This window comes from Micromonospora sp. LZ37 (assembly GCF_059359015.1).
Genome location: NZ_JCADBL010000002.1, coordinates 620,424 through 676,267, shown reverse-complemented (window position 1 = coordinate 676,267; position 55,844 = coordinate 620,424). Strand labels below are relative to the sequence as shown.

56 protein-coding genes and 1 tRNA gene (2 of these 57 cut by a window edge) are annotated in these 55,844 nt (G+C 71.7%); 25 read left to right on the top strand and 32 right to left on the bottom strand.

The genetic code is table 11. The annotated features are described in order from the left end of the window. Positions 1-269: the 5' portion of an NUDIX hydrolase gene (locus tag AC5L3Z_RS07350; RefSeq protein ID WP_494840515.1), read on the bottom strand. The gene continues 202 nt to the left of window position 1, outside the view; the window shows 269 of its 471 coding nt (coding positions 1-269); the start codon lies at positions 267-269; its stop codon lies off the left edge, out of view. A 26-nt stretch (positions 270-295) separates the two neighbouring features. Then, positions 296-529 carry a hypothetical protein gene (locus AC5L3Z_RS07345; protein WP_494840513.1) on the bottom strand — a complete coding sequence of 78 codons (234 nt, stop codon included), beginning with the start codon at positions 527-529 and terminating at the stop codon, positions 296-298. Positions 530-549: 20 nt separating this feature from the next. Here AC5L3Z_RS07345 and AC5L3Z_RS07340 point away from each other — a divergent pair, with 20 nt between their 5' ends. The 4 genes from AC5L3Z_RS07340 to AC5L3Z_RS07325 all read left to right on the top strand — a co-directional run bounded on the left by AC5L3Z_RS07340 (position 550) and on the right by AC5L3Z_RS07325 (position 2,696). Continuing rightward, entirely contained in the window at positions 550-912 is a 363-nt protein-coding gene (locus tag AC5L3Z_RS07340) for a replication initiator (RefSeq protein ID WP_494840649.1), read from the top strand. 77 nt (positions 913-989) lie between these two features. Then, positions 990-1,253 carry a hypothetical protein gene (locus tag AC5L3Z_RS07335; RefSeq protein ID WP_494840512.1) on the top strand — a complete coding sequence of 88 codons (264 nt, stop codon included), beginning with the start codon at positions 990-992 and terminating at the stop codon, positions 1,251-1,253. Continuing rightward, positions 1,216-1,410: a helix-turn-helix domain-containing protein gene (locus tag AC5L3Z_RS07330; RefSeq protein WP_494840647.1), complete on the top strand. Its 195-nt coding sequence runs from the start codon at positions 1,216-1,218 to the stop codon at positions 1,408-1,410. The genes AC5L3Z_RS07335 and AC5L3Z_RS07330 overlap by 38 nt, the downstream gene beginning before the upstream one ends. Next, positions 1,410-2,696, top strand: coding sequence for a tyrosine-type recombinase/integrase (locus AC5L3Z_RS07325; RefSeq protein WP_494840510.1), 1,287 nt, complete (start codon positions 1,410-1,412; stop codon positions 2,694-2,696). Before AC5L3Z_RS07330 ends, AC5L3Z_RS07325 begins: the two co-directional genes overlap by 1 nt. Positions 2,697-2,765: 69 nt before the next feature. On the opposite strand, the gene AC5L3Z_RS07320 is transcribed toward AC5L3Z_RS07325, so the two are convergent. From AC5L3Z_RS07320 to AC5L3Z_RS07290, 7 genes are all read right to left on the bottom strand, one after another. Continuing rightward, complete coding sequence (locus tag AC5L3Z_RS07320) at positions 2,766-3,329, bottom strand: DinB family protein (RefSeq protein WP_494840509.1); 564 nt, start codon at positions 3,327-3,329, stop codon at positions 2,766-2,768. 225 nt (positions 3,330-3,554) lie between these two features. Continuing rightward, positions 3,555-3,628 (bottom strand) — tRNA-Pro (locus AC5L3Z_RS07315). 98 nt (positions 3,629-3,726) lie between these two features. After that, positions 3,727-4,449 (bottom strand): TIGR03943 family putative permease subunit, encoded by a 723-nt coding sequence (locus AC5L3Z_RS07310; protein WP_494840507.1) that lies wholly within the window; start codon positions 4,447-4,449, stop codon positions 3,727-3,729. After that, on the bottom strand, positions 4,446-5,387 hold the full coding sequence (locus AC5L3Z_RS07305) for a permease (RefSeq protein WP_494840645.1): 942 nt from the start codon (positions 5,385-5,387) through the stop codon (positions 4,446-4,448). Before AC5L3Z_RS07305 ends, AC5L3Z_RS07310 begins: the two co-directional genes overlap by 4 nt. 285 nt (positions 5,388-5,672) lie before the next feature. Then, positions 5,673-6,650, bottom strand: a complete 978-nt coding sequence (locus AC5L3Z_RS07300) for an ATP-binding protein (RefSeq protein ID WP_494840506.1) — start codon at positions 6,648-6,650, stop codon at positions 5,673-5,675. 116 nt (positions 6,651-6,766) lie between these two features. Then, a complete protein-coding gene (locus AC5L3Z_RS07295) occupies positions 6,767-7,804 on the bottom strand; it encodes an LLM class flavin-dependent oxidoreductase (RefSeq protein WP_494840504.1) in 1,038 nt (345 codons plus the stop codon). Beyond that, on the bottom strand, positions 7,794-8,186 hold the full coding sequence (locus AC5L3Z_RS07290) for an SCO5389 family protein (RefSeq protein WP_494840502.1): 393 nt from the start codon (positions 8,184-8,186) through the stop codon (positions 7,794-7,796). Before AC5L3Z_RS07290 ends, AC5L3Z_RS07295 begins: the two co-directional genes overlap by 11 nt. 242 nt (positions 8,187-8,428) lie before the next feature. Here AC5L3Z_RS07290 and AC5L3Z_RS07285 point away from each other — a divergent pair, with 242 nt between their 5' ends. Next, entirely contained in the window at positions 8,429-9,226 is a 798-nt protein-coding gene (locus tag AC5L3Z_RS07285; RefSeq protein WP_494840500.1) for an inositol monophosphatase family protein, read from the top strand. A gap of 8 nt (positions 9,227-9,234) precedes the next feature. Here AC5L3Z_RS07285 and AC5L3Z_RS07280 read toward each other — a convergent pair whose 3' ends face one another. The 6 genes from AC5L3Z_RS07280 to AC5L3Z_RS07255 all read right to left on the bottom strand — a co-directional run bounded on the left by AC5L3Z_RS07280 (position 9,235) and on the right by AC5L3Z_RS07255 (position 13,172). Next, a complete protein-coding gene (locus AC5L3Z_RS07280) occupies positions 9,235-10,011 on the bottom strand; it encodes an alpha/beta fold hydrolase (RefSeq protein WP_494840498.1) in 777 nt (258 codons plus the stop codon). A 147-nt stretch (positions 10,012-10,158) separates the two neighbouring features. Beyond that, positions 10,159-10,824 (bottom strand): GAP family protein, encoded by a 666-nt coding sequence (locus tag AC5L3Z_RS07275; RefSeq protein ID WP_494840497.1) that lies wholly within the window; start codon positions 10,822-10,824, stop codon positions 10,159-10,161. After that, a complete protein-coding gene (locus AC5L3Z_RS07270; RefSeq protein ID WP_494840495.1) occupies positions 10,821-11,345 on the bottom strand; it encodes a TetR/AcrR family transcriptional regulator in 525 nt (174 codons plus the stop codon). Before AC5L3Z_RS07270 ends, AC5L3Z_RS07275 begins: the two co-directional genes overlap by 4 nt. Positions 11,346-11,431: 86 nt before the next feature. Beyond that, positions 11,432-11,707, bottom strand: coding sequence for a hypothetical protein (locus AC5L3Z_RS07265; RefSeq protein WP_494840493.1), 276 nt, complete (start codon positions 11,705-11,707; stop codon positions 11,432-11,434). 21 nt (positions 11,708-11,728) lie between these two features. Beyond that, positions 11,729-12,127 (bottom strand): DUF2267 domain-containing protein, encoded by a 399-nt coding sequence (locus AC5L3Z_RS07260; protein ID WP_494840491.1) that lies wholly within the window; start codon positions 12,125-12,127, stop codon positions 11,729-11,731. A 127-nt stretch (positions 12,128-12,254) separates the two neighbouring features. Further along, positions 12,255-13,172, bottom strand: coding sequence for an AraC family transcriptional regulator (locus AC5L3Z_RS07255; RefSeq protein WP_494840489.1), 918 nt, complete (start codon positions 13,170-13,172; stop codon positions 12,255-12,257). Between the two features lie 85 nt (positions 13,173-13,257). Here AC5L3Z_RS07255 and AC5L3Z_RS07250 point away from each other — a divergent pair, with 85 nt between their 5' ends. After that, entirely contained in the window at positions 13,258-14,229 is a 972-nt protein-coding gene (locus AC5L3Z_RS07250; protein WP_494840487.1) for an SDR family NAD(P)-dependent oxidoreductase, read from the top strand. 13 nt (positions 14,230-14,242) lie between these two features. Here the strand turns inward: AC5L3Z_RS07250 and AC5L3Z_RS07245 are convergent, their stop codons facing one another. From AC5L3Z_RS07245 to AC5L3Z_RS07220, 6 genes are all read right to left on the bottom strand, one after another. Beyond that, positions 14,243-14,794 carry a DUF5872 domain-containing protein gene (locus tag AC5L3Z_RS07245; RefSeq protein WP_494840485.1) on the bottom strand — a complete coding sequence of 184 codons (552 nt, stop codon included), beginning with the start codon at positions 14,792-14,794 and terminating at the stop codon, positions 14,243-14,245. Positions 14,795-14,945: 151 nt separating this feature from the next. Continuing rightward, entirely contained in the window at positions 14,946-15,911 is a 966-nt protein-coding gene (locus AC5L3Z_RS07240) for a phosphotransferase enzyme family protein (RefSeq protein WP_494840484.1), read from the bottom strand. Further along, the gene (locus AC5L3Z_RS07235) at positions 15,908-16,654 is read right to left on the bottom strand and encodes a maleylpyruvate isomerase family mycothiol-dependent enzyme (protein WP_494840482.1); all 747 of its coding nucleotides are present in this window, start codon (positions 16,652-16,654) and stop codon (positions 15,908-15,910) included. The genes AC5L3Z_RS07240 and AC5L3Z_RS07235 overlap by 4 nt, the downstream gene beginning before the upstream one ends. A gap of 257 nt (positions 16,655-16,911) precedes the next feature. Further along, entirely contained in the window at positions 16,912-17,577 is a 666-nt protein-coding gene (locus AC5L3Z_RS07230; protein WP_494840481.1) for a TOPRIM nucleotidyl transferase/hydrolase domain-containing protein, read from the bottom strand. A gap of 389 nt (positions 17,578-17,966) precedes the next feature. Beyond that, complete coding sequence (locus tag AC5L3Z_RS07225) at positions 17,967-19,391, bottom strand: cellulose binding domain-containing protein (RefSeq protein WP_494840480.1); 1,425 nt, start codon at positions 19,389-19,391, stop codon at positions 17,967-17,969. Between the two features lie 32 nt (positions 19,392-19,423). Next, the gene (locus tag AC5L3Z_RS07220; protein WP_494840478.1) at positions 19,424-21,838 is read right to left on the bottom strand and encodes a cellulose binding domain-containing protein; all 2,415 of its coding nucleotides are present in this window, start codon (positions 21,836-21,838) and stop codon (positions 19,424-19,426) included. Between the two features lie 175 nt (positions 21,839-22,013). Between AC5L3Z_RS07220 and AC5L3Z_RS07215 the strand changes: the two genes are divergently transcribed. Further along, positions 22,014-22,889, top strand: coding sequence for an NAD-dependent epimerase/dehydratase family protein (locus AC5L3Z_RS07215; protein ID WP_494840476.1), 876 nt, complete (start codon positions 22,014-22,016; stop codon positions 22,887-22,889). On the opposite strand, the gene AC5L3Z_RS07210 is transcribed toward AC5L3Z_RS07215, so the two are convergent. Continuing rightward, entirely contained in the window at positions 22,886-23,773 is an 888-nt protein-coding gene (locus AC5L3Z_RS07210; RefSeq protein WP_494840475.1) for an IclR family transcriptional regulator, read from the bottom strand. The genes AC5L3Z_RS07215 and AC5L3Z_RS07210 overlap by 4 nt on opposite strands. A 124-nt stretch (positions 23,774-23,897) precedes the next feature. On the opposite strand from AC5L3Z_RS07210, the gene AC5L3Z_RS07205 reads away from it, so the two are divergent. From AC5L3Z_RS07205 to AC5L3Z_RS07170, 8 genes are all read left to right on the top strand, one after another. Next, the gene (locus AC5L3Z_RS07205) at positions 23,898-25,232 is read left to right on the top strand and encodes a sugar ABC transporter substrate-binding protein (RefSeq protein WP_494840474.1); all 1,335 of its coding nucleotides are present in this window, start codon (positions 23,898-23,900) and stop codon (positions 25,230-25,232) included. 128 nt (positions 25,233-25,360) lie between these two features. After that, on the top strand, positions 25,361-26,242 hold the full coding sequence (locus AC5L3Z_RS07200; RefSeq protein ID WP_494840473.1) for a carbohydrate ABC transporter permease: 882 nt from the start codon (positions 25,361-25,363) through the stop codon (positions 26,240-26,242). Next, the gene (locus AC5L3Z_RS07195; protein WP_494840472.1) at positions 26,239-27,168 is read left to right on the top strand and encodes a carbohydrate ABC transporter permease; all 930 of its coding nucleotides are present in this window, start codon (positions 26,239-26,241) and stop codon (positions 27,166-27,168) included. The genes AC5L3Z_RS07200 and AC5L3Z_RS07195 overlap by 4 nt, the downstream gene beginning before the upstream one ends. Before the next feature lie 66 nt (positions 27,169-27,234). After that, entirely contained in the window at positions 27,235-28,206 is a 972-nt protein-coding gene (locus tag AC5L3Z_RS07190; protein WP_494840471.1) for a 5-dehydro-4-deoxyglucarate dehydratase, read from the top strand. Between the two features lie 34 nt (positions 28,207-28,240). Next, complete coding sequence (locus tag AC5L3Z_RS07185) at positions 28,241-29,509, top strand: enolase C-terminal domain-like protein (RefSeq protein ID WP_494840470.1); 1,269 nt, start codon at positions 28,241-28,243, stop codon at positions 29,507-29,509. Continuing rightward, positions 29,503-30,654 carry a hypothetical protein gene (locus tag AC5L3Z_RS07180; RefSeq protein ID WP_494840469.1) on the top strand — a complete coding sequence of 384 codons (1,152 nt, stop codon included), beginning with the start codon at positions 29,503-29,505 and terminating at the stop codon, positions 30,652-30,654. Before AC5L3Z_RS07185 ends, AC5L3Z_RS07180 begins: the two co-directional genes overlap by 7 nt. After that, complete coding sequence (locus AC5L3Z_RS07175) at positions 30,647-32,050, top strand: aldehyde dehydrogenase family protein (protein WP_494840467.1); 1,404 nt, start codon at positions 30,647-30,649, stop codon at positions 32,048-32,050. Before AC5L3Z_RS07180 ends, AC5L3Z_RS07175 begins: the two co-directional genes overlap by 8 nt. Further along, positions 32,047-32,886, top strand: coding sequence for a sugar phosphate isomerase/epimerase family protein (locus AC5L3Z_RS07170; protein ID WP_494840466.1), 840 nt, complete (start codon positions 32,047-32,049; stop codon positions 32,884-32,886). The genes AC5L3Z_RS07175 and AC5L3Z_RS07170 overlap by 4 nt, the downstream gene beginning before the upstream one ends. Positions 32,887-33,050: 164 nt before the next feature. Here AC5L3Z_RS07170 and AC5L3Z_RS07165 read toward each other — a convergent pair whose 3' ends face one another. The 3 genes from AC5L3Z_RS07165 to AC5L3Z_RS07155 form a co-directional block, all read right to left on the bottom strand. After that, positions 33,051-34,196 (bottom strand): RNA polymerase sigma factor, encoded by a 1,146-nt coding sequence (locus AC5L3Z_RS07165; protein ID WP_494840643.1) that lies wholly within the window; start codon positions 34,194-34,196, stop codon positions 33,051-33,053. Positions 34,197-34,204: 8 nt separating this feature from the next. After that, the gene (locus tag AC5L3Z_RS07160) at positions 34,205-34,612 is read right to left on the bottom strand and encodes a YciI family protein (protein ID WP_334523965.1); all 408 of its coding nucleotides are present in this window, start codon (positions 34,610-34,612) and stop codon (positions 34,205-34,207) included. 310 nt (positions 34,613-34,922) lie between these two features. Next, positions 34,923-35,189: a helix-turn-helix domain-containing protein gene (locus AC5L3Z_RS07155; RefSeq protein WP_494840465.1), complete on the bottom strand. Its 267-nt coding sequence runs from the start codon at positions 35,187-35,189 to the stop codon at positions 34,923-34,925. 76 nt (positions 35,190-35,265) lie between these two features. Here AC5L3Z_RS07155 and map point away from each other — a divergent pair, with 76 nt between their 5' ends. The 3 genes from map (at position 35,266) to AC5L3Z_RS07140 (ending at position 38,042) form a co-directional block, all read left to right on the top strand. Next, complete coding sequence (gene map / locus AC5L3Z_RS07150; protein WP_494840463.1) at positions 35,266-36,084, top strand: type I methionyl aminopeptidase; 819 nt, start codon at positions 35,266-35,268, stop codon at positions 36,082-36,084. 479 nt (positions 36,085-36,563) lie between these two features. After that, on the top strand, positions 36,564-37,391 hold the full coding sequence (locus tag AC5L3Z_RS07145) for a hypothetical protein (protein WP_494840462.1): 828 nt from the start codon (positions 36,564-36,566) through the stop codon (positions 37,389-37,391). A 525-nt stretch (positions 37,392-37,916) separates the two neighbouring features. After that, the gene (locus AC5L3Z_RS07140; RefSeq protein ID WP_494840461.1) at positions 37,917-38,042 is read left to right on the top strand and encodes a hypothetical protein; all 126 of its coding nucleotides are present in this window, start codon (positions 37,917-37,919) and stop codon (positions 38,040-38,042) included. Between the two features lie 35 nt (positions 38,043-38,077). Here the strand turns inward: AC5L3Z_RS07140 and AC5L3Z_RS07135 are convergent, their stop codons facing one another. After that, positions 38,078-38,344 carry a hypothetical protein gene (locus tag AC5L3Z_RS07135; protein ID WP_494840460.1) on the bottom strand — a complete coding sequence of 89 codons (267 nt, stop codon included), beginning with the start codon at positions 38,342-38,344 and terminating at the stop codon, positions 38,078-38,080. A gap of 274 nt (positions 38,345-38,618) precedes the next feature. Here AC5L3Z_RS07135 and AC5L3Z_RS07130 point away from each other — a divergent pair, with 274 nt between their 5' ends. After that, entirely contained in the window at positions 38,619-38,810 is a 192-nt protein-coding gene (locus tag AC5L3Z_RS07130; RefSeq protein ID WP_494840459.1) for a hypothetical protein, read from the top strand. Positions 38,811-38,875: 65 nt separating this feature from the next. Here AC5L3Z_RS07130 and soxR read toward each other — a convergent pair whose 3' ends face one another. Further along, positions 38,876-39,361 (bottom strand): redox-sensitive transcriptional activator SoxR, encoded by a 486-nt coding sequence (soxR, locus tag AC5L3Z_RS07125; protein ID WP_494840458.1) that lies wholly within the window; start codon positions 39,359-39,361, stop codon positions 38,876-38,878. A gap of 816 nt (positions 39,362-40,177) precedes the next feature. Here soxR and AC5L3Z_RS07120 point away from each other — a divergent pair. From AC5L3Z_RS07120 to AC5L3Z_RS07105, 4 genes are all read left to right on the top strand, one after another. Continuing rightward, positions 40,178-40,762 carry an NADPH-dependent FMN reductase gene (locus tag AC5L3Z_RS07120; protein WP_494840457.1) on the top strand — a complete coding sequence of 195 codons (585 nt, stop codon included), beginning with the start codon at positions 40,178-40,180 and terminating at the stop codon, positions 40,760-40,762. Positions 40,763-40,775: 13 nt separating this feature from the next. Further along, positions 40,776-41,996, top strand: a complete 1,221-nt coding sequence (locus AC5L3Z_RS07115) for an MFS transporter (protein ID WP_494840456.1) — start codon at positions 40,776-40,778, stop codon at positions 41,994-41,996. A gap of 123 nt (positions 41,997-42,119) precedes the next feature. Continuing rightward, positions 42,120-42,875: a DegT/DnrJ/EryC1/StrS family aminotransferase gene (locus AC5L3Z_RS07110; RefSeq protein WP_494840455.1), complete on the top strand. Its 756-nt coding sequence runs from the start codon at positions 42,120-42,122 to the stop codon at positions 42,873-42,875. Beyond that, positions 42,872-44,125 (top strand): MFS transporter, encoded by a 1,254-nt coding sequence (locus tag AC5L3Z_RS07105; protein WP_494840454.1) that lies wholly within the window; start codon positions 42,872-42,874, stop codon positions 44,123-44,125. Before AC5L3Z_RS07110 ends, AC5L3Z_RS07105 begins: the two co-directional genes overlap by 4 nt. A gap of 197 nt (positions 44,126-44,322) precedes the next feature. Here the strand turns inward: AC5L3Z_RS07105 and AC5L3Z_RS07100 are convergent, their stop codons facing one another. Next, entirely contained in the window at positions 44,323-44,901 is a 579-nt protein-coding gene (locus tag AC5L3Z_RS07100) for a DUF6518 family protein (protein ID WP_494840452.1), read from the bottom strand. Between the two features lie 319 nt (positions 44,902-45,220). After that, on the bottom strand, positions 45,221-46,201 hold the full coding sequence (locus AC5L3Z_RS07095) for a trypsin-like serine peptidase (protein ID WP_494840450.1): 981 nt from the start codon (positions 46,199-46,201) through the stop codon (positions 45,221-45,223). 453 nt (positions 46,202-46,654) lie between these two features. On the opposite strand from AC5L3Z_RS07095, the gene AC5L3Z_RS07090 reads away from it, so the two are divergent. Continuing rightward, positions 46,655-47,593: a threonine/serine dehydratase gene (locus AC5L3Z_RS07090; protein ID WP_494840449.1), complete on the top strand. Its 939-nt coding sequence runs from the start codon at positions 46,655-46,657 to the stop codon at positions 47,591-47,593. 278 nt (positions 47,594-47,871) lie between these two features. Next, the gene (locus tag AC5L3Z_RS07085; RefSeq protein WP_494840448.1) at positions 47,872-51,270 is read left to right on the top strand and encodes a S8 family peptidase; all 3,399 of its coding nucleotides are present in this window, start codon (positions 47,872-47,874) and stop codon (positions 51,268-51,270) included. Between the two features lie 56 nt (positions 51,271-51,326). Here the strand turns inward: AC5L3Z_RS07085 and AC5L3Z_RS07080 are convergent, their stop codons facing one another. From AC5L3Z_RS07080 to AC5L3Z_RS07070, 3 genes are all read right to left on the bottom strand, one after another. Continuing rightward, positions 51,327-52,193, bottom strand: coding sequence for a M23 family metallopeptidase (locus AC5L3Z_RS07080; protein ID WP_494840447.1), 867 nt, complete (start codon positions 52,191-52,193; stop codon positions 51,327-51,329). Positions 52,194-52,543: 350 nt separating this feature from the next. Continuing rightward, entirely contained in the window at positions 52,544-53,266 is a 723-nt protein-coding gene (locus AC5L3Z_RS07075) for a hypothetical protein (RefSeq protein WP_494840446.1), read from the bottom strand. Positions 53,267-53,715: 449 nt separating this feature from the next. Then, positions 53,716-55,844: the 3' portion of a M36 family metallopeptidase gene (locus AC5L3Z_RS07070; RefSeq protein ID WP_494840445.1), read on the bottom strand. The gene runs 1,027 nt beyond the window's last position; only the last 2,129 of its 3,156 coding nucleotides appear in the window; its start codon lies beyond the right edge, outside the window — the gene reads right to left on this strand; it ends in the stop codon at positions 53,716-53,718.

Genomic DNA, 55,844 nt, shown 5'->3' with positions numbered 1-55,844 from the left:
TCGACAAGGTGGTTCGGGTTGGTGTAAATCCCGATCACCCCGGTCACCTCGATCTCGACGCCGGTCTCCTCGCGCGTCTCCCGCACGGCTGTCTCGGCGATGTACTCGCCGAAGTCTTGGGCGCCGCCAGGCAGTGCCCACAGGCCGTTGTCGGTCCGCTGGATGAGCAGCACCCGTCCCTGCTCGTCCTGAACGAAGACGGTGACCGCTACGACGATGCTGTTCGGCTTCGGGGCGCTCGGGTTGTTGAAGTGCTCGGTCCGGGGCATGGTTCTAGCCTCTCACCGCCGCCGGCTCAGTGTTCGGGCCAGACGGCTCGCTTCACGCCAAGCACCCGGTTGAAGCTGGCGACGTAACTGTCGAACAGATCCCCGCCGCCGAGCCGGCGTAGGTGCAGTACCGGGGCGTAGGCGGCTGGCGTGCCGTAGAGGTGGGTGTTGACCAGCATCTCGTCATCGAAGCGGTAGATCGAGTTGTGCGCCGCGTCGACGACCTCTCCGTCGAGATCCACGGCGACCCGCGCACTCACCTCGGTCGGCTCATCCGCGCCTGCTGGGACCTCGGGGAGAGCACCCCGACTACGCCCGGCTGCGCCGCTGGGCGCACCAGTTCGGCTACGGCGGACACATCGCCACCAAAAGCCGCGCATTCTCCGTCACCCTCGGCTTCCTGCGCATGCAGCGCACCATCTGGCGGCGCACCGAAGGCCACCCCCACACCTGGGACGACGAACAAACCGAGCGCGTCATCTACGAACTCGGCTACCAAGCCACCGGCTGGATCACCACCGGAGACGCCATGCTCGCCAACACCGCCGCCGCCATGGCCCGCGCCCGACACCTGGCCGGCGTCGACGCCCTGGCCGACGAACTGACCACTAACCACGCCACCGCCCGACCCCTGGCCGCTTGACACGTACGTGTCAACGCCTGTGAAGCCGTTCCTTGACAACTCCACAGCGCAAGCAACAACCCAACTGACCTGCCCGGATGGAGAGCGCCATGCCCACACGTCCCCGCCCCCTGGTCGCGGTCCGACTCATCGGTCCGACCGCCATCGTCACCGCCCACGCCGCGACCATCGCGGCCCAACTCACCGCCTACTACGGCCGCGAGCGGGTCATCTGCCGCACGAGCACCCGCCCGGCCGGCTACAGCGGCGAAAGCGGCACCTACATCGCCATCACTCCGAAGGAGGCACCACATGGATTGAAGCCTGGTCCCGATCGTTCCGAAGTGGCATTCCCCGGCTGACGTCGCCGCGATCCTCGGCTACGGCTTGTCCAAGGTGAAGATGAAGATTGCCACCGGCGAACTGCGCTCGGTCAAGGACGGCAAGTACCGCCGCATCCTGCCGGAATGGATCGATGAATACATCCAAGCCCAGATCGACCGACAGGACGCGGCCTGATGCCGGGCAAACGCGCCAACGGCGAAGGCTCCATCTTCCCGTACCGCAACGGGTTCGCCGCCTACGTCTGGGTCACCAAGCCGGACGGCAAACGCGCCCGGAAATACGTCTACGGCAAGACCCGCGATGAGGTCCACGACAAGTGGGTGAGGCTGCACCAACAAGCCAAGGCCGGCCCGGTCGCCACGAACGTCCCCACGGTGGCGTACTACATGACCTACTGGCTCGCCGAAATCGTGGAGCCGAACCTCGCCCCGCTCACCTATGCCACCTACGAGACGCTGAGCCGGCTGTACATCGTTCCCGGCCTCGGCGTTAAGCGGCTCGACGGCCGGCTTTCGGTAAGGGAGGTGCAGACCTGGCTGAACAAGGTTGCGAAGACGTGCCAGTGCTGCGCTCAGGGAAAGGACGAACGCCGGCCAGCGAAGAACCGGAAGTGCTGCGCGGTCGGCAGGTGCTGCCAGGACCTCCCATCGGCTCGCACCGTCAAGGGAATCCGCGCAGTCCTCCGCTCGGCGCTCTCTCAGGCTGTCGTGGAGGAGCTGGTCGTGAAAAACGTCGCGGCTCTCGCGAAGCTGCCGCCGATCCGCGCCCGCAAGGGCAAGTCGTGGAGCAGTGAGGAAGCCCGCGCGTTCCTCGAAGCAGCCCGGGACGGCGACGACTACCTTTACGCCGCCTACGCCCTGGTCCTCGTGCTCGGCCTGCGCAAGGGCGAAGTCCTCGGCCTCACCTCGGACCACATCGAGTGGGACAGCTGGGACAAGCCCTGCACCCCACACTGCGAGGAATTCTGCGAGCACTGCCGGGACCGTCACGACATCAGCCTGGTCATCGACAAGCAGCTCCAGCGGGTCCGCGGCCGGCTCCTGCACCGAGCTACCAAGACCGAGGAGTCCGACGCTCCCCTGCCGCTGCCGGCCATCTGCGTCACCGCGCTGCGGCGCCGCCACCGCCAACAGGAGGCAGCCAGAGAGAAAGCCGGCGAGGCGTGGCACGACACCGGCATGGTCTTCACGACCCGCTACGGGCTGCCGGTCGAACCGCGGAACTTCAACCGCTCCTACGACAGCCGCATCGCCAGCGCCGGCGTCCCTAAGATCACCGTCCACGACGCCCGGCGCACCTGCGGTTCGCTCCTGGTCGACCTGGACGTGCATCCCCGGATCGCGATGGCGATCCTGAGACACGCAGACTTCTCGATCACGATGGAGATCTACAGCCAGGTCTCGTCCAAGGCCACCCGGGAAGCCCTGCGGAAGCTCGGCGAGAGCCTCGATCAATACTGAAGCTCGCAGCCACGGAGCGTCACGGTGTCCACGTAGGTTTCCGAAGCTCGATCGCCGGTTACCGGAAAGTCATATGCGGCGCGGTACGGCTCCGTCCTGCCAGCGGTAGAGGTCGCGCAGCAGGGAAATCTCGGCGCCGTGATGAATCAGCTCCCGGTTGACGTGCAGGACGATGCCCTCCATGGGAAACCGCTCGGGACCCACCGTCGGCGGATTCTCCAGGTCAACGTCCGAGAGCTCGCGGACCCCCGCGTTCCATCTCCCATACATCTCATCGAGCTGTTTTAGCGCCTCGTCAGTGGTCCCCGCGTAGGCGAATGTCTGAGAGTCGACGTCCTGGCCGCCGAAGTGCCATCCGACCCGATAGCCGAGGCAGGAGACGATGATGTGCGCCAGCCGCCAGGCAATCGTGGTCACCGGCGCCGGCACCGGGTCAGGGGACGCGGAGTCCATCGTCCATTCCCCCGAACCCACCGACATCGGTGCGGCCGACGTGCCACGTGGGCGGATGCTCCAGCAGCCACGCACCGGCTCCCAGAAGTACTCCTCATCGGCAAGACCGTGCAGCCGCGGCCGCAGGTTCTTGTGCCAGTGCCGGTCCAGCTGGTCCGCGAGTCGCTCGCTTCTTGTCACTTCCGCACACTACATACAACGGAGACCTGGCTGAGACCCTCGCGGACGCCGTCGCCAGCCGTGGACCGCGCCCGAGATCAGCATGAGTATCCCGAGCGAGCGCCAGGCCAGAGCCTCCGACCTGCATGTTCGAAGATGGCGACTCAATGAGCCGTTGCTGTACTTCGCTGCTGTACAAGATCAGAAAAGGCCATCTGGAAGATTCCAGATGGCCTTTGACCTGCGTCGGGACGGCCGGATTCGAACCGACGACCCCTTGACCCCCAGTCAAGTGCGCTACCAAGCTGCGCCACGTCCCGATGCCCTCGCGCGGTTTCCCCCGCGACAGCCGGTACAGCTTAGCGCAGGATCTTCGCGCCGCGCGCGCAGGCCCCTGCCGCGTCGTGCGGCGCGCGGCTCACTCGTACGGCTGTCGGGGTTCGGCGACCCGGCGCCAGTTCTCCACCTCCAGGTACGGGATCTCGAGGTCGTTGATCGGGTCCCGGCCGACCCGGTCGGTGTAGCGGCCGGTCACCTCGATCCAGCTGTCCTCGGGCAGTCGGGCGGGGACGTTGCCGCTCATGCCGATCTTGATCGGGCGGCCGTCGGCGGCGCAGCAGGAGAGCCGCATGCGGGCCAGGAGGGGCTGTCCGTCGGGGCCGGCGACGGTGAAGCCGGTGACCCGGACCCGACGGTCGCCGATCGAGCGGCCCTTGTCGAACACCGCGCGGGCGGCGTAGTCGTACACCGTGAGGTCGGCGGGGTCACCGTCGGGCATCGGCGGGTACTCGGAGACCTGCTCCGAGGTCAGCGCGGTGCCGGCCTGCCCGGCCGCGTACGAGCCGAGCGCGGGCGGGGCGACCAGCAGGAGTCCGAGCACCGGCAGGATCAGCAGCCAGGCCACCTGGAGCCCGTGGTGCCCGTGCCCGTCGTGGTCGGCCGGGTCGGCGGTGCCGCGTGGCGCGGGGCGCAGGTCGTACCAGAGGGTCATCACGGCGGTGACGATCAGGACCAGGCTGGCGGCGATCAGGAAGGGGCGTAGCCCCTCCTTGACGTAGCGCAGGTACAGGTCGGTGAGGCTGGCGCGCAGTACGGCGCCGCCGAGGAGGATCAGGACGCACGCCTGGGCCTGGCGGTTCACAGCAGCACCATCCCGGTGACGGTGGCGACGCCGACGGCGACGCAGAAGGTGGTGGGCGCGAACCGGGCGGCGAACCGGCGGCCGAAGATGCCCGTCTGCATGGAGATCAGCTTGAGGTCGACCATCGGCCCGACGACCAGGAACGCCAGCCGGGCGGTGAGCGAGAACTGGGACAGCGAGGCGGCGACGAAGGCGTCCGCCTCGGAGCAGATGGAGAGCAGCACGGCGAGGACGGCCAGCGCCAGCACCGAGAGTACGGGCTGGTCGGCCAGGGTCTGCAACCAGCGTTCCGGGACGAGCACGTTGATGCTGGCCGCGGCCATCGCGCCGACGACGAGGAACCCGCCGGCGTGCACCACGTCGTGCTGGACGGCGGCCCAGAAGGCGCGGGCGCGGGAGGAGTCGTCGAGGTCGGGGCGGCGGGGCAACCGGATCCAGTCGGCGCGGCCCAGGCGCAGCCAGAGCCAGCCCATCACCATGGCGACGACGAGGCTGGCGACCGCCCGGCCGACCACCATCTCCGGGTTGGCGGGGAAGGCCACCGCGGTGGCGGTCAGCACGATCGGGTTGATGGCCGGGGCGGCGAGCAGGAAGGCCAGCGCGGCGGCCGGGGTGACCCCGCGACGGATGAGGGAGCCGGCGATCGGCACCGACCCGCACTCGCAGCCGGGCAGCACCACTCCGGCGGCGCTGGCCACCGGCACGGCCAGCGCCGGGTGGCGCGGCAGCGCCCGGGCCCAGAACGACCGGGGTACGAAGACCGCGATCAGCGCCGAGAGCAGCACCCCGAAGACCAGGAACGGCACCGCCTGCACCAGCACCGAGACGAAGACCGTCGTCCAGGTCGCCAGGGAGGGCGCGGAGAGCAGCCCGGCGAGCGGCTCGCGGAGCACGATGAGCAGGACCAGCAGCGCCGCGAGCACCTCGACGGAGCCGATCCGGTCGCCGGCCCGGCGGCGGGGAGCCGGCCCGGGGGAGGGGGCCGGCGCGTCGTCGGTCTGCCGGCCGTCGGCCGGTCCCGGGCCGGTGGTGGTGCGGTCTGGTGCGACCACGTCATCTCCCTGTCTCGCCGTCGATGACGGTGGTCCGGGCGAGGCGCGGGGGCGTGCCCGTGACCTCGGTCGCCTGCTCGGCGGTGGGGTGCGCCGGGCGGGGGGACAGTTTATCGAGCGGTGTGGTTGCCGATCGGGGCGCGGGGGCCGGCGGGCGGATGCCCGGGCGGGTCAGGCGGTGGCGGGTGCCGGTTCGTCGAGGGCGGCCGGTCCCAGTTGGAATTCCGGGTCGATCTGGGTGGTCAGGTCCGTGCCGGCGCGTTCGTTCGCCCAGGCGGCGGCGTTGCGTCGGTGGAACTCGTGGGCGTGCCGGGTGAACGCCGCCCAGTCCTGCGTGGTGTCGTCCACCGCCCGGGTCAACTGCTGGAGCACCGCCCGGTTGGCCGGCTCCAGGTCGTCGAGCGGGCCCGTCGTCCCACGTTCGGCCCGGCGTATGTACCCGGACCTGCTCATCCAGGTGAGCAGGTCCTCGCCGACGTGCTCGCGGAGGAACTCCACGTCGGTGGCGTCCTCGATCTTGTTGCCGACCACCGAGAGCGCGACGCCGTAGTCGCGCGCGTAGCCGGCGTACTGGCGGTAGACGCCGACGCTGCGCACGGTGGGCTCGCAGACCAGGAAGGTGCGGTCGAAGCGGGTGAACAGGCCGGAGGCGAAGGAGTCGGCGCCGGCGGTCATGTCCACCACCGCGTACTCGCCGGGGCCGTCGACCAGGTGGTTGAGCAGCAGTTCCACCGCTCCCACCTTCGAGTGGTAGCAGGCGACGCCCAGGTCCTGGGTGGTGAACGCCCCGGTGACCGCCAACCGCACTCCGCCGATCGGTCGGACGCAGGCGGCGTAGACCGGGTTCTCCTCGTGGATCCGCAACAGCCGGGAGCCCCGCCCGGGTGGCGTGGTCTTGACCATCTCGGCGGCCGAGCCGATCCGGGGGTTGTCGCCCCGCAGGTACTCCTTGATGGCGGGGAGGTGCTCGCCGAGCGGCGGCAGGTCGGCCGCGACGTGGGCGGGGGCGCCGAGGGCGACGGCGAGGTGCTGGTTGATGTCGGCGTCCACGGCCAGCACCGGCGCGCCGGTGTGGACCAGGTGGCGGGCGAAGAGGGCGGCGAGGGTGGTCTTGCCGCTGCCGCCCTTGCCGACGAAGGCGATCTTCATGGGAGCTGCTCCACCCTCGCGTTTTCGGTAACCGTTTTCATGAGCGATAGAGTAGTGGACCGTCGCGGCGCGGGGGCGGGAACCGACCCGGTGTGTCCCATTCCCGGGTGACCGGCCTACGCCGGTTCGAGCACGTCGACCGCGAACCGTTCGATGTTGGCGAGGGTCGGCTCGCGTCCACCCGCGCCCTCGACCATCAGCAGCAGGTGGCGTACCCCCGGCAGGCGCGCCGCCGCCGCGAGGACCGCCCGGCACCGGGCCGGCGACCCGACCGGGTGCATGCCGATCAGGTCGGCGACGTAACGGTCGTGGTCCCGCCCGGCGCTCGGAGCGCCGTCGATGCGCACGTACTCCCGTACCCCGGCCAGCAGGCCCGGCAGGCCGGACCGGACGGCCCGCTGCGCCGCGTCGTCGGTGTCGGCGACGTACGCCAGGTGCGCGCTGGCGTGCGCGGCGCTCTCCGGGTCGTGGCCGTGCCGGGCCGCGACCCGGGCGTAGCGGTCGAGCAGCTCCGCCTTCTCCGGCAGGTCGGCGTGCATGCCGAGCAGCAGCGGCAGGCCGTGCCGGGCGGCCAGCTCGACGGTCGGCGCGGAGGTCGCGGCGACCCAGACCGGGATCCGGCGCGTCGGTCGCGGCACCACCGGCACGGGGCGGAACGGGAACCGCTCGTTGCCGGCCACCGTCGCCGCGCCCGAGAGCCACCGGGTCAGCAGCTCCACGCCGTCGGGGAAGCCGTTGTCGTGCCGGTCCAGGCCGGTGCCGAAGACCTCCAGGTCCACCCACGGGCCGCCGCGGCCGACACCCAGACGGAAACGTCCGCCGGAGAGCTCGTCGAGCAGTGCCGCCTCCTCGGCGAGGGCGACCGGGTGCCGGGTGGACAGCACACAGGCGGCGGTGCCGACGGTGATCCGCCGCGTCGCGCCGAGCAGGTGCGCGGCGAAGGCGACCGCGGACGGGCACACCCCGTAGGAGATGAAGTGGTGCTCGGCCATCCACACCCCGGCGTAACCGGCGGCCTCCGCCGCCGTGCCGTAGCGGTGGGCGTCGGCGAGCGCCTCGGCGTGGCTGCCGCCGGGCTGCCGCCCGGCGAGCAGGAACAGGTGCGCCTGGACGCCCTGTCCCGCCCGCCGGGCCGCGGGGCGTTCAGCAGTCACGCAGCTCGGGGGACTGGTTGAGCAGTTGTCCCCGGGTGGAGATGAACCGGCGGTAGCGGTCCGAGTCGACCGCCGACGGCCGGAAGGCGGCGACCCGGTGACAGTTCTGGAAGGCCAGCTTCACGCCGAAGTGCCGCTCCAGGCTGCCCCGGATGGCGTCGCTGGCCAAAGCCCGGAGCAGCTGGCCGCGCTCGGCCTCGCTCGGCGGCGGCGTGCTGTCGTCGGCGAAGGTGCCCTCCGACGCCTCCAGGTCGGCGACGACGCGGCTGACGGTCTGCCAGGCGTAGGGCAGGGAGTCGCGGACGCAGCCGACGAACTCGGCGTCGTCCACCGGGCCGGCTTCGGCGGCGTCCAGGAGGGCGGGCGGAACGGTGAGAGACATGCTGCTCCTCAACATAACGACAACGGTTGTCATTAGCGTGACGCCTTGAGCAGATCACGTCACCGACGGTGACGTCAAGGGTTTCCGCGGGGTTGTCCCGGTCGGCTCCTCGGCCTCGGCGTCGATTGGAGACCGCCGTCGCGGCCGTCGACTGCGGTACGAGCCGTGCGATGTGGATGTCGGGCCGAAGGAGGCCAGTTCCCTGAACTCGTCCAGAAGGTGAGCCGGATACTCTGCACGGCGTGAGGAACTCGTACGCGGGCCTTGACGATGCCGGGGTGGCGATAGCTGCGGCACGTTCTGGCGCGGACGTGGTGCGCACGATGTACGGCCATCGGCTCACCCGCATCGACAAGGGCGGTGGTGACTTCGCCACCGCGGCCGATGTGGAGGCTGAGAAGACGATTCTCGGGGTCATCCGTGCTGCTCGGCCCGATGATGCCGTGCTGGGCGAGGAAGGCGGGCAGCGGGGCCCGGCCGACGCGGTGCGGCAGTGGTTGGTGGATCCCCTGTGCGGCACGCTGAACTACGCCGTCGGCAACATGTTGGTGGCCGTCAACGTGGCGCTGCGCGACGGGGCGGCGGCGGTCGCCGACCCGTTCAGCGGCGAGATTTTCTTCACCGACGCTAGGACCGCCTGGGCCCGGCGCGACGGGGTTGACGAACAGTTGGCGCCCACGCCCGGCATCCGGATGGTGGACGTCAACCTGGATCCGCCCTTTCCGGGCGCGCCCGGATTCCGGGCCGTGGACCTGCTGGCCCACCCCGGGTTCGTCGAGCGCTTCCGGCCGCGAGTCGTGTCCACGACGCTGGCGTTGGCCTGGGTCGCGGCAGGCAGGCGCGCCGCGTACGTGACCGATGGCGGTGATCTGTCGGGCAGTGTGCATTTCGCCGCCGGCATCGCCCTGTGCCGGGCCGCCGGCTGCGTGGTCACCGGAATCGACGGCGCTCCGATCGGGCCGACTGGCCGCGGGCTCGTGGTGGCCGCCGACGCCGAGACCCACGGGCTGCTGATGTCGATGATCCGCGGCCGAAACTAGGCGTGTGGTCAGCCGGGCCGGGCCCGGCCGGTCAGACCGGTGGCGGTCACCCGGGCGAACTCCTCCGGGTTGTCGAGCATGACGTTGTGCCCGGCGGCCCGGACCGTCACCACCCGTACCCCGGCGGCGGTGAGGCCGTCCGGGTCCCGGACCGGGGTGCCCTGCTCGCCCTGGACGTACGTGCGGGGGATCGGTAGGCGCACCAGCATGTGCCGCATGGTGGGTCGGGTCGCCGCGACCAGGTGCACCGCGCTGCGGTGCAGGCCGACCGGGTCGGCGAGGCGCATGGTGGCGGCCCACAGCGGTCCGACCCGGTCGAGGGTCTCCGCGAAGCCGCCGGCCAGGAATTCGGCCTCGGTGTACGCGTTGATGCCGCTGCCGCCGACCTTCGGCGCCGGGCTCGGCTCCAGGTTGGCCTCCACCAGCACCAGCCGGCCGACGAGGTCCGGCCGGCGGTGGGCGAGGACGATCGCCACCGCGCCGCCCATGCTGTGGGCCACCACGTCCGCCGCTCGGACCCCGGCGGAGTCCAGCGCCGTGGCGAGGGTGGCGGCGTGCTCCTCCAGCGTGTAACCGAAGTCCGGCGGTCGATCACTGAGCCCGTGGCCGAGCAGGTCGACGAGGAGCGACCGGTGCCCGGCCATCGCCGGGTGGGTGGCGACTGGGAGGAAGTACGGGGCGGACATCGCCCCCAGACCGTGCAGGTACACCCGGACCGGCTCGTCGCCGGACACCTCCATCCACCGCATCCGGGCCCCGCCCGGACCCACCGTCGCGTCACGCATCCGCCGGACGACACCTCCGCGCCGAGCTGTCTCGGCCTCGCGAACAAGGGGAAGGCGCCTACCCGGCCACCATCGCCTCGAACCCGCCGGCGTGACAGTGGCGGTGCTGAGGCGTACGCCGGGTCGCACGGCAACCATCGAGTGGGTTCACGTCAGGACGGCAATTGCCAGTACGCCGGCAGCGGCGGCGAGGTAGCCCACCGCGATGGGCACGTTGCGTGGCTGTTTCCTCTCGGCTCCGAGGCGTTCGTAGAGCCTGCTGAGAGGTCGGCGTACTCGATCGCCGCGGGTGGCGCCCGCGATGAGCAGCAGCAGGCACGGCACGCAGTAGACCAGCGCGTAGCCGGCGATGATCAGTAGTGCGGGCGTCGTGCTGACGCCGGCGTTGACGATACGTTCGATGGCGATGAAGTACGGGAAGGCGTTCGGCAGGTCCGCGCCGGTCATGAGCAGGCCGAGTACGGCTGCGGTCAGCGGGTTGACCCAGCGCGGCACGGTGACGGCAGGGCGGATGCGTGGCCGCAGCCGGCGCAGTCCCACCACGGCCAACGCCGTGGCGGCCACCGTGAACGCGGCCCGCCGCACCCAGACGAGACCGCTGCCGGCGATGTCGGCGGCGGTGTCGGCGCCGACGTACACCAGGGCACCGAGGCCGAACACCGTCAGGTAGGCGCCGCCGACGAACCCGGCCGCCGCCCGGACGGGATGTGCCATCGGGGCGAGCAGCAGCAACGCCACCCCGGCGATCGTGGCGGGGTTCAGCGCGTCGAGGAGAGCCAGGCCGGCGACACCGGCGAGCAGGGCGGCGGTCATGCGCGTGTCGCCGACGTAGGTAGGTCGAGGTGGCGCAGGAGCTGCTCCACCTCGTCGGACGTCGGTGGCTGACCGGTGAGGGCAGCCAGGAACAGCCCGTCACCGACGAGCCGTACCAGCCGGGCCCGGACCGGATCCCCCAGTTCGTCGGTCAGCATCTGCCGCCAGCGTCGCTCGGCATCGGTCACCTCGGCCGGCAGGTCGAACTCACCTGAGGTGGTCAACCGCAGGGTCGACGACATCGCCCGGTACAGCTGACGCTCACTCGGCCCGGGTACCGACAGCCGCAACCATGCCGAAGCCATCACACCTTCGGCCGCGGCGGCGGTCAGCCGCTCATCGAAACGCTGCACCGCCCGGATCATCAGCGCACGCAACAGGGACCGCTTGTCGAAGTGATAGAGCAGACCGCCCTTGCTCACGCCCGCCGCGGCCGCCACCGCGTCCAGCGCCGGGGGCACGTGGCCTGAGGTGATCAGTTCCTCGGCGGCGTCCAGAATGCGTTCCCGAGCTGACTCCATGCGGCTTACTGTACCGTCCGGACGGTACAGTTGACCGCGCCGGTGATGCCCGCCACGTCACCGGCGCACTCGGGCTCCGGCTTCGATCAGTCCCGGCGGTCCTCGTCCGGCGTCGGGATCTCCTGGTTCTGCTCCACCGCGTCCGCCGCGCTGACGTCGTCGCGCACGGCGTCGGCCATGCCGGCCCGGTCGCTCGGGGGCACCAGGACACCCTGCTCCGCCAGGTCCGCCTCGGACGCCTCCGGCCCGGCGCCCGACACCGCCCCGGTCGGGCCCACCTCGATCTCCTCCTGCTGTTGTTCCTGGGCGTCCGCCTCGGACGCCCGGCCCAACAGGTCAGCCTCGTCCCGGTCCACAGCCATCTCTGTCTCCTCGGTCGACCGTCAGGCCTGTCGTCGGACGAACGGCGCGGTCTGGTCGGCGACGTCGCCGTACTCGGCCGACAGTTGGGTGACCACCTGCGCATAGCCGGTGGGGCCGAGGGCGTCCCGAAGGACGTCGAAGACCGCCGTCACGCCGTCTTTCGCCCGGTCCGCGTCGAGGTCCGCGCGGCCGCTGACCCGGTCGACGAAGACCTCGAGCCCGAACCGTTCCGCGGTCTCGCTGCCGCCGAAGGCGTACTCCCGCAGCCCCTCGGGAAGCTGGTCGGCCAGATCGCGCGCCTCGCCGCCGTCGATCCGTTCGGCCAGGGTGGAAAGCGTGGCCCGGGTTACGGCGGTGGCCTGCTCCGACGACATGCCCGAACGCGTCGCCACCAGACCGAGGAACTCGTTGTCGTCCACCGTGCAGCCTTCCTCTCGCCGTTGGGCCAGGCGATTTCCCACGCTCCACGTCCGCAAACGAGGCGCTCGTGTCGACGCGGGCGCGTGGCCGGCTGCGGTCGGACACCGGGGCCGCACCGACGAAGGCTCAGCGGACCCTGGCGAACTCATCGCGGTAGGCGCCCGGCGAGCGACCGGTGCTCCGTTTGAACGCGACGCTGAGCGCGCTCTCCGAGCTGTAGCCGACAGCGCGGGCGATCGTGGCGACGGTGTCCTCGCCCCGCCGGAGCCGGTCGGCGGCGAGCTCGATCCGCCATTCGGTGAGGTACTCCAGGGGGCCCTTGCCCACCACGTCCTTGAACCGCGACGCCAGCGTCGACCGGGAGACGGCGACGACCTGGGCCAGCTTCGCCACCGTCCACGGGTGGGCCGGCCGGGCGTGCATCTCCCGCAGGGCGGCGGCGACCGTCGGGTCGGCGAGGCCGGCGAGCCAGCCGGCGTCGGGCCCGGGGTCGCGGGCGAGGTGCAGCCGCAGTATCCGGACGAGCATGACGACGGCGAGGCGCTCCGCGATGAGGGTGGCCCCCAGCAGCCTGCCCCGCAGCTCGGCGTCGAGCTCGCCGAGGGTCCATCGGACGGCGCCGGCCTCCGGCGTCCCGGCCGGGACGTGGATCACCGGTGGCAGGCTGTCCAGCAGCAGGGCGCGGGCCCGCTCGGTGAAGGTGAACGCGGCACCGATGAGGAAGACCTCGTCGCCGTCGCCGGCGCGAGCCACGCCGTCGCCGGCCGCCGCGAAGATCGGGTGCGCCGGCTCGGCCGGCAGGTCCGGGTCGCTGGCCAGGGTGTACGCCACGGGGCGGGTCAGCAGGAAGCAGTCACCCTCGGCGAGGTGGACCGGATCGGGCACGCCGTCCACCTTCAGCCAGCAGGAACCGAGCCGGACGGCGTTGAACTTGGCCCCGGCCGGTGGCGGGAACCGGACCGCCCAGCGGCCACCGGCGGCCAGCCCCGCCGACACCTGACTCGTCGCGTCGAGCAGGGCCAGCACATCCTCCAGCGGGTCCACCCGCGACCTCCTCTGGACGCGCCCGAAAGAGCGGCGGACGGTGAACCATGGGCGGCCCCGCGGGGCCGTTCGTAGCGTTGCCATCATGACAGCCACCGCACGCCTGACCACTCCGTTCGCCGCCCACGCGACGGCCGCCGAGATCCTCGACGGCGTCGACCTCACCGGGCGCCGGATGATCGTCACCGGCGGCGCCTCCGGCATCGGCGTGGAGACCGTACGCGCCCTGGCCGGCGCCGGCGCGGCGGTCACCGTCGCCACCCGCGATCCCGGCCGGGCCGCCGCGCTGGTCGAGGAGTTCGCCGGGCCCGGCCCGGGCAGCGTCCGGGCGGCCGCCCTCGACCTGGCCGACCTGTCGTCGGTCGACGCCTTCGTCGCGGCCTGGGAGGGGCCGCTGCACGCGCTGGTCGCCAACGCCGGTGTCATGGCCGTCCCGACCCGGCAGCTCACCGCCGAGGGCTGGGAGATGCAGCTCGCCACCAACTACCTCGGCCACTTCGCACTCGCCCGCGGCCTGCGCGACAGTCTCCGCGCCGGCGCGGGACGGGTGGTGGTGGTCAGCTCCGGGGCGCAGTTGCGCCGGGCCGTCGACTTCGACGACCCGCACTTCGAGCGCCAGCCGTACGAGCCCTGGGCGGCGTACTTCCAGTCCAAGACCGCCGACGTCCTGCTCGTGGTCGGCATCGCCCGCCACTGGGCCGCGGACGGGATCACCGCCAACGCGGCCAACCCCGGCTACATCATGACCAACCTCCAGCGGCACCTCGACGACGACACGTTGCGTTCGGTCGGGGTGACGATCGACGAGGCGGGCAACCGGACGGTGCCGGACTACTTCAAGACCCCCGCCCAGGGCGCGGCGACCTCGGTGCTGCTGGCGGCGTCGCCGCTGCTCGAGGGGGTCACCGGCCGCTACTTCGAGGACAACCAGGAGGCGGCGGTCGTCCCGGGCGGCCCGGAGCCGATGACCGGGGTGGCCCAGCACGCCGTCGACCCGGCAGCCGCCGACCGGCTCTGGGCGTACGCCGAAGAGGTCCTGACCTCCCGCCAGCGGTAGCTGGCTTCCGCCGTCAGCGCCGGTGCAGCTCCGACTCCAGCCTCTGGACGAGCGTCTTGCGGGCCTTGTCGCCGCGCTCGCGGCGCAGTGCCGCCTTGAGCTGGTTGGTGTCCAGGTCGCGGACGAGCTTCACCGCCTGGGCGACCGGCATCTCCGACAGTTGCTCCGCCGCCGTCACGTCCCGCCGGGCCCGCTTGGCGGGCCCGGTGTTGGACACGAACTGGCGGCCGGTGCGGGACGTCTGCCGCTTCTTGCGGTCAGTGGCGCGCCGCTCCTCCTCGGAAAGCTCCTCCCAGGCCTGCTTCGGCAGGTACCGGCTCGTCTCGCCGTTCCGGCGTGCCCGGGTGGAGCCCTCCTTGGTCTGCCACTCCTCGGCTCCCCACCGTTGCAGGGACTTCTGCCGCTCGTCCTTCGGCCCGACGTAGCCACCGCCGCGCCGCTGGTACTCCTTGGTGAGCAGCTGCGACTTGCGCGCCGACCACTGCCCCGGCTTGCCGCCCTTGTCGGAGGCCTGAATCTCCTTCTTGACCTGCTCACGGAGTTCCGGCTTCGTGTACCGCGCCATGAGCTGGCAATACCCGGAGCCAGGCGGAGTGAACATCCCGTAATGGCGCCTCAGGCATCCGGACGACGAGGTCGTGGCGGACCCGACCGGGGCCGGGGGACGAACGGTAGGCGCCGAGCGTGTGCCGCCGCGCTCGCCGGTCGGGAGAGGATCAGGCCGCGTAGCGCGGGTCGGTGACGGTCTCGGCGATGCGGGTCAGCCAGTGCAGGTCGTTGGCCCGGGATTCCGGACTGGCCTCGGAGTTGAGGATGCTGTGCAGAAACACGGCGACGTCGTCGAGGTGCCGTTCGCTGCGGTAGTAGCGGAGCATGGCCTGGTCCGGCTCCAACGGCCCGTAGCCTCGACGGAAGAGTTCGGCGCGGTGGGCGTTGATCGGGTGATCGCCGAAGTCCTGGCTGTGGACGAACATCAGGTCCCGCTCGCGCGGCGCGAGGATCGGCGCATCCCAGTCCACGACGTGCAGTGGACCGTCGCCGTCGGCGATCAGGTTGCCGGGGTGGACGTCGGCGTGGCAGATGACGTGTCGACCTCGCGTCACCCGGGAGGCCAGCTCATCGACCGTTTCGGACAACCGGTGCAGCGCGACGCCGTACCGGTCCCAGAAGACGCCGAGGGTCTCGGTCGCCGCAGCCTGCTCGCCGAGGATTCGCAGCCGCTCGCCCGCGCTCGACCGGTAGGTCTCGGCCGGCAGGACCGCGGCGATGTCGGCGCTCGGCGTGACCGCGTGCAGCCGGCCCAGGAACTCGCCGTACTCGACCCATTGGCGGTCGGTGAGACCGCGGCCCCACAGGCTGCCGCCGTCGTGGAACGGGTAGAGCAGCAGCCGGTGGTCCCCGAACTCGCGACTGGCACTGCCGTTCGGCAGGTCGATCGGCGCGACGACCTGCCGGACGCCCTGCGCGCGGAGGAAGCCGGGCAGCAGGACGGCCGCGGGGGTGAACTCGCCGCGGCGCATCTTCAGGAAGTAGCGCTCGCCGTCGGACGTGTCCACCCGGTACGCCCATGCGTGCCCGTCGAGCCCGACCGGCAGGAACACGAGATCGGCGAGGTCCACGGCCCAGGCGGCGGCCACCTCGGCCGCCAGCAGCCGCTCGTCGATGCCGGGCTTGTCGATCACGGTCGAAGCGTCGCAGCCGGCTGTCCGGCCGGCAGGGCGGTTTCGCCATCCTCATCCGGGTCCCAGGCCAGGAGCAGGTCGAAGAGACGTCGGTCGCCGTCGAGCTTCAGCGAGTCCACCGGAACACGGCCGTACAGGGCCAGGACCAGGTCACTGGCCGCGCCCCGGAGGGAGGCGTCGGCCGCCTCGCCAGCAGCGGTGGCGGGCGTCGTGCCGGGCGTGGGCAGACGGGTGGCCCGTACGCCGTCGGCGGCGAGCGAGAGGCGCCAGGATCGACCCTCGGTGGCGTGGTAGTCGACGGCACAGGGCTCGTGCGGCCAGGCGTACGGCCCTGCGCAGCAGGTGGACAGGAACTCGTCGACACCGTCGAGTGCCGCCTCGTCCGGCAGCGGCGTTGGGGCGCCCAGGGTGGTCTGGGCGTCGTAGGTGTGCACCGCGACCTCCTGGAGTTGGTGCCGGGCGACGGCACCGCAGGCCTGCGGCGACTGCGACCCAGCCCACCACGTCCAGCAACCGCGATCCGGGCCGGACTCCCGCAGTGCGCTCAGCAGCTGCGCCGTGGACTCGGCCGACCAGGCCAGCAGGGCCTCGCGCTCCCGGGGCGCAGCCGGGGCGCCCTCCGAAGCGGTCTCGGCCGGGGGAGCGTCGGCAGGCCCTGCGGCGACGGTGGCGGCCCACCGGCGGTGCCCCCTGCCCAGGTGCTGCACCAGATCCAGCAGCGTCCACTCGGGGCAGGTCGGCACTTGCGCCTCGAGGCGGGGGCGGAGGCGACCGCGGCCCGGAACGCGACCGACCGTTCGTCGATCAGCCGCAGCAGGACGGGGAACTCCAGAGTCTTCGCCACGCCGACTGTCTATCACCGTGCTCCCACAACCGGACAATGAATTGACAGCCGACGCCGCGGGCGCCGCGGCACCGGCCGCGCGTCATCGTGAGGCGAACCGACCGGGTGGCGATGGCATGCCGGTCCGGCGCCTGTCGAGGCTCGACCTCCGGTCGGTCAAACGGTGGCCAGTAGCGCGTCGAGCGGCCGCGGCAAGGTGTCCCGGCCGACCGCCGCCTCGACGAGCAGGCGTGCGTAGCGCAGGTTGCGGCGCGAACTGCTGCGCAGGAACCGCCACAGCTGCGCTTCGGGCTCCTGGCCGCGCCAGGCGGGCTGGCTCTGGAACGAACGGAACGATCGGAGGTCGCCCTGCGAGTCGAAGAGCGCTTCGACCCGCGCCGTGCCCAGGGCGCGGATCAGCTCATCCTCCAGATCGTTGACGCAGACGTAGAACCCGAGGCGCTCCATGTCGCTGCGGGTCCGGGGTGTGCCGAGGTGGTTCATGTCCAGTCCGCGCCGGAACACCTCCTCCTCACGCACGTCGCACAGACCGGCAAGTCGCACCCGGGCGCCCAGCGGGCCCAACCTTGTGAGGAAGCGGCCGATCGCGTGCGCGCCGCCGATCGGCACGATCACCACCCGCTCGGCCTCGAGATCGCGGCCGCGGCCGGCTGCGGCGGTTTCCAGTGCGATCTGGTCGCTGATGCCCTCGACGAGCACCACGGCCACGGCGGACCCGACCTTCGCCAGGGCGCGGGCCGTCGCCCGGATCGAGGCAGCATTGCCACCCAGGTGGCCATCGAGCGCCCTGCCGGCGAGCTCACGGCGCTCGATGCCCCCCATGGTGGTTCCCCCGTCCGGCTGTGCTGGCAGAGAACTCCCGCGCACACCGGCCAGCGCCTGGTCGCCATCTGGGTCGGGTGGGTCAGTGGGCGTTTCGGCCCGTCGGGTCGTGGCCATGGCCGCAATCATCGGTGAAGCGCCTCCCGGCCGACCAGGGATTTGACCGGCCGACCTACGTCACAGCTGGCGGAGCAGCTGCTTCGTGGTTACCGCGTCCGATGTCATCAACAAGGGCGGACCAGGGGCGGTGCCCTGACCTGCGGGCAGGGGGGCGAGCGGGCCGGCGTGAACTCCCAGGAGACCGACGTGGTCGACGTTCGCTCCGTGCCCTCGTGCGGGCCCAACCGGTTCGTGGTTCCGTCGCCGGTTGGGCTCGCACTGGGCTCGCGTTACGGGGTGGTGGGGATGTTGGTCAGTCCGTTCACCGCGTTGGTGACGGTGTTGGAGGAGTACACGACGTTGGGGTTCGAGGAGCATTTCGACGTCGAGGTGACGTAGATGGCGTACCGGCCGACGCCGCCGAGATCCGACGTGTTGTTGCGCCAGATGTTGCCGCAGCCGTAGCCGTCGATCAGGTTGTGTGTCTCGTAGCCGTTGGCGAAGGTGCCGGGCGTACGGAAGGTGCCGGTGTTGCCCTCGATGAGGTAGCCGTTGCCCTTGGCGTCGACCCACGAGTCGGCGGAATTGGATCCCGAGATGCCCTGGCCGTTGAACCGGTTGCCCCGGATCACGCCGCCCACGGTGCCCTCCTTGACGTCCACGTGCTCGGCGGCGACGTTGGGGCCGATGGTGTTGTTCAGCACCTGCACCCGGTCCGAGCGGTCCATCCCGCCGGAGTTGCCGTGGCAGCCGAAGTTCGACTGCGAGGAGCCGATGTAGACAGCCTCGCCGTAGCCGGCCTGCACCAGGCCGGTGTCGGTGATCGTGGAGTTGCGGATGATCCCGTCCGCCGAGGAACGGCGGAAATGCACCGCTTCCTCGTCGGTGTGGTGCACGTACAACCCGTCGATGGTGACGTGGTGGGAGTTGTCGAGCACGATGCCCTTCTTCGACTCGGCCACGGTGAAGCCGGTCAGGTTCCAGTACGGCGCGTTGGACAACCAGAGGCCGTAGCCGGAGTCCCAGCCGGCGGTCGGCGCCGGGCAGGACGGGGCGGTGCCGGAAGGGCCGTCGTTGACGAGGACCGCGGTCCTGGGGCCGGTCAGCGTGATCTTGGCAGAGGCGGTGCCGGCCCGCTGGGTGAGGAACGCGCCCCGGTAGGTGCCGGACGCGAGCCGGATGGTCTGGCCGGGCTGGGCGGCGGCCAGGGCGGTCTGCAGCTGGGCCGCGGTGGCGACATCCACGACCGAACCGCTGGGCGGTGGTGTCGTCGGAGGCGGTGTCGTGGGCGGCGGGGTCGTGGGAGGTGCGGTGGTGGGCGTCGGGGCCGTCGGGGCCGTGCCGTCGCAGGGCCTTCCGTTGACAGTGCAGTTGAGGGGGGTGCCGGTGCCGGAGACGTTGAAGCCGAAGTCTTCGGTGGCGCCGGGTGCGATGTCGCCGTTGTGGCTGGCGTTGGTGAACCGGTAGTGCTGTCCGCTCTGGGTGCGTACGGAACTCCACGAGTTGGTGATCGTGGTGCCGCTGGGCAGGTCGAACTCGACGGTCCAGCTGGTGCTCGCGGCGTCGCCACGGTTGGTGATGAGGTAGTCCGCGCCGTAGCCGCCGTTCCAGGTGGAGGTCTTGACGAAGCGGGCGGTCAGGTCGGGCGCGGCGGCGTTCGCCGCGGGCGCGAACACCAGGGCCGCAGCGCCGAGGGCGGCGACGAAACCGGCCACGGCAACCGCTCTGCCGGTACGTGGGTGTGGCATCAGCAGGGCCTTCCGTTGATGGTGCAGTTGAGGGGGGTGCCGGTGCCGGAGACGTTGAAGCCGAAGTCTTCGGTGGCGCCGGGTGCGATGTCGCCGTTGTGGCTGGCGTTGGTGAACCGGTAGTGCTGCCCGCTCTGGGTGCGTACGGAACTCCACGAGTTGGTGATGGTGGTTCCGGCGGGCAGGTCGAACTCGACGGTCCAGCTGGTGATCGCGGTGCTGCCGGTGTTGGTGATGAGGTAGTCCGCGCCGTAGCCGCCGTTCCAGGTGGAGGTCTTGACGAACCGGGCGGTCAGCCCGCTCGACGGGGGCGCCGTGGTGGGTGGCGGCGTCGTCGGGGACGGCGTCGTGGTCGGCGGTGGCGTCGTCGGCGGTGCGGTGGTGGGCGGCGGGGTGGCGCCGCCGACCCGGGTCAGGAACAGCGACGGCCCGGTGTCGGTGCGGGTGGCGTCGACGCCGTGCCCACCGGTGTAGTCGCGCTGCTCGTTCTGGGCCCAGTCGGCGATCGGCGTACCGCCGATGTCGAGGTGGCGGAAGCCCGTGCCGTTCCAGCCGAACTGGTAGATCCGGGTGCGGTCCGGGTAGTAGGCCGTGTAGGGCGCGGTGTTCGAGCCGAGCTGCTTGGTCATCGTGTTGTTGAAGAAGACGTTGCGGGGCCCGGTGGAGCCGGACCATTTCACCGCCTTCTTGCCGGCGCCCCACCAGATCGGGAACCAGTTCGAGGTGTCCGGTCCGCCGCCGCCCTCTTCGCCGCAGTTGGCCGTGCAGTTGGCGGAGCGGTGGGCGTACGGGACGGTCACCGTGTTGAGCTCGAAGAGGTTGTGGCGTTCCCAGCCGCCGTGCAGGTTGAGGTCGGAGTCGAAGTCGTTGCCGATGACCACGTTGCCCGACGCGGACCACTGGAACGTGAAGTGGCGCAGGTTGCGGGAGACGTTGCCGGCGTAGAGGGAGTCCCAGACCCGGGAGCCGCGGAAGTAGCCGTTGCCGCCCTTGCCCTTGTTCCACGCGCCGTCGAGGTGGTTGTCGACGATCTGCAGGTTCTTGGCCTCCTCGGTGACGATCGGGTGGGAGCCGGTCATCTCGGCGCGGATGCCGCGTACCCACGAGTTCGCCGCCCACTTGAAGACGATGCCGTGCATCTGCGCGGCGGGGTCCAGGTTGCCGTAGTTGTGCTTCGCGGCCGCCGGGGCGAGCCCGGGTATCTCCTGGGTGAGGGAGAGGGACTCGATGCCGACGCCGAGAACCGGGTCGACCAGTGGCGCCGCCTTGGACTGGTAGACCGTGCCGTCGATCGGCGCCGACCCGTCGGAGGTGGAGTTCACCGGTACGTCGTACTCCAGCGGCTTGTCCAGGGTGATCGTGCGGTTGGCGGAGTCGGCTGCGGTGATCGTGAAGATCTGCTGCCGCATGTGGAGGTTGAGCAGCGGGTGTGGGGTGGGCAGCGCCTGCTGCTGGGCGTAGAAGTTGACCGAGTTCGCGGCCCGGATGTTGACCAGCGCGCCGGCGGTCAGGTGGGTCATGGAGGCGTTGCTGGCCAGGTGTACGACGGTGTCGCCGGCCCGCGCGGCGTACGCGGTGTCACCGGTCTTGCCGCGTAGCGCGACACCGGCCTTCCAGTGCACGTTCACCGTGCCTTCGAAGATGTCCCTACGGTTGGCCGGGGCGGCGGCGTGATCGCTGGCGTAACTGGTGTGCACGCCTCGGGACTGCACCCGGAACAGGCCGCGGCCCGGCCAGAGCCAGCCGCCCTTGCCCTGCCCGAAGGTCATCGCGTCCTCGTCCCAGTCCGATCCGTCGGGGGTGAGGGTGTCGTAGCGGGTGTTGGCGTCCGGCCGGTAGGCGATCCGGGTGCCGGTGGTGGGGTCGGCGCCGGCGCCGCGGATTACCAGGTAGTCGGCGTCGACGTGCAGTTCCCGACTGACGTTGAGTACGCCGGCGGGCAGGTTGATCAGGCTGAGCCGGGTGTAGCTCGCACTGCCGGAGCAGGTCGACCGGACCGCGTCGATCGCCGACTGGAGGCCGGCGGAGTCGTCCACCCCGTCGCCGGGGCGTACCCCGAAGCTGCCGGCCAGTTCGGCCGGGGTCACCTGGCAGGCGGCGTCGGGGTTGATCTGACTGCTGCCCGGCAGGGCGGCACCGCCGCGGTAGCCCGCGCGGCGCCAGTCGTAGAGGCCGGTCAGGGGAGCGCGGCGGTTGCCGGTGGAGAGATCCAGGGTGAGCGCCGCGTCGGCCGACGCGGCGCTCACCTGCGGGGACTGCTGGTCGGCCGCGGCGAGCGCGACCGGCATGGTGGCGAGGACCACGGCCGTGCCCACGAGGGGCACGAGCCGGGGTAGGAGGGAAGGGGGCACCACGACCTCCGGGTGATTGTCGCCGTCGGAGAAGCGGCGGGGGCGGGTGAAGGGGGGTGACATCGCCAGACATCGACGAAGGTTGCTAGCCAGTTAACTGAACGGCGGCCAACGGGTCAATGGTTGTCCTGCAGGTAACATAACTTCCACATATGTGGACGATGTTGCCTGTCTTTCCACGTATGTGGATGGCGTGCGCTGTGGAAGACGGAGTCCTTGTATCAGGACAGCGGGGGTTATGCTGTGGCACCCATTCCGCAACAGACCAACGGAAGGCAGTGGCATGGCGGAGGAACGCATCCTGATCACCGGAGGGGCCGGAAAGGTGGCGACCCTGCTCCGGCCCCGGCTGGCTCGCCCCGGCCGTACGCTTCGGCTGCTGGACGTCAGGCAACCAGAACCGACCACGGAGCCTGCCGACGGTAGGGAAGAGGTGGTGGTCGCCTCGGTTGACGATCTCGACGCGATGGTGGAGGCCTGCCGCGACGTCGACGCGATCGTCCACCTCGGGGGGCAGAGCCGCGAGGCCGGCGTCGAGGAGGTGCTCCGGCTCAACGCGTACGGCACGTACTGCGTGCTGGAGGCGGCCCGGCGCACCGGCGTACGCCGGGTGGTGCTCGCGTCGTCGAACCACGCGGCCGGCTTCCACCGCCGGCACGGGGCGCCGGCGGGGGGTCTGCCGGCGGACGTGCCCGGGCGCCCCGACACGCTGTACGGGTGGAGCAAGGTGGCGGCCGAGGCCGCCGGGCAGCTCTACGCCGACCGTTTCGGCATGGATGTGATCTGCCTGCGCATCGGGCTGTGGTTCCCCAGGCCGCCGGGGCTGCGCGGCCTGGCCCTGTGGCTGTCCCCCGACGACGGGGCGCGCCTGGTGGAGGCGTGCCTGACCGCCGACTCACCTGGCTACCGGATCGTCTGGGGGGTCAGCCGCAACACCCGCCGCTGGTGGTCGCTGGCCGAGGGCGAGGCGATCGGCTACCACCCGAAGGACGACGCCGAGCAGTACGCCGACGAACTCGTCGCCGCCCACGGGGAGCCCGACTTCGACGCCGACCCGGTGCTCGACCGGGCCGGCGGCCAGTGGTGCGACGTGCCTCTCGGCGAGCGCTACTAGCGGATTCCCTCCCGGCGAAGGGTGGCGGCGAGTCGCTGGGTGTGGGTCACCACCGCCTTGACCACCCGGTCCAGCTCCTCGCCGTCGGCCAACTGGGCGGGCATCGAGCAGGAGATGGCGTCCGTGGCCGGAATCCGGTAGCCGACCGGCGCGGCCACGCACGCCACCTCCTCGGTGCCCTGCTCCCGTTCGAACGCCCAGCCCCGCTGCCGTACCGCGTCCAGTTCGGCGTACAGCGCCGCCCGGTCGGTCATGGTGTGCGGGGTGGCCTTCTCCAGGTCGGCCGGCAGGATCTGCTCCACCTCGTCGGTGGTGAGCTCGGCGAGCAGCGCCTGGCCGAGGGCGGTCAGGTGGGCCGGCAGGCGCCGCCCGACCCGGGAGACGACGCGGACGGCGTCGCGTGACTCCCGGCTCGCCAGGTAGAGCACGTGCGCGTCATCGCGTCGGGCGTAGTGGATCGTGTACCCGACCTCGGCGCGCAGATCCTCCAGTGTCTCGTGCGCGTACGGCAGGGCGCGGTCACGGTCGAGGTAGGCGGTGCCGGAGAGCAACGCGTGTGGCCCGACCCCGAACGCCATCCCGGCCTCATCGGTCTCCACCCACTTCAGTTCCCGCAGCGTGCGCACCAGCGCGTGCAGGCTGGAGCGCGGGTAACCCATCCGCTCCTGCAGCTCGGAGAGCGTCAGGCGGGTGGGTGACGCGGCCAGCGTCTCCAGGATCCGCACGGTGCGCTCGGCGGACTTGACGGGGGAGGACTCGGCCGGCGCGCCGGCGGGGCCGTGCGCGGCCGCGCGTCCGTTCCTCTCGCCGCCGGCGCGCCGGCCGGCGTCGTCGGAGCGGTCAGCGCTTTCAGGTCGTTCGATGCGCGAGCGAGTGCGGGGCATGGCTCCACCCTGATGGTTATTTGTTTCGGGCCTGTTGACCGCCATGGTACCGGAAGCTAACTTGTTGATGCCCAAGTGACACACATCAGGAACGCGTCCATATATGTAGACAGGAGGCAGTCTCGTGACTGACCGTCAAGGCGCGACCAAGCTTGTGGCCCTGTTCGCCGTCGCCGTCACCGCCCTCGGGGTGAGCGCCTGCGGAAGTGACGCCGGTGACGCGGCGCAGGACGCCAAGGCGCCGTTGCAGATCTGGGTCCGCAAGCCCCCGGGAGCGACCGAACAGACCGCCAAGGCGCTGGCCGCCAAGTTCACCGAGTCCAGCGGCATCCCGACCACCGTCACCGCCCTCTTCGAGGACTTCGAGACGAAGCTGCAGCAGGCCGCCGCGCAGAAGCAGCTTCCCGACATCGTCATCAACGACACCGGCCAGCTCGGCACCCTGGTCAAGCAGGGCCTGGTCCGCGAGGTCGACCGCGCCGACATCGCCGGCGAGCAGGAGCTGACCCCGGTCGCCTGGGACGCCGCCAAGGCGGCCGACGGCAAGCACTACGCGGTGCCCTTCTCCGCCCAGTCGTTCGCCCTGTTCATCCGCAAGGACTGGCGGGAGAAGGTCGGGCTGCCGGTCCCCCGGAGCTGGGCCGACCTGGACACGCTCGCCACCGCCTTCACCAGCCGGGACCCGGACGGCAACGGCAAGGCCGACACGTACGGATACGCCGTACCCGCCTCGACGAAGCGCGGCTACACCGCGTGGTACTTCTCCAGCTTCCTGTGGGCCGGCGGTGGAGACTTCCTCAGCGGTAAGCCGGGCGCCTTCACCCCGGCGATCGCGAGCCCCGAGTCGGTCGCGGCGGTCGACTGGTTCAAGGCCCAGTTCTGCACCGCCAAGACCGTCGCGCCGGGCGCGGTCACCATGGAGACCACCCAGGCGCACCCGGTGTTCGAGACCGGCAAGGCCGGCATCTACCTCACCGGGCCCTACAACATGGCCCGCTTCGACAAGAACCTCGGCAAGGACAAGTACGAGGTGGTCCCCGCGCCGCCCGGTCCGAGCGGCAAGGCCGCCTCGCTCGCCGAGGGCGAGAACGTCTACCTGATGGCCGGTTCCGACAACCGGGCCGGACAGGAGAAGTTCGCCGAGTTCGCGGTCTCCGTGGAAGGGCAGACCCTCGGGATGGCCGGCGACACCGCCGGCAACTTCGTCCGCCTGCCGGTGAACGCGACGGTCAAGCTCGCCGAGGTCCGTTCCGACGCCCGGTGGCAGACCTTCGACGAGATCTACCGGACGGTCGGGCGGTACGTCCCGGCGGTGCCGGAGTGGACGCCGTTCCAGCAGAAGGCGGCCGAGACGATCAACGCGATCGTCGCCAACTGCGGCACCGACACCAAGGGCGAACTCGAGAAGCTCGCCGCGACGTTCGCCACCGAGCTGACCAAGCAGGGAGTGAAGGCGTGAGTGGGACCCGGGCGGCGCCGACCCGGCAGGGTGCGCCGGTGCCCGCCGCGACGGGCCGCCCGGGCCGCCCGCCAGGTACGCCGGTCCGCCCGGGTCCGCCTGGTGGGCGCCGCGGGCTCTCGATGCCGATGTTCGGCTCGGTTCAGCGGTACCTGGTGCCCTGGCTCTTCCTCGCCCCCGCGCTGATCATCTTCGCGGCCTTCAAGTTCGTGCCGATGGCCCGGGCCGTCGAGATGAGCTTCCACGAGGTACGCCCCTACCTCGGCGACCAGTGGGTCGGTCTGGACAACTACCGGCAGGTGTTCACCGACGACGCCTTCCTCGCCGCGATCTGGCACACGGTCGTGCTCGCCGTCGGCCAGACCGGCGGTTCGATCGTGCTCGGGCTGGCGCTGGCGCTGCTGCTGGAGGGCGCCGCCCGGCACCTGTGGTTCGTGCGGACCGCGGTCTTCCTGCCCACGGTCGCGGCGATGGCCGTGGTCGCCGAGGTCTGGCGCATCCTCTACTACCCCGCCCCGGATGGCATGGTCAACGGGTTGCTCGGCTGGGTCGGGCTGGGCCCGTCACAGTTCCTCAACGGCGAGGACACGTCGCTCTGGTCGGTGATGGCGGTCGGCATCTGGCGAGGCGCGCCGTACGACATGATGATCTTCCTCGCCGGCCTGGCCGGCGTCGACCGCGCCCTGTACGAGGCCGCAGCCGCCGATGGCGCCGGACCGTTGCGGCGGCTGTGGCACGTCGCCTTCCCGGCGCTGCGACCCGTCTTCGCGATCCTGGCCACCCTCGCCGCCATCCGCGGGTTGCGGGTGTTCACCGAGATCTTCCTGCTGACCAACGGCGGACCCAACGGCTCCACGGAGGTCCTGATGACCCTCATCTACAAACTCGGCCTGGAACGCAACGAACTCGGCGTGGCCGCCGCCGGATCGATGGTGCTGCTCGGGGCGACCGTCGTGCTCACCCTCGCCGTCCAGGCAGCGCGGCGCCGCGACCGCGGGGCAGCCCGGTGACCGCCGGCACCGCCGCCCGCCGGGCCGGTACGCCACGTCGCCCCGGTACCAGAGCGCAGCGGGCACAGCGGCTCGACACGGCACTCGGGTTCGCCGCGCTGCCCGGACCGGTCGCGCGGATCGTACGCCTCCTGCTCTACGCCGTCCTCGTCTGCGTCTTCGCCGGCCCGCTGGTCGCCCTGCTGGTCAGCGCGTTCACCCCGGTGCCCGACCCGAGCCGGCTGACGCTGCTGCCGACCCGCCTCACCCTGGACAACTTCACCGCCGCGATCCGTCGTGACGTGCTGCTCTACCTGCTCAACTCGTTCATCGTGGTCGGGGTCGGGTTGCTGCTGCAGATCATGGTCAGCATCTCGGCGGCGTACGCTCTGGCCCGCAAACGCTTCCCCGGCATGCGGCTGGTCTTCCTGCTGATCCTCGCCACGATGATGCTGCCCGAGGAGATCCTGGCCATCCCGCTCTCCCTGGTGCTCGCCGACGTGCCGGTGATCCACGTCAACCTCGTCGGCAGCCTGGTCGGGATGATCGTGCCCGTCGCCGCCTGGGGCTTCTCCATCCTGGTCATGACCGAGTTCATGCGGGAGATCCCCGTGGACCTGGAGGAGGCCGCCCGCATCGACGGCGCCGGCGACCTGCGGATCTTCTGGTCGGTGGTCCTGCCGCTGTGCCGACCGGCGCTCGGCGTCATCGGCATCTTCGGCTTCACCATGATCTGGGACCAGTACATGCTGCCGCTGCTGGTCGCCCAGGACGCCAGCCAGTTCACCCTGCCGCTGGCGCTGCGCACCCTGCGCAACGACGAAGAGGTCGGGGTCGGCGTGCTGCTCGCCGCGTCGCTGCTCGCCCTGCTGCCCTCGGTCCTCGTGTTCCTCGCCATGCAGCGGCAGTTCATGCGTGGCCTCACCTCCGGAGCGGTCAAGGGCTGAGCCCGACCGCCGCCCCGCCCGACCGCCACCCGTGTACCCATCGAGACCGCACAGACAAGGAATCCCATGCGCCTGCACGGCCTGCTCTCCTTCCCGCTGACCCCGTTCACCTCCGACGACACCGTCGACCTCGCCGTGTTCGCCGAGCACGTCGCACAGCAGGTCGCCGCCGGCCCGTCGGCGCTCTTCGTGGCCTGCGGCACCGGAGAGTTCACCGCCCTGGACCGCGACGAGTACCGCGAGGTGGTCAGCACGGCGGTGCGGGTGGCCGGGGGCCGCCTGCCGATCTTCGCCGGCACCGGCGGCGGACCGCAGTGCGCCCGGGAATTCGCCCGGATCGCCGCCGACTGCGGCGCGGACGGGCTGCTGCTGCTGCCGCCGTACCTGGTCACCTCCACGCCCGCCGGCCTGGTGCGCCACGTCGGGTACGTCGCCGGCGGCACCCCGTTGCCGATCATGGTTTACCAGCGGGCCAACGCCGTACTCGACCCGGCCGCCGCCGTGGCGCTGCTCGACATTCCCACCGTGACCGGGATCAAGGACGGCCGTGGTGACGTCGACGCCATGCTCCGGCTGGTCACCGCGGTACGGACCAGCGGCCATCCGCGCGCCGCCGAATTCGCTTTCCTCAACGGGCTGCCCACTGCGGAGTTGTCCGTTCAGGCGTACCGGGCCATCGGGGTGGAGAGCTACTCCTCGGCGGTGCTCTGCTTCGCGCCCGACATCGCCACCGCCTTCCACCGGGCGGTGCGCACCGGCGACGACGAGACGGTGACCAGCCTGCTGGCCGAGTTCTACCTACCGCTGGTGGCGCTGCGCGACCAGGTGCCGGGCTACGCCGTCGCGCTGGTCAAGGCCGGCGCCCGCCTCACCGGGCTGCCGGTGGGCCCGGTCCGCCCACCGCTGGTCGACCCCAGCCCCGCCCACGTCGAGCAGTTGGCGGGAATCCTCGACCGCGGTCGCGCCGCGCTCGCCCGGCTGGACCCGACCGGTGTCGCCCAGGTCGCTCACGCCGCGCCCGGGCCGGTGGCGGCATGAGCGGACTTTCCGCCGGCGAGCCGAGGAGGTCGCCGTGCCTGACCCGTTGACCGTCACCGGCGTCACGGTCACCCCCGTGGCCTTCCCGGACCCGCCCCTGCTCAACTCGGCCGGCGTGCATCAACCGTGGGCGCTGCGCGCGATCGTCGAGGTCCGCGGCACCGACGGGCTGGTCGGCCTCGGCGAGACCTACGGCGATGCGCCGCACCTCGCCCTGCTGCACCGGGTCGCGGCCGGGCTGACCGGCCTGGACGTGTTCGACATCGCCGCGCTGACCCGGCACGTCGGCGCCGCGGTGGGGGCCGCCGACGCCCCCGACCGGCACGGCCTCACCGGCGGCTCCAGCACCGCCAAGACCCTGGCCCGGGTGCTGTCCCCGTTCGAGGTCGCCTTCCTCGACCTCCAGGCGCGGGCGATCGGCCGGCCGGTGTACGCGCTCCTCGGCGGCAAGGCCCGCGACGAGGTGCCGTTCGCCGCGTACCTGTTCTACAAGTGGGCGGCCCATCCCGGAGCGGAGCCGGACGAGTGGGACGAGGCCGTCGACCCGGACGGCATCGTGGCCCAGGCCCGGAAGATGATCGACAGGTACGGCTTCCGGTCGATCAAGTTGAAGGGCGGGGTGCTGCCGCCGGAGGAGGAGATCGCGGCGATCCAGGCCCTGCGGGGCGCGTTCCCGGAGCATCCGCTGCGGCTGGACCCCAACTGCGCGTGGACCGTCGACACCTCGCTGCGGGTCGCCGAGCAGACCGCCGGCCTGCTGGAGTACCTGGAGGACCCCACGCCGGGTATTCCCGGGATGGCGCGGGTCGCCGCCCGGGCACCCATGCCGCTGGCCACCAACATGTGCGTGGTGAGCTTCGCCGACCTGCCGCAGGCGGTGGCCGAGGGCGCGGTGGGAGTGGTCCTCGCCGACCACCACTACTGGGGTGGCCTCGCCGCGTCCGCCCGCCTCGCCAGCATCTGCGAGACCTGGGGCATCGGTCTGTCGATGCACTCCAACAGCCACCTCGGCATCAGCCTGGCCGCGATGACGCACCTCGCCGCGGCCACCCCGCACCTGGCGTACGCGGTCGACACGCACAGCCCCTGGCAGTGCGGCGTGGACGTGGTCGAAGCCCCGCTGTCCATCGTCGACGGAACCGTGACGGTGCCGGACACCCCCGGCCTGGGGGTGACACTGGACCGCGACGCCCTCGCCCGGATGCACGAGGACTACCAGCGGTGCGGTATCCGCGAACGGGACGACACCGCCTACCTGCGGCAGTTCCAGCCCGGCTACGAGAAGCGGAGGCCCCGGTGGTGACCGTCAGCGGACACGCCTACCCCTGGGACGTCATCGGCGACCCGTCGTTCCCCCACCGGGTACGCGAACTCGGCCTCACCGGCGTGACCCTCGCCGCCAGCTACCACTCCACCCGGGCGGCGACACCGTTGCACCCCCGGCACCAGCTCGTCGACGCCCGCTGGGCTGCCCTGTACCGCCCGGTGCGCGACAGCGTCTGGGCCGCTCACCGCCTGCGTCCCGGGGTCGCCGAGTGGATGACCGAGGCGGACCCGTTCGGCGTCGCGGCTGACGCGCTGCGCCGTGCCGGGGTACCGGTCACCGCCTGGATCGTGCTCACCCACAGCACCCGGTTGGGCAGCGCCCATCCGGACCTCGCCGTCACCAACTGCTTCGGCGAGCGCTACCCGTACGCGCTGTGCCCGGCCAACCCGCAGGTGCGCGACTACGCGGCGACGCTCACCGCCGAGGCGGTGCGCGACGTACCGGTCGACGCGGTGTCCCTCGAGGCGTGCGGCCAACTCGGTCTGGCCCACCTCGGGCATCACGAGAAGACCGACGACGCGTGGACGGCGAATGCCGCCCGGCTGCTGTCGATCTGCTGCTGCCGAGGGTGTCAGTCGGCCTGGCGGGAGCGTGGGCTCGACCCGGGCGAGGTGGTCGACCGGCTGCGGGCGGACGTACACGCCGAAGCCGCCCGTGGCTCCGACCCGTCGCCCACACCGCTCACCGACCCGATGGTGGTCCTGTTGCTGGACGCTCGTCACGCGGCCACCGACGCACTGCGGACGCAGGTGCTCGCCGCACTGCGGGAGGTGCTGCCGGACGCGCCGGTGACCCTGCACGCCAACCCCGACCCGTGGGCCACCGGTCCGTCACCCGGGCTCACCCCGGCCGCCGCGGCCGACGTCGACGCGCTGCTCGTACCGGCCTGGCCCACCGCGCCGGCCACCGCCGAGACCGTGACCCGGGCTGCCCGGACCGGTCGCCCGGTCGACGCGTACGTCACCGTGCTCCCGCCGACTGCCCCGGACGCGCTCGCCGATCACGTCCGGCGGCTACGCGGTGCCGGGGCGACCCGGTTCAGCCTCTACCACCTGGGCCTCGCGCCGGCATGGCGCCAACGGCTCTTCGTCGAGATCGCCAAGGCGGTGCACGATGTCTGACCCCCAAACCATCCACGAGTACACGGCCCGCGCCGCCGACGCCGCCCGCGTCCTCGCCACCTGGACCGGCGCCCAACGCCGCGACCTGCTGCACCGGTGCGCGGACGCGCTCGCCGCCGCCGAGGACAGGATCGTCGCGGTCGCCGCCGCGGAGACCGGACTGCCCCCGGCGCGTCTCGCCGGTGAGCTCGCGCGCACCACCGGCCAACTCCGGCTGCTCGGCGACTTCGTGGCCGCCGGGCGGCACCGGGAGGCACCCGCCTCGCCGGGCGCCGCGCCGGGTGGAGCCGACGTGGTCACTGTGCCAGTTCCGGTGGGACCGGTCGCCGTCTTCGCGGCCTCCAACTTTCCGCTCGCCTTCGGGGTGCCCGGCGGGGACACCGCGTCCGCGCTCGCCGCCGGCTGCCCGGTGGTGGTCAAGGCGCACCCGGCCCAACCGGAGACCGCACGGCTGCTCGCCGAGCTGCTGGCCAAACCGCTCGACGCCGCGCCCTCGGGCACCTTCGCCCTGGTCGAGGGCGGACCCGAGGTATCTCTGGCGCTGGTCACCAGTCCGCCGATCCGGGCGGTCGGTTTCACCGGCTCGCTGGGTGGGGGCCGGGCGTTGATGGACGCGGCAGCCGGCCGCCCCGACCCCGTTCCCGTCTACGCCGAGATGGGCTCACTCAACCCGGTGCTCGTGCTGCCCGCCGCGGCCCGCGACGAGACCTGGGCAACGGCCCTGGCGACCGCGGTCACCGCTTCGGCCGGGCAACTCTGCACCAAACCCGGCCTGGTCCTGCTCCCGGCCGACCCGGCCGGCACGGCCCTGGCCGCTGCGCTCGCCGCGGCGGTGGCCGCGGCGCCGTCGCACCCGATGCTCACCGCGGAGATGGCCGCCGCCCACGCCGGGTGGCGGGACCGGGTTGGCGCCCTGCCCGGCGCGCAGCTCACCAGCGCCCCGGCGCCCCCCGCCGCGGGCCCGGACGAGGCGCAGGTGCCGCGCCCGTTCGTCGTCCAGGTCGACTCCGACCAGCTCAGTGGGGAACTGCTGGAGGAGCACTTCGGGCCGGCGGTCGTCGTCTGCACCGCGCCCGTCGAGACGTACCCCGGGATCGTCGCGCGGCTGGCGGGCAGTCTGACCGCGACGCTCATCGTCGACCACGCCGACCCGGCCGACAACGACCTGGCCGTCGCCCTGCTGCCGGCGCTCGCCGAACGGGCCGGGCGGATCGTGGTCAACGGGGTGCCGACCGGAGTGGCGGTGTGCGACGCGATGCACCACGGGGGTCCTTGGCCGGCGACCTCGGCGCCCTGGTCGACCAGCGTCGGCACCGCTGCCGTGCGCCGGTTCCTGCGCCCGGTGGCACTGCAGGGCGTACCGGCCGACCTCGCCGCCGCGGTGTTCCCGGGATGAGTCTCCGCCCCGGTCTGGTCTCGGTGACCTTCCGACAACTCGTCCCCACCGAGGTGGTGGCGCTGGCTCGCGCGGCCGGGCTCGCCGGGATCGAGTGGGGTGGAGACGTCCACGTGCCACCCGGAGACGACTACGTGGCCCGGCGGGTCGCCGACCTCACCACTGGTGCGGGGCTGGTTGTCTCCGGGTACGGGTCGTACTACCGGCTGGGCCCCTCGGCAGCCGAGGGCCTGGCGCCCGAGACGGTGGTGCGCACGGCCAGCCTGCTCGGCGCACCCATGGTCCGGGTGTGGGCCGGGCGCCGACCGAGCACCGAGGCGGACGCCCGCTACCGGGGCAGTGTCGTCGAGGACGCCCGGCGCATCGCCGACCTGGCCGGCGCGGCGGGGCTTACCATCGCCTTCGAGTACCACCGCAACACGCTCACCGACACCCGCGGCTCCACGGCGTGGCTGCTGGACAGCCTGGCCGGCCTACCGGTCCGCACACTTTGGCAGCCCCAGCCCGAGCGGGACCGCGCGGAGAACCTGGGCGATCTGCACGCCGTCCTGCCGTACCTGGCCGACCTGCACGTGTTCGCCTGGAACCCGCAGCGCCTGCGACTGCCGCTGCACAGCCATCACGCCGACTGGGCGGCGTACCTCACCGCGGCGAGGAGCGCACCAGGACAACGGTTCGCCTCGCTGGAGTTCGTCATCGACGACGATCCCGGCCTGCTGCCTACCGAGGCGGACACGCTGCACCGACTGCTCGGGACCGACCCGCCGGCCCCCCGACACCCACACCACGCCGCGCCGCGTCCACGCCCATCAGGAACCCCGCCACGAACAAGGTGAAGGCCGCCCGTCCCTGGCGGCGCCGAACAGGTCGCTTCGGTGGTCATGCGAACCATGCCATTGCCTGCCCGTTGCCACGGGTCCGGGCCAGCGGCACGGCGTCGAGCGCGAGCACGTCGTGCAGCGCCTGGTCAGGTGCGGGTGGCGGGCCTTCGTGGGAAGCGTCAGCGACAACGGCGGGCGTTGAGCCGGGCGGCCTGGCGCGTCAGGTGGTCGCGCTCGGCGAGGTTGGGTGCCTTCTGGGCCGCCTCGGCGTAGAGCCGCGCCGCCGTCGCCAGGTCGCCGTCGCGTTCGTGGAGGTACGCCGCCACCGCGGTGTGGCGGGGCAGTGAGTCGTCCAGCGCCTTGAGCGCCGCCAGGCCGGCGCGCGCTCCGTCGGCCTCGCCGACGGCCACCGCGCGGTTGAGCCGCACGACCGGGCTGTCGGTCAGGCGGGTGAGTTCGTCGTACCACTCGACGATCTGCACCCAGTCGGTCTCAGCGGCGGCGGGCGCGTCCGCGTGGAGTGCCGCGATGGCGGCCTGGGCCTGGAACTCGCCCAACCGGTCGCGGGCGAGGGCCGCCTGCAGGATCTGCACGCCCTCGGCGATCGACTCGGTGTCCCACCGGCCGCGGTCCTGCTCGGCGAGCGGCACCAGGCGCCCGTCGGGCGCGGTCCGCGCGGCGCGCCGGGCGTGGTGGAGCAGCATGAGGGCGAGGAGCCCCGCGACCTCGGGATGGTCGATCGCGGCGGCGAGTTGCCGGGTGAGCCGGATGGCCTCGGCGGCGAGGTCGACGTCGCCGGAATAGCCCTCGTTGAAGACCAGGTACAGGACGCGCAGCACGGTGGCGACGTCGCCGGGCTGGTCGAACCGTACGCCGGAGACGGTGCGCTTGGCACGGCTGATGCGCTGCGCCATGGTCGCCTCGGGCACCAGGTAGGCGTGGGCGATCTGGCGGGTGGTCAGCCCGCCGACGGCGCGCAGCGTGAGCGCGACCGCCGACGACGGGGTCAGCGACGGGTGGGCGCACAGGAAGTAGAGCTGGAGCGTGTCGTCCACCGCGGGCGCGGGCCCGGGCGCCGGCTCCTCGTCGAGGAGGTCCTCACGCCGGCGGCGCGCGGCATCCGCCCGCGTCGCGTCGAGAAACCGGCGCCAGGCCACGGTGACCAGCCAGCCCTTCGGGTCCCGGGGCGGGTCGGCCGGCCAGACGCGGACCGCCTCGACCAGCGCGTCCTGCACGGCGTCCTCGGCCGCCGCGAAGTCGGCTCCGCGGCGGACGAGGATCCCGAGCACGCTCGGCGTGAGGCTCCGGAGCAGGGCCTCGTTCATCTGAGAGATCACTCCGTGATGGTGGGCGGCGCGGTCAGGAACGGGCGCACCTCGAGCCACTCGTGGATCGGCTTCCCGCCCGCCCCAGGGGCGGCCGACAGCTCCCCGGCCAGCTCGATCGCGCGCTCGTAGCTGTCGACGTCGATCACCATCCAGCCGGCGATGAGGTCCTTGGTCTCGGCGAACGGGCCGTCGGTGACCGGCGGACGACCCTCGCCGTCGTACCGGACGAACGTCCCCTCGGGGGCGAGCGCCTGACCGTCGACGAACTCGCCGGTCCCCTCGAGCCGGGCCGCGAAGTCGTGCATGTACTGCACGTGCGCCGAGATCTCCTCCGGCGTCCACCGGTCCATGGGCACGTCGTTGACCGCAGCCGGGGCGCCGCGGTAGTGCTTGAGCAGCAGGTACTTGGCCATGGTGTTTCTCCTCGTGGCTGGTGCGACCTGTGTCGGTTGCGTTCCTCCCAGGGACGGAGCCAGCCGCAGGTTCTCGACATCGGCGTCCGAATATCTTGGTTCTCTCTTGGAACGAGTCTTCGATGTTCCGACGACGCCCGGCGACGGCGACCGGGTGGTGCATGGTTCGGGTGGCCAGCCGCGGTAGGTCGCCGGCTCACCGGTGGTGCGGATCAGCAGTCACCGACGACCTGCGGGCTCATTGGTTGCCTGCGGCAGGGTTTCCGGCGGGAAACACTGTCTCCGGCTGAAGAAGTGAAGCGGCGGGTCTCTAGGACGCCTGGCGGATGCGCATGTCGGCCAGCCAGACGTCGGCCAGGTCGCTGAGGGGGACGTCGAGGGCCTGGCTCAGGCAGACCACAGTGCCGAACGCCGGTGCGGGAAGGCGACCCGCCTCGATCTTACGCAGCGTCTCGGGGGAGATGCCGGCTGCCAGGGCCACCTCGACGAGGCTGCGGCCGGCCCGCGCGGCCCGGAGCGCGGCTCCGAGGCGCTGGCCCGCTGCGACCTGTTCGGCGGTGAGTGGTTGGCGAACCATGCCAGCAGGATATCCCACCGGAGACGCCCCGACCTGGCGTGGTATAAAAATACCGCACAGGGAGAGGGAGGCTGTCGTGATCGAGCTCAAGTCCGCCGAGGAGATCGGCCGGATGGCGGTGACCGGCCAGTTCGTCGGCGAGCTGCTCGCCGAGCTGAGCGGTGTCGCCGCAGTCGGCGTCAACCTGATGGACCTCGAACACCACGCCCGCCGCCGGATCACCGAACGCGGCGCCGAATCCTGCTACTGGGACTACGCCCCTTCGTTCGGCCGCGGTCCGTTCCGCAACGTGTTGTGCCTGTCGGTCAACGACGCGGTGCTGCACGGCCTGCCGCACGACTATGTCCTACGGGACGGTGATCTGCTCAGCATCGACATGGCGGCCTCCATCGACGGCTGGGTCGCCGACGCCGCGCTCTCCGTCATCGTCGGCACCCCCGACCCGGCCGACCTGAAGCTGATCGAGGCCACCGAGGTCGCCCTGGAGGCCGGCATCGCCGCCGCCCAGCCCGGCGGCCGCCTCGGCGACATCTCCGCCGCGATAGGCGAGGTCGCCCACTCCTACGGCTACGGGGTCAACGCCGAGTTCGGCGGTCACGGCATCGGCCGCACCATGCACGAGGCCCCGCACGTGGCCAACAATGGCCGCGCCCGCCGCGGCATGAAACTCCAACCCGGCCTCACCATCGCCATCGAGCCCTGGTTCTGCCGCTCCACCGACAAAATCAAGTTCGACGACGACGGCTGGACGGTCCGCTCCGCGGACGGCTCCCGCACCGCCCACTCCGAACACACAGTCGCCGTCACGGCTTCCGGCCCCCAGGTCCTGACCCGCCGCCCCACTCCGGGCGCCACCTCGGCCGACCCCAGCAAGAAGCCCGCCACAGCCTCCTGACCGACTGCCCGCCTCCCCTGGGGCGTGAACCAAGGCGGGGCCTGCCGCAGCTTCCTGAGCAAGTCCCCAGCCGGCAGCCACCGCCGCATCTCGGGGTCCACACCACCTTCGAGACTCGGCCGTGGCTGCGTGCTGTTCACGGACAGAACCACACCACTCCAGCAGGTCAGAACGGATCCCCTGCTGGAGTGTCATACAAGAAGTCGGGGCCGGAGGATCGGCTCTGGCTCCGGCTTGTCCCTCGTGGGCGGCCGAGGGTGCGCAGGCGAAGAGGCCTTCAACCTCGTCGGGTGCTGGCTGCTGCCGTTGAGGGCGATCTGTGGACCGGCATCCGAGTCTCCGGACGAGGACGCACGTCGAATCTGCCGTCCATGATTTGACAGAAGGATCAGGTCTTTCGGCTGACCTCCGCGTCCGTCCGTCTCCGTAACATCACCGCACGTGATGGCGAGGGCACTTCACGACAGTCGAGGAGAGACATGGGATTGTTCCGTCCCGACGAGCCGCTCGAACAGCGCTTCTCCGACGTCCTATTTGCCAGCGACAACCGCGCTCGGCAGGCTGTGACGAAAGGTCAGAACGGGATCCGAGCTGCCCTGCTGCCCGGCGAGGCGGTGCTGGGAATCGCGTTGGACGAGCGTACGCACGACGAGACCGTCGTCCTGACCGGCCGACGCGTGCTGACGATGCGCCGAGGTGGCCGCAACCTCGTGCGGACGACCGCTATCGCGGACGTTCCCGGCGCTTACGCCGAGGGAACGCAGGGTGGCGCGACGTTCGAACTGGACCGCATGGGTGTGCGGATCCACCTCAACGGCCTCGCTGCCGCCGATGCGTTGACCAAATTGGTCAACGACCTGGTCCTCAGGCATCGGCCAAGGACGATCCCGGTGCTGTACCCGGACTTCTACCTCGACCTGCTGGCGAGCGGTGGGGTCTCCGATACGCCAGTCAATCGCGTCAGGCTGGCGGAGCGGACGGCGTTCACCATTGGTACGCAGGCCGGCGCCTTCACGGCCCAGCTCCACGACCGGGAGGCGTTCGCAGCATTCACGACCCGCTTCGCCGGCACCTCACCGGACCGGCTGATGCACCAGGCGGACGAGATGATCGACTGGCTCTGGGCGTGGCATCCGTTGTGCCATCACGGCTTGACGAGGCAGGTGGCCAAGTGGCGCGACGGGCTACTGCAACCGGGAAGCTTCCTCACTGCCGCCGCCGGGGGCGAGATTCCGCCCTGGAGCGATTCAACCGCCGAAAACAGCCAGGCTTGGCAGCTGGTGTTCGACAAGAACTGGCGGAACTGACGCGGCCCCACTCGCTCTCATGCTGGCGCCCAGCAGCCCCCAGCCGGGCAGTCCCGTCAGTGTCCGCTGCCGGGACTCCCCGACCTTGGCGACGATTGGCGACGCCACTCGCAGCTCCGCCCTCCGACGGCCGGATTGGCCGGAGCGGGGCCTTCCTCCGCGCTTGCGGGCTGCTGACGTCCGGTGTTCGTCATCGCACCGGGCTCCGGAACCTGGTTCGGATGATGGCCGTTCCGCCGATCCCGACAGAGATGCCATCGGTGGTGGCGGTCGTGGTGGCAAGGACGCGGGATGGGCGGCCGGCGGTGGTCCCTGTCGACCTCGATGCCGGTGCGGCCGTGTGTCGCAGACGCGGTGATCATCGCGCTCTGACTCCCACCTAGCGAAGCCCCGGCACCTCGGGGGCCGCGGCTTCGGTGTGGCTGTGCCACCAGAGGCCCGGTTCAGGCTGGGAATGACACCTGCCCCGTCGGGTACGCGACCATCGCCACGGTTGATCCGACGTGCACGGGAAGGGAGCCCGCGATGAAGGGCACGATCGTGACGGGGTTGAAGAAGAGGGTGCGTTCGATCATGGTGCGCCGTCGTGCCAGGAATGAGCTGATCACCCAGCCGACCAAGGCGAGAAGGCCCGGCAGGCGCTATCAGTGAGAGCGTGGCCCGGCCAGCCGCAACAGCAGCACAGGTCATAAGGGGATGATCGGGCCGCCGCCGGCGAGGCCGGCGTACAAACCGGGGTGCCAGGTGAGGACGTTACAGCCGTGGTCGACGGCGGCGGGCAGCGCGCTGGCCGCGTCGAGCCGACCGACGGTGTCGTAGACGACCGCGAGGGCCCGCCAGCTGACCGGGTCGACGTGAGCACCGCGGCTGCAGGGCGGGCGTCGATGCTGGCTTGGGGTGAAGGCGATGATCGCGGAGGTGTCGAGGATGGCCCGGATCGGGCGGTCGCTCACGCGGCGCGGGGAGCGTCGATCTGGGCGCGCAGCACGGCGTCCGGCTCCGGGGTCCACCGGTCCCGGCCCTCGTCACGCCGCGTGCCGAGATTCCCGGGCTGCTCGCCGGGTGGCTGCCGCTCGACGTCGTGATCGGCACCTGTGATCTTTGGTCCACCCCGGGGGTGGCGTCAGCACCATGACGGCGATGCGGGACGGCGTGCCACAGGTCCTCGCGCCCGAGTGGGACATCCTGCTCGTCACGGTGCGGTGAGCTGCGGACTACGGGGCGGCGATGGTGTTGGCACCCGGCCTGCAGGACGGCGACGCGGTCGCACGGGCATGCCGCGAGGTGTTGTCATCCCTCGTACCGGGGCAGGCTCAACTGCTCGCCGCACAGATGGCGGCGCTGCCGCCGCCGGCGCACGTCGTCGCGGAGATCGAGAAGTTGGTCGTGGCACGACGGAACCGGGTGGCGGTGGCCTGACCTCGGCTACGTGGCATCGGGCGCCCCCAATGGTGATCCGCGGGCCTGATCCAACGGCCCGCGGATCACCCGTCGTAGAGGTCCGAGGCGAGCAGGTCCGGGTCCATCAGACGACGGGGACCGGGGCCCTGCGTGCCGAGGACGTCGTCCGGATTGGCGAGTTTGCATCGGTCCAGGGAGAGGCAACCGCAGCCGATGCAGTCCGTGAGGCTGTCACGCAAAGTGGTCATTTCCTGGATGCGGGCGTCCAGTTCGTTACGCCAGTACGTCGACAGATGCTCCCAATCGCCGCGTGTCGGTGTCCGCCCGTAGGGAAGGGTGGCAAGCGCGTCGCGAATCATCGCCAGCGGTATTCCCACTCGCTGCGAAACGCGAATGAAAGCCACTCGACGTAGGGAATCCCGGGTGTATCGCCGTTGGTTGCCCGACGTTCTCGTACTGCTGATCAGGCCCTGCCGTTCATAGAAGCGCAGGGCGGAAGCCGAAACGCCGCTACGGGCGGACAGCTCGCCCACCGCGATGTCCCGCAATACGCCTGGGGGCTCCTCCATGCCGAGCAGTCTAGCTTGACGTGAACCATTGTTTAAGTAGGTGCCTGTCGTTGATCACCGCACTGCTAGGGAAGGTCTCGACATGGCACCCATTCCATCGGAGGAAGTGGGCAGGGGGCACCCCCCGGCTCGCTATGATCCTGATGCTGAGCGTCTCGCCATTGACGCTCATGGCCGGTGCCATCATCACGCCGGTGCTCGAGGTCATCCGGGGCGAGCTCCGAGTGGACGGCACCGCGGCCAGATGGACCATCGTGACCGTGCATCAATGGTCGGCCGCCGCGGGTCGCGGTAGCCCTCGCCCGCCTTTCCCATCTCGTTGCCGGAGCCGGCGGGGGCGCAATGAGCGCGGGCTGCGCGGCGCGGACCGGTGATCCTTCGGGCCACGCCGGGGCCGTGGGTGAGTGCGGAGCCGCCCGATCCCCGGAGCCGATCCGCCGCCGGCTGGCAATATCATCGATGCCGGTCATTTCAGGGGATCGGGTCGCGGGTGGCGACCCCCCTCCGCCAGGACGCCGGGTGCTCGTACCGATGGCTGGTCGTGGTGCCTACCCCAGCATCACGAGGAGATGGTGAGCCACATGGTGTCCTCGATTCGCGAGTTCGTCACGGCCCGTTCCTGACCGGCGTCCACGGCGCCGCGGTGGTGATCCCGCGGGGTCACGTCCGTCGCTTGACTTGAACATATGTTGAAGTCGGAAGGTGGAGTCAGCGACATCGGATCGCCACCGTGCCGATGGCATTCCGGGCCGCGCACGGCGCCACAGGGCGGCGGTGCGAGTACCACGATCCCCGAAATGGACGAAAGGACGCACTATGTCAGCGGACCCGCTGAAGATCGCAGTACTCCTCGGTAGCACCCGTAAGGGCCGGTTCGGACCCGTGGTGGCCGACTGGTTCGTCGGGCAGGCCCGGCAGCGCGACGACATGGACGTCGACGTCGTCGATCTGGCCGAGGCCGACCTGCCGGCGATCCTGCCGGACTTCTCCGACGAGCAGGAGCCGGAGGCCGTCCGGGCGCTCGCGCCGCGCCTCGCGGCGGCCGACGGTTTCGTCCTGGTGACGCCCGAGTACAACCACAGCTATCCCGCCTCGCTCAAGAACGCCATCGACTGGTACCTGAAGGAGTGGCAGGCGAAGCCTTTCGCCTTCGTCTCCTACGGCGGCGTCTCCGGGGGTCTGCGCTCGGTGGAGCACCTGCGGCCGGTGCTGAGCGAGGTGCACGCCATGAGCATCCGCGACACGGTGAGCTTCCACGGTGCCTGGGAGCAGTTCGACGAGAACGGCCAGCCGCGGGAGCCCGACGGGTGCAACACCGCCGCCAAGACGATGCTGGACCAGCTGGCATGGTGGGCCATCGCACTGCGCACGGCGAGGAACGAACGCCCCTACGGCGCCTGACCCGGGATCCCACATGACCGCCAACGTCTCCACGGACGAGCAGATCGGCAGCCGTCCCCGAGCTGTCCTGGGCGTGCTGCTGCTGGCCTCCACCCTCACCGTCATGGCGGGGGCGATCCTCACACCCGTACTGGACGCGATCCGGCTCGACCTGGGTGTCACCGGCACCCAGGTCGGGCTGATCATCACCGCGCACGGGCTGGCCATCGCCCTCGCCAGTCCGTTGATCGGGACGGTGATCGACCGGCTCGGCGTACGGCTCCCGCTGGTCTGGGGGCTGGTGCTCTACGGCCTGGCCGGGGGTGCGGGGCTGTTCATCGACTCCTACCCCTTGCTGATCGTGAGTCGGATCGTGTTCGGCGTCGCGGCGGCGGCGGTCTTCGCCGGCACGACGGTGGCGCTGCTGGCCCTGTACCGGGACGCCGAGCGGGACCGGGTCATGGGATGGCGTTCCACCGCGATCAGCATCGGCGGGGTGGTCTGGCCGCTGCTGGCCGGCGCGGTCGGGAGCCTGTCCTGGCACAAACCGTTCGCCATCTACCTGCTCGGCGTGCCACTGGGGATCGCCGCGCTCCTGATCCTGCCGGACACCGGCGGCGAGAGGGCCCGCGGGGACGGTGACGAGCGGATCCTGCCGGCCCTGCGCCGGCACCCCGTGGTGCTGGGGCTGTACGGGCTGGTGCTGGTCTCCGCCATCCTGCTCTACGGCATAGCGGTGTTCATACCGCTGCGGCTCGCCGAGATCGGTGTGCAGCGGCCGCTGCTCATCGCGGTCATCGGGGTGAACGTCTCGGTGGCGATGAGCCTCGTCGGCCTCGCCTACGGCCGGCTCCGGGCGAAGGTCGACTACCCGGCGATGCTGCTGGGCGCGGCGGTCCTGTGGGCCGGGTGTTTCGTGCTGCTCGGCACCACCGGCCAGCCTCCGCTCGTGGTGGTGGCCCTGGCGCTGTTCGGCGCCGGTCTGGGGCTGGTCATCCCGGCGACCACGGTGCTGGTCGGCGAGACGCTTCCGCTCGATCTCCGTGGCCGGGGGATGGCGCTGCTCGGCACGGTCACCTTCACCGGACAGTTCCTCTCCCCGCTCGTGCTCGGGCCGGTGGTCGACGCGACGTCGATCACCGTGGGTTTCCTGGCCTGTGCCGCCCTGTCGGTGCTCCTGGCGCTCGCGCTGGCCCTTCCGGGCAGTCGGGCCGCCGTGGCCCACGCCGGGGCGGACCGCGGCACCGACGACTGAACCCCCTTCGGCCCACCCGCCCGGCCGCGCGGATGGCACCCCGCCATCCGCGCGGCCGTTTCCGTCCGGTCGGGAGGATCCCGTCCACCGGGACCGCCCGCCGCGTCCGTGAGGAGAGAATCGATGATCAATGTGTTCCAGTCGAGCCTCGGAGCCGACGAGCTCCAGGCGGTCGCGGAGGTCTTCGAGAGCAACTGGCTGGGCCACGGCCCCCGCACCAAGGCGTTCGAGGAGGAGTTCGGGGTCCACCTGGGCGTCTTCTACACCCAGTCGGCGGTCGAGTCGGCTCAGCTGATGCTCACCGCGCTGGTGGACGCGGCCCGCCCGGTGCTGCGACTCGGCGCGATCCGCGACCTGGGGTGGCCCGTCGGCCTGCTCGACCTCGCGCTGGGCGTCATCGTCGAGACCGGCGGGACCGCACCGCTCTACCTGGCCGGGTACGACCCCGGCTACGAGCAGGCGCCCTACCCCGGCTTGTACGATCCGCAGCTGGCCGGTGACGTGAGTCCTCTCGTCAACGCCATGGAAGCACCCGATGTGCGTCCCACCGCCAGCCCGGACGTCGACGTGGTGCCGGTGCGACCCGTGCCCGCGGACGGGCTGGCCGAGCGGCTGCCCGTCCTGAAGGAGCGGTGCGCGGCCGGGGACGAGGCAGCGGTGCGCGGCCTCTTCGCCGAGGCGGCCTGGGATCTGCTGGTGGGGACCGTCCGGGCCGCCCCGCCGACGGTGGTGGCCCGCCTCGTCCAGGTGACCGGACCGTACCGGGATCGGCTCAGCCCCGAGCACCGCCGGATGGACGACGTGTTCCGCGACGCCGCCTGCCCGTCCTCGGCAGCGGTCGCCACGGCCGGTGAGCGGCCGGTGGCGGGCAACCGATGACCCGTCCCGCTCCGCTGTCCCTGCTGTACGCCGCCCAGGCGGTCGCGGCCGTGGGCATGGCGGCCGGCGGCACGGCTGGCGGACTGCTGGCCGTGGACCTCACCGGCGACCACGGCGCGGTCGTGCTGCCGTTGGGCGCGCTCGTGCTCGGGGCCACCGCCGCGGTCCCGCCGGTCAGTGCCGCCATGCGCCGTCGCGACCGCCGTTCCGGCCTGCTGCTCGGCCTGGTCGTCGCCGTGCTCGGCGCGCTGGTCGTGCTCGTCGGCGCCCACCTGCGGCTGTTCACGCCGGTGCTGGTCGGCCATGCCCTGCTGGGCGCCGGCAACACCGCGGTGATGTTCGGCCGCTACGTGGCCGCCGACCTGGTGCCGTCGGGCGCGGGGGCCACGCCGCGTCGCGCCACCGCCGCGGTGGCGGGGGCGCTGACCGCGGCGTCGGTCGGGGCGGTCCTCGGCCCCAACCTCCTGGCACCGGCCGGCAGGCTGGCCGACGGCGCCGGCCTGCCCGTTTCCGCCGGGTTGTACGCCCTCGCGGTACCGGCCTTCGCCGCGGCGGCGCTCCTGGTGCTCCGGCTGCCGGCGGGCCGGCCCGACCACCTGGCGGCCGACGCCGCCGCATCGGACCGGGCGGGGCGTGCCCCTCGCCATCTGCCGCTCGCCGTCCCCGTGCTGCTCGGGGTGGCCAACGCGACGATGGTGACGATGATGGCGGTGATGCCGCCCGCGCTGCACCACCACGGCTGGCACCTGCCAGCGGTGGGGCTGGTGGTGAGCGTCCACGTCGCGGCGATGTTCGGCTTCTCCCCGGTGTCGGGCTGGCTGTGTGCCCGGTACCCGGTACCGGCCGTCGCGGCCGGCGGAGCCGTGCTGGCCGCCGTGACGGCGGTCGCCGCGGGCCTGTTGGCCGAGCCGTCGGGTACGGCGGCGGGCGTGGCGGTCGCGCTGATCGCCCTGGGTGTCGCGTGGAACGTCCAGCTGGTCAGCGGGACGATACTGCTGATCGCCGGGCTCCGGGCCGCGGATCGGCACCGGGGGGAGGCGGCGGGCGAGGTGGTGATGGGCCTCGGCGCCGCCGCCGGGACCCTGTCGGCCGCACCGCTGCTGACGTACGCGGGACTGGGCGGACTCGGTGTGTGTGCGGCCGTGCTGAGCCTGGTGGCGGCGATGGTGGTGGTCCGGGCACGCGGGCGCACGGACTCCGGCGCCGGCCCGGCGCGGGACCCCCTCACCGAGATGGAGCCGACGCGGTGAGACCGGCGGGGCGAGCCGCACGCCCTCGCATCCTGACCGGCCGGCTGGATCGGGGTGAGCGGGCCCTGCTCGGCCGGGCACATCAGCGCCGGGTCGGGCAGGGCCGCGAGGTCGACGCCGGGAGCCGTGATCGCGCCGACCGCGTCCAGCACGGAGACGAGCGTCGGCGTCGTGCCCGGCTGCCGTGCGGGTCGGGGTCAGCGAAAGCCGGCGGCCAGGAACGCTCCGAAACCGGCCAGGGCCAAGGGGACGGCCGTGGCCATGGCCAGGAGCCGCTGGCGGTTCGTTCGGCTGGCCAGCACGACGACCAGGACGCCGAGCACGGTCCTGATCGCGGCCAGCACCGGCGGCTCGGCGCCGTAGTCCGGGTGCCCGGTCAGGCGAACCAAGAGAACCGCCTCGGCGAACAGCACCGCCCCCGGTAGCGCCACTCCGACGACCTGCCGCCATCCGCGCTCACGTGCCCAGGTGCCGGCGGTGCCGAAGACCACTCCGGCCAGGATGCCGAAGCACATCCACACGATTGACGTCGGGGCCCACAGCACCGACAGATCGTCGCCCTGGATGAGCGCCGCGGCGAGGTAGTAGCTGGGTACCGCGATGACCAGCGCGCCGACGGCGCCGACGGTCGACCACAACCAGCCCGACCGGACCCGGAACGCGAAAACAAAGGCGGCGAGTGCCCAGATCGCACTGGAGTTGCCCAGGTCGCCGAGCGGATACGGCACATATTTGATCCACACGAAGTCGAGGAACCCCAGCAGAACGCCGGCCAACGGTGCGGTTCGAGCGACTCGCTCAGGGCGGGATTGCATGAGGCGTGAGCATACTGCGTATGCATGGGGTGGCGCTGTGTCGGGGTCGGCGGCAGGCGCGGCGGACCGCTGTGCCGGATGCGGTCCTCGGTGTCGAAGTGGTCGCCCATGAGGTTGTTCGGCGGGGGCGTGCACGTTCCGCAACGACCGGCCGGCGAATCCGGGCAACTGGACGCCGGAGCGCGAGGCCGCGTCGATGACGTGCTGGTGTCGTTGTTTCGGAGAATGCAAGAAACGGGAAGCCCCGGCCATGGGCCGGGGCTTCCGCTGAATAGCTGGATTACGCCGGGGAGAGACCTTCCGCGAAGTCGTAGAGGCTCTTGATGTCGTTGTCGAAGTACGGTCCGTCGAATTGTCCGTTGCCCGGGTTGTCGCCGTGGCTCACGACGCTGTTGATGTATCCGAGGCCGTTCTGGTCGTTGTATTCCTGGAGCCAGGGTCCGCCGCTGGAGCCGTAGGTCATGTTGCACCACATCCGGATCTGCTGACCGCCGGCGTGCCAGGTGCCGCTCTGGCAGTACTGCTGGCTCTCCCCGCCGCCGAGATTGGACGGGTAGCCGAGGGCGGTGACCAGGGGGACGTTGTAGCCCCAGTTCCAGCGCAGGCCGTTGCCGCCGACCGTGTCGACCACCTTCAGGCCGTAGCTACCGCCGTTGTGCATGATGGCGATGCCCATGTCCTCGTCATGGCTGCTGTTGTTGATCCACGCGGTGCGGGCCGTGAGTTGGTAGGCCACGAACGTGCCGAACGGCCGGACCCCGTTGCGGTACCGCGGGACGAACTGCCAGTTGCCGTACCACTGCCCGCCGCGGCCCTGATGCACGCAGTGACCTGCGGTGACAACCAGTCGCCGCTTGCCGCTCGCCGTGGTGCTGGCCGAGCAGGAGGCGGTACCGCCGTTGGGCGTGGTGAAGTAGACCTTGCCGACGGTCTGCGACTCGGTGAGCAGGATGCTGACGTCGTCACCGCTGGCGATGCGCGGGGCCACGGGCGCGACCGCGCCCGCCGGTCCGTCGGGCTTCCGGGCGCGGTTCGGCGACTCGGGCGGGCCGACGCGCTTCAGGTCCAGGTCGACGGCCTTCGCCATGCGCTCGGGCGTCCAGAAGGCGGCGACCTCCTTGGCGACGGCCGCGTTGGTGATCGCGCGGCCGTCATGGGTGCGGGCGACGGTGGTCGTGTTGCCGTTCCGGTCGCTCGTGGCCGGCTTCGCCTCGGCGGCCGGCGCGCCGGTCACGATCAGCGCGAGCGTCAGGCTGGCCATTGCGGACCATTGCAGGGCGGATTTCAAGAGGCTCTCCCTTGCTGTGGTTCTCCATTCGGACCACCGCATCGTATTGAGGATTCGCGATTGATCGGGATCCCAATACGATGACGGATCACCGACATTGATCCGCCCCCCGATGGAAATGATTAACGGGGAGTCGGTTCACCGACACGTCTTGACTGTCATGAATGCGCAAACTCCTGGCGGATGGCGAGTCGGCACAACTGCGACGGCGAGGATGTGACACGCGCGCCGGAAGCCGCGGCCGCCCGGGCGGGGCGAGTCTCCGTGGCGTGCGACACGGGTCGGTCCGCCGCGGTGCCGCGCCTGGTAGAAATGCTCACCGCGCAGCACACGCACCGACGCCCCGAGGTGCCCAGGCGTGGTGGGGCGGACGCCGGCTCGACTACCGCGTGCCCGACTGACGGCTGCCCTCCGGGAGGACCCTCGATGATCACTCGTGTCGACGTGGAGATCGCCGCGCGGCGTACCGCCGGGCGCACCCGGCGCACGCCCGTCGTCACCGCCGGGCCCGACCTCGTTTCTGCGGAGACCGTCTTCAAGCTGGAGTTCCTCCAGCACACCGGTTCGTTCAAGGCGCGCGGCGCGTTCAACCGGATCCTGGCCGCCGCGGAACAGGGCCAGCTGGATCCGTCCGTCGGCATCGTCGTGGCCTCCGGCGGCAACGCCGGTCTCGCGAACGCCTACGCCGCGGCGCAGCTCGGCGTCCCCGCGACGGTGTTCGTGCCGCAGGGCGCTCCGCCGGTCAAGGTCGACAGGCTGCGGGCGTACGGCGCGACGGTGGTGGCGCGTGGCAACGAGTACGCCGAGGCGTACCAGGCCGCCGTCGCGCACGCCTCGACGACGGGCGCGGTGTACTGCCACGCCTACGACCAGCCGGAGATCGCCGCCGGCGCGGGCACCCTCGGTCTGGAGCTGCGGGACCAGGTCGGCGGCGGGCTCGACACGGTCCTGGTGGCCGTCGGCGGGGGCGGCCTGATGGCCGGGGTCGCGGCGGCGCTGGAGGGCGAGGCCCGGGTGGTGGCGGTCGAACCGGCATCCGTTCCGACCCTGCACGCGGCGCTGTCGGCCGGCGCTCCGGTCGACGTCGGCGTCTCCGGTGTCGCCGCCGACTCCCTCGGCGCCCGCCGCGTGGGTGACATCGCCTTCGACGTGGCGGTGCGCACCGGCGTCCGGTCCGTCCTCGTGTCCGAGGAGGAGATCGTCGCCGCGCGGCACCGGCTCTGGCAGGACTGGCGCGTCGTCGTCGAACACGGAGCCGCCGTCGCTCTCGCCGCTCTGACCTCCGGGGCCTACCTGCCCGAACCGGGCGAACGGTTGGCCGTCGTGCTGTGCGGGGCGAACACCGGTCTGCACGATCTGTCGTAGGGACGCCGCGTGCCGGGAGGACGCTCGTACCGGTGGTCACCGCGGGTGCGGCATGGTCTGCCGGCCGAGTTCCCCGACGACACCGACCGGGGGACCGACGAACCCTGGGCACGCCCGCTCGTCCTGCTGGCGCGCGACCGCCCCGGTGACGCTGCCGTTGCCCTGCGGCGGACCCCCGCAACCGCCCCACTCGGAATGGGCCGACGTCGAATGCAACCGGTGGGCGAGGGCCGTGCGTCATCAATAGAGATCCCCCGAGATGGCGAAGGAGCCACCGGATGACTAGGCAGAAATTTCGTAGTCTCCGATCGCTCGCCACGGTGGGCGTCCTGCTCACCGCGCTCGCCGCGCACGCCGTGGGGTCGAGTGCGGACAGCTTCGCCGCCGGCGGTTCGCCGCTGCTGCCAGCCGGGCAGACGTACGAGGTGACGCTGCTGACCGGTGATGTCGTCACCGTGCACACCCGCGCGTCCGGTTGTCCGGTGGTCAGCGTGCGGCCGGTCGACCCGAGCGGCGTACTGCACCGTAGTTGCGGCGCGGACGGCCGGGTGCGAGTGGTGCCCGGCCAGGTGGCGCCGTTGCTCGGCGAGGTGCTCGACGAGTCACTGTTCGATGTCACCACGCTGATCAGCCAGGGGTACGACGACGCACGGACCGCCGAACTGCCGCTCATCGTGCGGCCCGCGGGCAGTCCGGCCGGCACCAGGCTCACCGGCGACCTGCGCGGTAGGCGGGCGCTGCCGAGCATCGGCGCGGTGGCCGGCCGGCAGCCCAAGGCCAAGGGAAAGAGCTTCACCAGGTCGCTGTCCGCGGGCGGCGCGGGCGCCGCGAAGATCTGGCTGGATCATCGGGTACGGGCCACCGCCGCGCCTGGGCAGAGCGAGCGGCTCGACGCCAACCTCCGACAGGTGGCCGCGCCGCAGGCGTGGGCGGCCGGGTACACCGGGCGGGGCGTCCGGGTCGCCGTGCTGGACACCGGTATCGACCCCACGCACCCGGACGTGCGTCGCCGGCTGGCCGAGCGCCGCGACTTCACGGTCGACGACGGTGACGGTGTCGACCGGCACGGGCACGGCACCCACGTGGCGGCCACCCTGGCCGGCTCGGGCGTCGCGTCGCGCGGCCAGCGCCGCGGCGTCGCCCCCGAGGCGACGCTGCTGGCCGGCAAGGTCCTCGACGACCAGGGCTTCGGGTCCGACTCGCAGGTCATCGCCGGCATGGAGTGGGCCGCGCCCCGCGCGGACGTGGTGAACCTGAGCCTGGGCGGATTCGAGGCCAGCGACGGCACGGACCCGCTGTCGCAGGCTCTCGACGCGTTGACCGAGGAACACGGCACGCTGTTCGTGGTCGCCGCCGGCAACGACGGACCCACCGACCGGGGAGTCACCGCGCCGGCGGCCGCCGCCAGCGCGCTGACGGTGGGGGCCGTCGACGCCGATGACGAACTGGCCGACTTCTCCAGTCGCGGCCCGCTGATCAACACCTTCGCGGCGAAGCCGGAAATCGTCGCGCCGGGCGTGGACGTCATCGCCGCCCGTGCGGCGGGCACCTCGCTCGGCCGGGTGGTCGATGCCCACTACACCGCCGCCTCCGGGACCTCGATGGCCGCCCCGCACGTCGCGGGCGCCGCCGCCCTGCTGGCCCAGCGGCAGCCGGGCTGGACCGCCCGGCAGCTCAAGGCCGGCCTGGTCGGCGCCGCGGATCCCCTCGCGGGCGCCGACCCGTACACGGTGGGCGCCGGACGGCTGCACGCGGCGCGACCGCTCGCCGGCCTGGTCGCCGACGCGGGCCTGGTCAACCTCGGCACCTTCGCGCACCCGCAGTCCGGCCGGGCCGAGACGAAACTGGCCTGGACCAACACGGGGACCCGGACGGCCGACGTGCGCCTGTCCGTGACCGCCGCCGACCGGCACGGCACCCCCGCCCCGTCCGGGGCGGTCGCGCTCTCCGACGCGGCGCTCTCCGTCGACCCGGGCGGCACCGCCGCGGTGGTCCTGCGCGTGGACCGAGCCCGGTTCGCCGGCGCGCCCGGCCTGTGGGCGGCTGTGGTCACCGCCCGCACCGGCGCCACCACCGTCCGCACGCCGGTGGCGTTTCACGTCGAGCCGCGCAGCCACGACCTCACGCTCTCGATGACCCCACTGCCGGGCACCGCGCCCGAGGTCAGCGTCTTCGCCTCCGGTCAGATCGTCAACCTGGAGGACCCGGCCAGGTACGCGGTCCGCTTCTCGTTGAGCCGCGACCAGACGCTCCGGGTACGGGTGCCCGCCGGCCGCTACAGCGTCACCGGCGCGATCTTCGACGACGACTTCGAGGCGGGCGTCAGCCGGATGGTGCTGGCCGGCGACGCCGATGTGACCGTGACCGCGGATACCGAGGTGACCCTGGACGGCGCACAGGCCAGGCCGGTCACGATGACCGTCGACGGGGTGCCGACCGAAGCGGTCGCCGTCGGCGTCTCCTACGAGCAGCAGGCACGGCGCGGCCCGGGCTGGTCCGGCTTCGCGTACGCCTGGGGCGAGAGCGCCCGCCGGTGGAGCACGTACGCCACCCCGATGGCGCAGCCGCAGGTCGGCGAGTTCCAGGCGTACACCATGGCGGGGCTGCAGGCCCCCGGCGCGGGGCCGAGCCCGTACCTCTACGACGTGATCGTGCCGCACGAGCACGGCCTCCCGGCGGACCTGGCGCACCGGGTCACCGCCGCTGAACAGGCCACCATGGCCCGGATCGACCAGCGGTTCCACCGGCTCGACCGGCCCGACACGGTGACCAACCACAAGCGGTACGGGATCGCGCCCTCCGGACAGTTGATCGCCGAGACCGGAACGCTCGACCTGACCGGCGATCGAGTCGACTACCTCTCGTCCGGCTACTCCTGGATCGACGAGGCGTTCTACGACGGTGTCGTCACCCAGGAGGCGCCGCGGCGGTACCCGCCGGGAAGCCGCCAGGAGAAGGTCTGGGTCCGCCAGCCGCTGCGGCCCGACTGGTTCGACGACCCGGCACCCAGCTACAGCGCCTGCTCCCCGGCGCCGGTCACCCGTACCGCCGGGAACCTGCACGTCCAACTGGTCGACCTGGCCGACGCGCATCAGCGGTTCGACTGCCTCGGCGATTTCGACGGCTGGCGGTGGGACACCAGCCGGCGGCTCACCCTCTACCGCGGCGCCGCCAAGATCGGGGAGTACCCGGAATCGTTCGGTGACTTCCCCGTTCCGGCCACGGCGGGCACCTACCGGCTCACCTACGAGCTGGACGCCAGCGCGGTGCTGCCCGTCTCCACCAGAGTGAGCACGGCCTGGACCTTCCGCTCGACCGGCCCCTCGGGCACCGGCCGCCTTCCGGTGCCGCTGCTGTCGGTCGACTACGCACTCCCACTGACGGCGGCGAACCGTCCGGACGGCGGCACGGCCGCGTTCACCGTCCACCAGGCACGCGGCACCGACCGGCAGGAGATCACCTCGTTCGCGCTCTGGACCTCCGTGGACGACGGCGCCACCTGGAAGCCGGCGCAGGTGCGGCGCGACGGGACCGGCCGGTTCACCGCACCGGTGCCGCAGCCGTCCGCCGGTGAGGCTGTCTCGCTGCGCGTCGCGGTCCGAGCCAGCGGTGGCAGTGGGTTCGAGCAGACCATCATCCGCGCCTACCTGGCCGGGCAGGGCCCGCCAACCAGTTGATCAGCGGCCGTGAGCGGCGCGGTCGGGTGGACCGACACCTGCCAGCCGGACTCCGGTCAGATCCACGGCAGCGGGTCGACCGGGCGGCCACCGAGCCGCACCTCGAAGTGGAGGTGGGGGCCGGTGGAGGCACCGGTGGATCCGACCCGCCCGATCAGCTGTCCGGTCCTGACCTGCTGACCGGGCGACACAAGGAGCTTGGACTGGTGGCCGTAGCAGGTGGAGAGCCGCTGCCCGTCCGCCCTGCCGTGGTCGATGCAGGTGTAGTTGCCGTAGCCGCCGTACCAGCCGGCCCGGGTGACGCGCCCGGCTGCGGCTGCGAGGATCGGGGCGCCGGTGGGCGCGGCGAGATCCACACCTGCGTGCAGTTGCCAACGGTGGTAGTACGGGTCGAAGCGGTTGCCGAACCTGCTGGTGAGCCGACCCGACAGCGGAGAGCTGAGCGGGCCTCCACGGTATGCGGCGGGGTTGCGGGACGGGCGGGCGGCGGCGGTCGTGAGGCGTGCGCGGCGGTTAATTTCCTGCCGGAGTCTCGTCTCCTCCTGCTGGCGGTGGACAAGTTCGCTCTGGCCTGAGCTGATCGCGGCGGACAGGGCGGCGGCGCGGCCGGTGGCGGTGTCGACCACATCTACCGAGTCGGCTGCGGCGAGGGCCGTGCCTGGGGCCGGATCGGAGGCCGGGGCCGCGCCGGTGGTCAGGGCGGTCAGCAGTTGCAGCACGGGATCCGGTTCGCGCTGCACCCTCGTCAGGTCGGCGCGGGTGCGGGCGAGGATGTTGTGCAGATACTGGATCCGGTGCTGGACATCGGTGAGCGCGGCGACCTGACGCGCTTGTGGTGTGACGGCGGGGTCCGTCGGCGGTTGGGGATACAGGTCGGCGCCGGGGTCGGCATCGATGATGGCCGCGGCTGATCCCGGGCTCACGATCGGACTGCCGGTGTCGGGGCGCGTCGGCCCGACCCGCGGTGGTGTGCCGGTGGCCGGTGGGGTTCCCGTGGGCGGTGTCGGCCGTCCGGTCGGGGGAGCAGCCGACGGGGCCGTTGGTGGCTTGACGGTCGGCGGCTTCAACGGCGGCGGCGGGACCGATGGCGGCTTCACCGAGGGCAGCGGCAATGACACCGACGGGGTGGGCAGGGGTGGCAGGGGCAGTGGTCCCCGGGCCACGCTCTGCGCGGCGGCAGCATCGACGCCGGCGTCCAGGCACAGGGACGTCGTCATCAGTGTCGCTGCCGCGGCCAGGGCCGCGAACCTCGCGTTCCTACATCCTCGTCGCGTCATGCCGGACTCCTGCCGCCTGCTTTTGCCGATCCCGCTTGCTGTATCGGTTCCCGGTGCTCGGTCGTAACAGCCGGCGGGTGGGACACTGGTCGGGCGCGACGACGCCGCAGCCGCCGCTGTGCCAGCAGCGCGCCTGCCGCGACCGCGCCTGCCACGACAGCCACCGGGAGGACCGACATCCCCGTCCACCGACTGGGCGACTGCGCCCTCGGCGCGACGGCAAACGACTCCTGCCGTCGCTGGTCGTCAGGTGTCGCCGGCGATCCTGGCAGCAGATAGGCGTTGCTGGTGACCCCGGCCGCTGCGGACTGCGCCGAGGTGACACTGACCCGGTTGCGGACCAGCGTGCCGGCCGGCGTACCCGAGCGGACCGTGCCGGTGATCGTGATTCGCGGTGCGGGCGAGCCGGCTTCCAGGCGCAGATCACCGAGGTCGCAGACCACGCTACGGGCGGACACGGCGCAGCGCCCCGGTTCGGCGCGGGCGTTGACGCCGTCCAGGTCGACAGTGGTGGTGAAGGTGACCCGCGCGGCGGTGACGGCGCCCGGACCGGCGATCGTGACGGTGTGGGTCACCCGCTGCCCGGGCAGCGCAGCGAACGGTGCCGAGGTCAGCGCGGGCGCGGCGGCTAGCGCAGGGGGCGGGGTGGGCGCCAGGAGAGCGCCGGTCGCGGCGGCCATGGCACCCGCCGCCGTGGCAATGGATTCCCACACGTTCACGCTGTAGGCCCTCCGATCGGGACCGCGCCCGGCCCGGGCCGGGCGGTACCGGCCGTGACTGGTCGCGGTAGGGGATCTCCGCGACCGGGCCGGTGCGACATCAGCGACGCCGGGGCAGCCGGCCACGCCGCCGAACCCGGATGACGGCACCACAGGTGATCACCGATGTGGCGAAGGGGAGAAGGTCGCCGCATGCGGGTCGCCTCGACCGGCGAACTCGCCGGCACCGGCGCTGGCATACTGCTGCGCACCAGGCAGGACGAAGATCTGGTGCGGTGGGGAACAAACACGACGGTCACGAGCGATCGCGATGACATGCGCATCCTCATCTCACGTGGTCACCTACCTGGCCCGCCGGGTGTGGTGCCCGGTGGTGGCTGCCGCGGCAGCCACCACCGGGAGGCGGCAGGGACAGCTTTGGGAGGCCGGTGGGGCCAGCCGTTGCTATGTCATCTCGTGTCGGTCGCGGTGACGGTGAACGGCACCGCGGCACCGAGCCACAGTTGGGTCAGGATGTAGCGGGCCCCACTCGGGATGGTGCCGGATTCGTCGGCGGCGGCGGACGCCGCAGTGCCGACCAAGGTGCACGAGTCTTCGTAGAAGTACAGGTCGAAGTCGTACGGGGCGGAGCCCGCTCCGCGTACCTGCACCTCGTGGGCGCCGTCGCCGAAACTGTCCGGCAGCTTCGTGACCCAGCCGTCCGCGCCCTGCGCCGGCACCCCCGGCACCGCGCAGGCCGTCCTGAATGCCGTGGCGGTCACGCCGGTGGCGTCGTCGGCCGTGCCGGTGGACGGATTGCCCGCGACGATCACCCCACTGTCGGTCACCGGCGCGTCCGGCGCAGACGGCGGCAGCGGCTCCACCCCGGTCGCGGTCTGCGAGAAGACCTGCAGCTCCGCGACCTGCACCTCCGTCTTGGTCTCGCCGAGCGCGGTGTCGGTCCAGAACCGCACGTACTGGGCCTGCACCGGCTTCGGCAGGGTGAACTGTCGGTAGTGCAGATCGGGTGCGGTGGGGCGGGGCGTCTGGTAGCTGAACGCATCCGCCCGGGTCAGCACCGTCTGCCAGTTGGCCCCGTCGGTGGATGTCTGCAGGGTGAACCCCCGCAAGCCCTCGAATCGGGCGGTCGCGAACGCGCTCACCTGCACCGATGAGACCTGCGCCGGGGCGGCCAGCTTGATCACGGCGTTGCCGGTGCCCGCCGCGGCCTTCCAGCTGCTCGCCTCAGTGTCGTCGATCAGCCGTCCGGCGCCGCTGGCGGTCGCCCCGGCGACGGTTGCGCCATTGGCCGCGGACGCCAGGTTGGGCGCGAGCGTGAACCGCAGCGCTGAGGTCCTGCCGGCCGTGACCTTCACGCCGGGGAAGGTGCGAGAGCCGAACCCCGCCGCGGTGACGGTCACCGGGTACGTGCCGGCCGTCACGGGTGCGGAGAACCCGCCGTCCGCGGACGAGGTGCGCAGCGGCGTGACCCGCGCCTCGAACACGCCGAGGCTGATGCGGGCGCCGGGGACCGGCCTGCCGGTGGCGGCGTTGACGACAGTGCCGGTCAGGGTGCCGTTGCGGGCCGGGTTCGGATGCTCGTACGACGGGGTGGGGTCGGTGTCCTCACCGCCGTCGGTGGCGGCGTGCAGGCCCAGACCCCGCTTGGCGAAGGCGCCGTAGACCGTGTCCACGATCGCCGCGTAGTCGGACCTGCTGTGGTAGCGGTTGTCCAGGGCGGTTCGGATCGCGTCGCGCATGTCGACGAAGGACGGCTCAGCCGGGGACAGCGGCATCGCGTCGGTGACCAGTCGTGCGGCCATCTCGCCGCCCACCGCCTCGCCGTAGCGGGCGACGAGGGCCTTGCGCATGTCCCACAGGATCGCCGTCCAGATCTCCCCGTCGGAGTGGACTTCGGCGCCGCCCAGGTCGTAGCCGATGTCACCGAACCCGGTGGGGTTCTGGTCGTAGCTCCAGTTGCGGATGCCGCGGTGGGCGTTGCCGGTGGCGTGCTGGCCCACCACCGCGGTGGTGGCGAGCTTGTTGCCGTAGAGATAGTTCAGCGCGTACCAGTCACCCCAACCCTCGCCCATCGAGCCGGACTGGTGGGTGTTGAGGGCGTTGTCCTCGGCGCTGACGTAACGGTTGGACAGCCCGTGGGCGTACTCGTGCTCGATGACGGACGCGTCGAAGTTGCCGTCAGCGTACGGCCCCTCGAACGTGTCGTTGATCGGCTCCCACAGGAACATGCCGCTCCACGGCGGAATGCCGTCGGGCAGGGTGAGCATGTAGGCGTTGTCCCGGCCGGTGTAGGTGGGCGCCCCGCCGCTGACCGCACCGGCGTGCACCAGCCCCAGGACAGGGTCACCGCCCTGGCCGCCGTTCCCGCCGTTGTTGGTCTGGAAGTTGCCCCCGGACTCGGTGAAGCCCAGCGCGCGGAACTCGTCGTGGATGCGGTTGTGGTGCCAGAACAGGTTGGTCGCCGCCGCGTCGAGATCCTGTGCGTAGCTCGGCGGCACGGTCTGTCCGCCAGTGCGTGTCCAGTGGGCCTGGTAGGCGTAGTTGAACCGGGCGGTCGGGCTCACCGGGCGCGGACCCT

Bases quoted from the DNA above. Each gene is read 5' to 3' on its own strand.
- AC5L3Z_RS07335 (WP_494840512.1), top strand. From the start codon at position 990: ATGGAGAGCGCCATGCCCACACGTCCCCGCCCCCTGGTCGCGGTCCGA.
- AC5L3Z_RS07245 (WP_494840485.1), bottom strand. From the start codon at position 14,794: ATGGCGCGGTACACGAAGCCGGAACTCCGTGAGCAGGTCAAGAAGGAG.
- AC5L3Z_RS07110 (WP_494840455.1), top strand. From the start codon at position 42,120: ATGATCAATGTGTTCCAGTCGAGCCTCGGAGCCGACGAGCTCCAGGCG.
- AC5L3Z_RS07120 (WP_494840457.1), top strand. From the start codon at position 40,178: ATGTCAGCGGACCCGCTGAAGATCGCAGTACTCCTCGGTAGCACCCGT.
- AC5L3Z_RS07105 (WP_494840454.1), top strand. From the start codon at position 42,872: ATGACCCGTCCCGCTCCGCTGTCCCTGCTGTACGCCGCCCAGGCGGTC.
- AC5L3Z_RS07145 (WP_494840462.1), top strand. From the start codon at position 36,564: ATGGGATTGTTCCGTCCCGACGAGCCGCTCGAACAGCGCTTCTCCGAC.
- AC5L3Z_RS07215 (WP_494840476.1), top strand. From the start codon at position 22,014: ATGCTGTGGCACCCATTCCGCAACAGACCAACGGAAGGCAGTGGCATG.
- AC5L3Z_RS07325 (WP_494840510.1), top strand. From the start codon at position 1,410: ATGCCGGGCAAACGCGCCAACGGCGAAGGCTCCATCTTCCCGTACCGC.
- AC5L3Z_RS07210 (WP_494840475.1), bottom strand. From the start codon at position 23,773: ATGCCCCGCACTCGCTCGCGCATCGAACGACCTGAAAGCGCTGACCGC.
- AC5L3Z_RS07090 (WP_494840449.1), top strand. From the start codon at position 46,655: ATGATCACTCGTGTCGACGTGGAGATCGCCGCGCGGCGTACCGCCGGG.
- AC5L3Z_RS07170 (WP_494840466.1), top strand. From the start codon at position 32,047: ATGAGTCTCCGCCCCGGTCTGGTCTCGGTGACCTTCCGACAACTCGTC.
- AC5L3Z_RS07230 (WP_494840481.1), bottom strand. From the start codon at position 17,577: ATGGGGGGCATCGAGCGCCGTGAGCTCGCCGGCAGGGCGCTCGATGGC.
- AC5L3Z_RS07175 (WP_494840467.1), top strand. From the start codon at position 30,647: ATGTCTGACCCCCAAACCATCCACGAGTACACGGCCCGCGCCGCCGAC.
- AC5L3Z_RS07200 (WP_494840473.1), top strand. From the start codon at position 25,361: ATGTTCGGCTCGGTTCAGCGGTACCTGGTGCCCTGGCTCTTCCTCGCC.
- AC5L3Z_RS07265 (WP_494840493.1), bottom strand. From the start codon at position 11,707: ATGGCTGTGGACCGGGACGAGGCTGACCTGTTGGGCCGGGCGTCCGAG.
- AC5L3Z_RS07290 (WP_494840502.1), bottom strand. From the start codon at position 8,186: ATGTCTCTCACCGTTCCGCCCGCCCTCCTGGACGCCGCCGAAGCCGGC.
- AC5L3Z_RS07155 (WP_494840465.1), bottom strand. From the start codon at position 35,189: ATGGTTCGCCAACCACTCACCGCCGAACAGGTCGCAGCGGGCCAGCGC.
- AC5L3Z_RS07115 (WP_494840456.1), top strand. From the start codon at position 40,776: ATGACCGCCAACGTCTCCACGGACGAGCAGATCGGCAGCCGTCCCCGA.
- AC5L3Z_RS07190 (WP_494840471.1), top strand. From the start codon at position 27,235: ATGCGCCTGCACGGCCTGCTCTCCTTCCCGCTGACCCCGTTCACCTCC.
- AC5L3Z_RS07165 (WP_494840643.1), bottom strand. From the start codon at position 34,196: ATGAACGAGGCCCTGCTCCGGAGCCTCACGCCGAGCGTGCTCGGGATC.
- AC5L3Z_RS07085 (WP_494840448.1), top strand. From the start codon at position 47,872: ATGACTAGGCAGAAATTTCGTAGTCTCCGATCGCTCGCCACGGTGGGC.
- AC5L3Z_RS07160 (WP_334523965.1), bottom strand. From the start codon at position 34,612: ATGGCCAAGTACCTGCTGCTCAAGCACTACCGCGGCGCCCCGGCTGCG.
- AC5L3Z_RS07095 (WP_494840450.1), bottom strand. From the start codon at position 46,201: ATGGCCAGCCTGACGCTCGCGCTGATCGTGACCGGCGCGCCGGCCGCC.
- AC5L3Z_RS07300 (WP_494840506.1), bottom strand. From the start codon at position 6,650: ATGAAGATCGCCTTCGTCGGCAAGGGCGGCAGCGGCAAGACCACCCTC.
- AC5L3Z_RS07140 (WP_494840461.1), top strand. From the start codon at position 37,917: ATGAAGGGCACGATCGTGACGGGGTTGAAGAAGAGGGTGCGTTCGATC.
- AC5L3Z_RS07220 (WP_494840478.1), bottom strand. From the start codon at position 21,838: ATGTCACCCCCCTTCACCCGCCCCCGCCGCTTCTCCGACGGCGACAAT.
- AC5L3Z_RS07130 (WP_494840459.1), top strand. From the start codon at position 38,619: ATGGTGTTGGCACCCGGCCTGCAGGACGGCGACGCGGTCGCACGGGCA.
- AC5L3Z_RS07275 (WP_494840497.1), bottom strand. From the start codon at position 10,824: ATGACCGCCGCCCTGCTCGCCGGTGTCGCCGGCCTGGCTCTCCTCGAC.
- AC5L3Z_RS07250 (WP_494840487.1), top strand. From the start codon at position 13,258: ATGACAGCCACCGCACGCCTGACCACTCCGTTCGCCGCCCACGCGACG.
- AC5L3Z_RS07270 (WP_494840495.1), bottom strand. From the start codon at position 11,345: ATGGAGTCAGCTCGGGAACGCATTCTGGACGCCGCCGAGGAACTGATC.
- AC5L3Z_RS07280 (WP_494840498.1), bottom strand. From the start codon at position 10,011: ATGCGTGACGCGACGGTGGGTCCGGGCGGGGCCCGGATGCGGTGGATG.
- soxR (WP_494840458.1), bottom strand. From the start codon at position 39,361: ATGGAGGAGCCCCCAGGCGTATTGCGGGACATCGCGGTGGGCGAGCTG.